55 protein-coding genes and 1 pseudogene (1 of these 56 only partly in view) are annotated in these 57,671 nt (G+C 38.4%); 28 read left to right on the top strand and 28 right to left on the bottom strand.

Features of this window, described 5'->3' with window-relative positions:
* The 7 genes from VB711_RS01295 to VB711_RS01265 all read right to left on the bottom strand — a co-directional run.
* Positions 1 to 411, bottom strand: partial view of an efflux RND transporter periplasmic adaptor subunit gene (locus VB711_RS01295; protein WP_323283867.1) — the beginning only. The gene continues 903 nt to the left of window position 1, outside the view; the window shows 411 of its 1,314 coding nt (coding positions 1-411); the start codon lies at positions 409 to 411; its stop codon lies off the left edge, out of view.
* Between the two features lie 375 nt (positions 412 to 786).
* Positions 787 to 2,007 carry a bifunctional phosphopantothenoylcysteine decarboxylase/phosphopantothenate--cysteine ligase CoaBC gene (gene coaBC, locus VB711_RS01290; RefSeq protein ID WP_323283866.1) on the bottom strand — a complete coding sequence of 407 codons (1,221 nt, stop codon included), beginning with the start codon at positions 2,005 to 2,007 and terminating at the stop codon, positions 787 to 789.
* Positions 2,007 to 2,828, bottom strand: a complete 822-nt coding sequence (locus tag VB711_RS01285) for a hypothetical protein (protein ID WP_323283865.1) — start codon at positions 2,826 to 2,828, stop codon at positions 2,007 to 2,009. The genes coaBC and VB711_RS01285 overlap by 1 nt, the downstream gene beginning before the upstream one ends.
* A gap of 1 nt (position 2,829) precedes the next feature.
* Positions 2,830 to 3,915, bottom strand: a complete 1,086-nt coding sequence (locus VB711_RS01280; RefSeq protein ID WP_323283864.1) for an AAA family ATPase — start codon at positions 3,913 to 3,915, stop codon at positions 2,830 to 2,832.
* A 5-nt stretch (positions 3,916 to 3,920) separates the two neighbouring features.
* Complete coding sequence (locus tag VB711_RS01275) at positions 3,921 to 5,024, bottom strand: DUF262 domain-containing protein (protein WP_323283863.1); 1,104 nt, start codon at positions 5,022 to 5,024, stop codon at positions 3,921 to 3,923.
* A gap of 248 nt (positions 5,025 to 5,272) precedes the next feature.
* Positions 5,273 to 5,485 (bottom strand): DUF2555 domain-containing protein, encoded by a 213-nt coding sequence (locus VB711_RS01270; protein ID WP_323283862.1) that lies wholly within the window; start codon positions 5,483 to 5,485, stop codon positions 5,273 to 5,275.
* 155 nt (positions 5,486 to 5,640) lie between these two features.
* Positions 5,641 to 6,261, bottom strand: a complete 621-nt coding sequence (locus tag VB711_RS01265) for an alpha/beta hydrolase (protein ID WP_323283915.1) — start codon at positions 6,259 to 6,261, stop codon at positions 5,641 to 5,643.
* A gap of 221 nt (positions 6,262 to 6,482) precedes the next feature.
* Between VB711_RS01265 and VB711_RS01260 the strand changes: the two genes are divergently transcribed.
* Together VB711_RS01260 and cydB are read left to right on the top strand one after the other, a co-directional pair.
* Positions 6,483 to 7,928 carry a cytochrome ubiquinol oxidase subunit I gene (locus VB711_RS01260; RefSeq protein ID WP_323283861.1) on the top strand — a complete coding sequence of 482 codons (1,446 nt, stop codon included), beginning with the start codon at positions 6,483 to 6,485 and terminating at the stop codon, positions 7,926 to 7,928.
* A gap of 51 nt (positions 7,929 to 7,979) precedes the next feature.
* Positions 7,980 to 8,987, top strand: coding sequence for a cytochrome d ubiquinol oxidase subunit II (gene cydB / locus VB711_RS01255; protein WP_323283860.1), 1,008 nt, complete (start codon positions 7,980 to 7,982; stop codon positions 8,985 to 8,987).
* Between the two features lie 9 nt (positions 8,988 to 8,996).
* Here cydB and VB711_RS01250 read toward each other — a convergent pair whose 3' ends face one another.
* Positions 8,997 to 9,977 carry an aldo/keto reductase gene (locus tag VB711_RS01250; protein WP_323283859.1) on the bottom strand — a complete coding sequence of 327 codons (981 nt, stop codon included), beginning with the start codon at positions 9,975 to 9,977 and terminating at the stop codon, positions 8,997 to 8,999.
* 150 nt (positions 9,978 to 10,127) lie between these two features.
* The gene (locus VB711_RS01245) at positions 10,128 to 11,357 is read right to left on the bottom strand and encodes a DUF262 domain-containing protein (protein WP_323283858.1); all 1,230 of its coding nucleotides are present in this window, start codon (positions 11,355 to 11,357) and stop codon (positions 10,128 to 10,130) included.
* A gap of 113 nt (positions 11,358 to 11,470) precedes the next feature.
* Between VB711_RS01245 and VB711_RS01240 the strand changes: the two genes are divergently transcribed.
* The 4 genes from VB711_RS01240 to VB711_RS01225 are packed head-to-tail and all read left to right on the top strand — an operon-like array spanning position 11,471 to position 13,669.
* Complete coding sequence (locus tag VB711_RS01240; RefSeq protein WP_323283857.1) at positions 11,471 to 11,617, top strand: hypothetical protein; 147 nt, start codon at positions 11,471 to 11,473, stop codon at positions 11,615 to 11,617.
* A 47-nt stretch (positions 11,618 to 11,664) separates the two neighbouring features.
* Positions 11,665 to 11,922 carry a type II toxin-antitoxin system HicB family antitoxin gene (locus tag VB711_RS01235; protein ID WP_323283856.1) on the top strand — a complete coding sequence of 86 codons (258 nt, stop codon included), beginning with the start codon at positions 11,665 to 11,667 and terminating at the stop codon, positions 11,920 to 11,922.
* Complete coding sequence (locus VB711_RS01230) at positions 11,922 to 12,140, top strand: type II toxin-antitoxin system HicA family toxin (RefSeq protein WP_323283855.1); 219 nt, start codon at positions 11,922 to 11,924, stop codon at positions 12,138 to 12,140. The genes VB711_RS01235 and VB711_RS01230 overlap by 1 nt, the downstream gene beginning before the upstream one ends.
* A gap of 14 nt (positions 12,141 to 12,154) precedes the next feature.
* A complete protein-coding gene (locus VB711_RS01225) occupies positions 12,155 to 13,669 on the top strand; it encodes an aminotransferase class I/II-fold pyridoxal phosphate-dependent enzyme (RefSeq protein WP_323283854.1) in 1,515 nt (504 codons plus the stop codon).
* Between the two features lie 88 nt (positions 13,670 to 13,757).
* Here the strand turns inward: VB711_RS01225 and VB711_RS01220 are convergent, their stop codons facing one another.
* Positions 13,758 to 14,120, bottom strand: coding sequence for a four-helix bundle copper-binding protein (locus VB711_RS01220; protein ID WP_323283853.1), 363 nt, complete (start codon positions 14,118 to 14,120; stop codon positions 13,758 to 13,760).
* 929 nt (positions 14,121 to 15,049) lie between these two features.
* On the opposite strand from VB711_RS01220, the pseudogene VB711_RS01215 reads away from it, so the two are divergent.
* Positions 15,050 to 15,673 (top strand): annotated as a pseudogene (locus VB711_RS01215) (MBL fold metallo-hydrolase).
* 33 nt (positions 15,674 to 15,706) lie between these two features.
* Positions 15,707 to 17,980 carry a DEAD/DEAH box helicase gene (locus tag VB711_RS01210; RefSeq protein ID WP_323283852.1) on the top strand — a complete coding sequence of 758 codons (2,274 nt, stop codon included), beginning with the start codon at positions 15,707 to 15,709 and terminating at the stop codon, positions 17,978 to 17,980.
* Between the two features lie 123 nt (positions 17,981 to 18,103).
* Here the strand turns inward: VB711_RS01210 and VB711_RS01205 are convergent, their stop codons facing one another.
* A complete protein-coding gene (locus VB711_RS01205; protein WP_323283851.1) occupies positions 18,104 to 18,862 on the bottom strand; it encodes a Uma2 family endonuclease in 759 nt (252 codons plus the stop codon).
* Positions 18,863 to 19,057: 195 nt separating this feature from the next.
* Here VB711_RS01205 and VB711_RS01200 point away from each other — a divergent pair, with 195 nt between their 5' ends.
* Entirely contained in the window at positions 19,058 to 20,227 is a 1,170-nt protein-coding gene (locus VB711_RS01200) for a homocysteine biosynthesis protein (RefSeq protein WP_323283850.1), read from the top strand.
* A 4-nt stretch (positions 20,228 to 20,231) separates the two neighbouring features.
* Here the strand turns inward: VB711_RS01200 and VB711_RS01195 are convergent, their stop codons facing one another.
* Complete coding sequence (locus VB711_RS01195) at positions 20,232 to 21,263, bottom strand: hypothetical protein (RefSeq protein WP_323283849.1); 1,032 nt, start codon at positions 21,261 to 21,263, stop codon at positions 20,232 to 20,234.
* 664 nt (positions 21,264 to 21,927) lie between these two features.
* On the opposite strand from VB711_RS01195, the gene VB711_RS01190 reads away from it, so the two are divergent.
* On the top strand, positions 21,928 to 22,809 hold the full coding sequence (locus VB711_RS01190; protein ID WP_323283848.1) for a Tfp pilus assembly protein PilF: 882 nt from the start codon (positions 21,928 to 21,930) through the stop codon (positions 22,807 to 22,809).
* Between the two features lie 74 nt (positions 22,810 to 22,883).
* On the opposite strand, the gene VB711_RS01185 is transcribed toward VB711_RS01190, so the two are convergent.
* The 3 genes from VB711_RS01185 to VB711_RS01175 are packed head-to-tail and all read right to left on the bottom strand — an operon-like array spanning position 22,884 to position 24,369.
* On the bottom strand, positions 22,884 to 23,288 hold the full coding sequence (locus VB711_RS01185; protein WP_323283847.1) for a PIN domain-containing protein: 405 nt from the start codon (positions 23,286 to 23,288) through the stop codon (positions 22,884 to 22,886).
* Positions 23,285 to 23,713 carry a hypothetical protein gene (locus VB711_RS01180; protein ID WP_323283846.1) on the bottom strand — a complete coding sequence of 143 codons (429 nt, stop codon included), beginning with the start codon at positions 23,711 to 23,713 and terminating at the stop codon, positions 23,285 to 23,287. The genes VB711_RS01185 and VB711_RS01180 overlap by 4 nt, the downstream gene beginning before the upstream one ends.
* A 41-nt stretch (positions 23,714 to 23,754) precedes the next feature.
* Positions 23,755 to 24,369, bottom strand: a complete 615-nt coding sequence (locus VB711_RS01175; protein ID WP_323283845.1) for a TMEM165/GDT1 family protein — start codon at positions 24,367 to 24,369, stop codon at positions 23,755 to 23,757.
* A gap of 633 nt (positions 24,370 to 25,002) precedes the next feature.
* Between VB711_RS01175 and VB711_RS01170 the strand changes: the two genes are divergently transcribed.
* The 5 genes from VB711_RS01170 (at position 25,003) to VB711_RS01150 (ending at position 29,938) form a co-directional block, all read left to right on the top strand.
* Positions 25,003 to 25,278, top strand: a complete 276-nt coding sequence (locus VB711_RS01170; protein ID WP_323283844.1) for a hypothetical protein — start codon at positions 25,003 to 25,005, stop codon at positions 25,276 to 25,278.
* 385 nt (positions 25,279 to 25,663) lie between these two features.
* On the top strand, positions 25,664 to 25,924 hold the full coding sequence (locus VB711_RS01165) for a TM2 domain-containing protein (RefSeq protein WP_323283843.1): 261 nt from the start codon (positions 25,664 to 25,666) through the stop codon (positions 25,922 to 25,924).
* 15 nt (positions 25,925 to 25,939) lie between these two features.
* Positions 25,940 to 26,428: a DUF2752 domain-containing protein gene (locus VB711_RS01160; RefSeq protein WP_323283842.1), complete on the top strand. Its 489-nt coding sequence runs from the start codon at positions 25,940 to 25,942 to the stop codon at positions 26,426 to 26,428.
* Positions 26,429 to 26,856: 428 nt separating this feature from the next.
* Positions 26,857 to 29,235, top strand: a complete 2,379-nt coding sequence (locus tag VB711_RS01155; protein WP_323283841.1) for a heavy metal translocating P-type ATPase — start codon at positions 26,857 to 26,859, stop codon at positions 29,233 to 29,235.
* 271 nt (positions 29,236 to 29,506) lie between these two features.
* Positions 29,507 to 29,938: an FHA domain-containing protein gene (locus tag VB711_RS01150; protein ID WP_323283840.1), complete on the top strand. Its 432-nt coding sequence runs from the start codon at positions 29,507 to 29,509 to the stop codon at positions 29,936 to 29,938.
* Positions 29,939 to 30,038: 100 nt separating this feature from the next.
* Here VB711_RS01150 and VB711_RS01145 read toward each other — a convergent pair whose 3' ends face one another.
* Complete coding sequence (locus tag VB711_RS01145; protein WP_323283839.1) at positions 30,039 to 30,386, bottom strand: hypothetical protein; 348 nt, start codon at positions 30,384 to 30,386, stop codon at positions 30,039 to 30,041.
* Positions 30,387 to 30,511: 125 nt separating this feature from the next.
* Here VB711_RS01145 and VB711_RS01140 point away from each other — a divergent pair, with 125 nt between their 5' ends.
* Both VB711_RS01140 and VB711_RS01135 read left to right on the top strand, forming a co-directional pair.
* A complete protein-coding gene (locus VB711_RS01140; RefSeq protein ID WP_323283838.1) occupies positions 30,512 to 31,432 on the top strand; it encodes a TIGR01777 family oxidoreductase in 921 nt (306 codons plus the stop codon).
* Positions 31,433 to 31,512: 80 nt separating this feature from the next.
* Positions 31,513 to 32,202 carry a hypothetical protein gene (locus VB711_RS01135; RefSeq protein ID WP_323283837.1) on the top strand — a complete coding sequence of 230 codons (690 nt, stop codon included), beginning with the start codon at positions 31,513 to 31,515 and terminating at the stop codon, positions 32,200 to 32,202.
* On the opposite strand, the gene VB711_RS01130 is transcribed toward VB711_RS01135, so the two are convergent.
* The 3 genes from VB711_RS01130 to ruvC form a co-directional block, all read right to left on the bottom strand.
* A complete protein-coding gene (locus VB711_RS01130; RefSeq protein ID WP_323283836.1) occupies positions 32,177 to 33,340 on the bottom strand; it encodes an FAD-binding oxidoreductase in 1,164 nt (387 codons plus the stop codon). The two genes, VB711_RS01135 and VB711_RS01130, sit on opposite strands and share 26 nt — an antisense overlap.
* Positions 33,341 to 33,619: 279 nt before the next feature.
* The gene (locus VB711_RS01125; RefSeq protein WP_323283835.1) at positions 33,620 to 34,180 is read right to left on the bottom strand and encodes a hypothetical protein; all 561 of its coding nucleotides are present in this window, start codon (positions 34,178 to 34,180) and stop codon (positions 33,620 to 33,622) included.
* Between the two features lie 259 nt (positions 34,181 to 34,439).
* Positions 34,440 to 34,931: a crossover junction endodeoxyribonuclease RuvC gene (gene ruvC, locus VB711_RS01120; RefSeq protein WP_323283834.1), complete on the bottom strand. Its 492-nt coding sequence runs from the start codon at positions 34,929 to 34,931 to the stop codon at positions 34,440 to 34,442.
* Positions 34,932 to 35,352: 421 nt separating this feature from the next.
* On the opposite strand from ruvC, the gene VB711_RS01115 reads away from it, so the two are divergent.
* Positions 35,353 to 36,744: a gluconeogenesis factor YvcK family protein gene (locus VB711_RS01115; protein WP_323283833.1), complete on the top strand. Its 1,392-nt coding sequence runs from the start codon at positions 35,353 to 35,355 to the stop codon at positions 36,742 to 36,744.
* Positions 36,745 to 36,841: 97 nt separating this feature from the next.
* Positions 36,842 to 37,297: a tRNA (adenosine(37)-N6)-threonylcarbamoyltransferase complex ATPase subunit type 1 TsaE gene (tsaE, locus tag VB711_RS01110; RefSeq protein WP_323283832.1), complete on the top strand. Its 456-nt coding sequence runs from the start codon at positions 36,842 to 36,844 to the stop codon at positions 37,295 to 37,297.
* Here the strand turns inward: tsaE and VB711_RS01105 are convergent.
* Complete coding sequence (locus VB711_RS01105) at positions 37,283 to 38,602, bottom strand: dihydroorotase (RefSeq protein ID WP_323283831.1); 1,320 nt, start codon at positions 38,600 to 38,602, stop codon at positions 37,283 to 37,285. The two genes, tsaE and VB711_RS01105, sit on opposite strands and share 15 nt — an antisense overlap.
* Before the next feature lie 393 nt (positions 38,603 to 38,995).
* On the opposite strand from VB711_RS01105, the gene lepB reads away from it, so the two are divergent.
* The gene (gene lepB, locus VB711_RS01100; RefSeq protein WP_323283830.1) at positions 38,996 to 39,622 is read left to right on the top strand and encodes a signal peptidase I; all 627 of its coding nucleotides are present in this window, start codon (positions 38,996 to 38,998) and stop codon (positions 39,620 to 39,622) included.
* Between the two features lie 356 nt (positions 39,623 to 39,978).
* On the opposite strand, the gene VB711_RS01095 is transcribed toward lepB, so the two are convergent.
* From VB711_RS01095 to VB711_RS01080, 4 genes are all read right to left on the bottom strand, one after another.
* Positions 39,979 to 40,221, bottom strand: coding sequence for a type I restriction-modification system subunit M N-terminal domain-containing protein (locus VB711_RS01095; protein WP_323283829.1), 243 nt, complete (start codon positions 40,219 to 40,221; stop codon positions 39,979 to 39,981).
* 150 nt (positions 40,222 to 40,371) lie between these two features.
* Complete coding sequence (locus VB711_RS01090) at positions 40,372 to 41,109, bottom strand: DUF928 domain-containing protein (protein WP_323283828.1); 738 nt, start codon at positions 41,107 to 41,109, stop codon at positions 40,372 to 40,374.
* Positions 41,110 to 41,277: 168 nt separating this feature from the next.
* On the bottom strand, positions 41,278 to 41,862 hold the full coding sequence (locus VB711_RS01085) for a gamma-glutamylcyclotransferase (RefSeq protein WP_323283827.1): 585 nt from the start codon (positions 41,860 to 41,862) through the stop codon (positions 41,278 to 41,280).
* A 117-nt stretch (positions 41,863 to 41,979) separates the two neighbouring features.
* Complete coding sequence (locus tag VB711_RS01080) at positions 41,980 to 42,468, bottom strand: hypothetical protein (RefSeq protein ID WP_323283826.1); 489 nt, start codon at positions 42,466 to 42,468, stop codon at positions 41,980 to 41,982.
* 197 nt (positions 42,469 to 42,665) lie between these two features.
* Here VB711_RS01080 and VB711_RS01075 point away from each other — a divergent pair, with 197 nt between their 5' ends.
* From VB711_RS01075 to VB711_RS01055, 5 genes are all read left to right on the top strand, one after another.
* On the top strand, positions 42,666 to 43,823 hold the full coding sequence (locus VB711_RS01075; RefSeq protein ID WP_416233544.1) for a glycoside hydrolase family 10 protein: 1,158 nt from the start codon (positions 42,666 to 42,668) through the stop codon (positions 43,821 to 43,823).
* A gap of 55 nt (positions 43,824 to 43,878) precedes the next feature.
* Complete coding sequence (gene msrA, locus VB711_RS01070; RefSeq protein WP_323283824.1) at positions 43,879 to 44,547, top strand: peptide-methionine (S)-S-oxide reductase MsrA; 669 nt, start codon at positions 43,879 to 43,881, stop codon at positions 44,545 to 44,547.
* Positions 44,548 to 45,249: 702 nt separating this feature from the next.
* Positions 45,250 to 45,981 (top strand): peptidylprolyl isomerase, encoded by a 732-nt coding sequence (locus VB711_RS01065; RefSeq protein ID WP_323283823.1) that lies wholly within the window; start codon positions 45,250 to 45,252, stop codon positions 45,979 to 45,981.
* 53 nt (positions 45,982 to 46,034) lie between these two features.
* Entirely contained in the window at positions 46,035 to 49,034 is a 3,000-nt protein-coding gene (locus VB711_RS01060) for a peptidase domain-containing ABC transporter (RefSeq protein WP_323283822.1), read from the top strand.
* Between the two features lie 418 nt (positions 49,035 to 49,452).
* Positions 49,453 to 51,021: an HlyD family efflux transporter periplasmic adaptor subunit gene (locus VB711_RS01055; RefSeq protein ID WP_323283821.1), complete on the top strand. Its 1,569-nt coding sequence runs from the start codon at positions 49,453 to 49,455 to the stop codon at positions 51,019 to 51,021.
* 386 nt (positions 51,022 to 51,407) lie between these two features.
* Here the strand turns inward: VB711_RS01055 and VB711_RS01050 are convergent, their stop codons facing one another.
* The 4 genes from VB711_RS01050 to VB711_RS01035 form a co-directional block, all read right to left on the bottom strand.
* A complete protein-coding gene (locus tag VB711_RS01050; RefSeq protein ID WP_323283820.1) occupies positions 51,408 to 51,527 on the bottom strand; it encodes a DUF5615 family PIN-like protein in 120 nt (39 codons plus the stop codon).
* Positions 51,528 to 51,642: 115 nt separating this feature from the next.
* Positions 51,643 to 52,272: a hypothetical protein gene (locus VB711_RS01045; RefSeq protein WP_323283819.1), complete on the bottom strand. Its 630-nt coding sequence runs from the start codon at positions 52,270 to 52,272 to the stop codon at positions 51,643 to 51,645.
* Between the two features lie 123 nt (positions 52,273 to 52,395).
* Complete coding sequence (gene thiD, locus VB711_RS01040) at positions 52,396 to 53,244, bottom strand: bifunctional hydroxymethylpyrimidine kinase/phosphomethylpyrimidine kinase (protein ID WP_323283818.1); 849 nt, start codon at positions 53,242 to 53,244, stop codon at positions 52,396 to 52,398.
* A 176-nt stretch (positions 53,245 to 53,420) separates the two neighbouring features.
* Complete coding sequence (locus tag VB711_RS01035; RefSeq protein WP_323283817.1) at positions 53,421 to 53,852, bottom strand: hypothetical protein; 432 nt, start codon at positions 53,850 to 53,852, stop codon at positions 53,421 to 53,423.
* 228 nt (positions 53,853 to 54,080) lie between these two features.
* On the opposite strand from VB711_RS01035, the gene VB711_RS01030 reads away from it, so the two are divergent.
* From VB711_RS01030 to VB711_RS01020, 3 genes are all read left to right on the top strand, one after another.
* Positions 54,081 to 54,521 (top strand): BLUF domain-containing protein, encoded by a 441-nt coding sequence (locus tag VB711_RS01030; protein ID WP_323283816.1) that lies wholly within the window; start codon positions 54,081 to 54,083, stop codon positions 54,519 to 54,521.
* Positions 54,522 to 54,677: 156 nt separating this feature from the next.
* On the top strand, positions 54,678 to 56,525 hold the full coding sequence (locus tag VB711_RS01025; protein ID WP_323283815.1) for a S8 family peptidase: 1,848 nt from the start codon (positions 54,678 to 54,680) through the stop codon (positions 56,523 to 56,525).
* Between the two features lie 118 nt (positions 56,526 to 56,643).
* On the top strand, positions 56,644 to 56,871 hold the full coding sequence (locus VB711_RS01020) for a hypothetical protein (protein WP_323283814.1): 228 nt from the start codon (positions 56,644 to 56,646) through the stop codon (positions 56,869 to 56,871).
* Positions 56,872 to 57,671: the final 800 nt, after the last annotated feature.

The following is a 57,671-nucleotide window of genomic DNA, read 5'->3' as shown; positions in this document are numbered from 1 at the left end:
AGATAAACTATTAACAGCAGCTTGTTGTTGTCTAGCATCTATTTGTATAATTGCCGTGCCAGATGTAACAGCATCTCCCGACCTAACAAAGATTTGGGTAACTTGACCCTCAACTCTGGGTTGGAGATTAACTGAGCGCCTAGATTCTAGAGTAGCTATATATTCGGTACTGTCTTCAATAGTTCCAGTTTGTACTGTCGATAGCTTAACTTTCACCTCTGGGGGTTGGGCATTAGCTGTTGGTGGTGAAGATTGAGGAGTCAACAAATGCCAGGTTATAGCTGCTCCACCTCCTATCAATAGCAATACACCGATTAATAATCGCCAACCTGGTTTGGATTTTCGTTGTGACTCATAGGGTGGCTTGGGTATGTTGTCTTCAAAGTCAGTTTGATGCTCAGGTGATGACATAAATGGTAGGGTAATTAAAAGAACAAAAACTTAAATCTCTAACGGTAGATATATTAAAATTACTTATTTGGGATGACGTATTGGATCAAATTATGTGTTATCCAATCCCAATATACAGGATTTACAATCTTTTACAATCTGTCCAAAGGTTAATGATATGAGAGTTGACAGCCCTAAGAGGATATGTTAGTTAACACACAGAGTAAGTTCATCTAGTTTGGTATAATATAAACTTGACATTGGATCAATATCTATCTTCACTCTGAAAAGCCCACAAAAACCTTCAAACTCTTACTCTCCGCGCCTCTGCGCCTCTGCGTGAGAAAAATCATACTCTTAATCAGCAACCCCTGAAATTAAAAAGACTGACACAGGTTAGTTTGATTCTGCAATCAAATCGAACAGATAATGCGCCATTTCCAACTTAGAACAAGCTGGAATTTCTATCTCTCTTCCTGATATATCTAAGAACACCGCTTGATTATTATCACTACCAAAACCACTATCAGGTTTATCAATAGGGTTAGCGACAATTGCATCTAATTTCTTCCGTTGCAATTTTTCTTTTGCTGGAGTAATAATATCACCTGTTTGTGCGGCAAAACCAATTAAATATTGATGGGGTTGTTTGCGTTTTCCCAGTTCAGCAACTATATCCGGTACTGGTGTGAGAGGAAGATTTTCCGGGAGCGATCGCTTGGGTAATTTCTCGTTACTATAATCTCTAGGCTTAACATCGGCCACCGCTGCGGACATAACAATTATATCTGCATTGGCTAAATATTTTAACATTACTTGCTGCATATCTGCTGCACTTATTACCCCAATCCCTTCCACACCCAAAGGTACATCCCAACTTGCTGGACAATGCACCAAAGTCACCTTTGCTCCTCTGTGTAAAGCCGCTTGTGCCAATGCTAAACCCATTTTACCAGTTGAGGGATTGCCAATAAACCGCACGGGGTCTAAATATTCTCGCGTTCCCCCTGCACTAATTAAAACTTGCTTCCCCGCTAAATCTCTTTTCCCTTGAGTATGTAATAAAGATTGAATATAAACAAATATTTCTGGAGGTTCTGCCATTCTACCATGACCAATGCGATCGCACGCCAACAACCCCGAACCCGTTTCCATACCATAAAATCTGCAATCTGTCAATAATTGCCGCCAATTTCTTTGTACCGCTACCTGTTCCCACATATCCGTATTCATTGCCGGCGCTAACAATACGGGACAGGTAGAAGCAAGCACAGTATTTGTTAGTAAGTTATCTCCCATTCCATAGGCTAACTTAGCCAAAGTATTAGCTGTCAAAGGAGCAATAACCAGCAAATCAGCCCATTCACCCAACTCAATATGTAAAGGACGTGAATAAATAGGTTGCCAAAAGTCATCATCAGTATAAGCGCGATGACGAGATAGGGTGGCTAAAGTTAGAGGTGTGATAAACTTTTCGGCAGAACGAGTGAGAATAACCCGCACCTCTACCCCAGACTTAAACAGAGTAGAAACCAACTCACAGACTTTATAAGCAGCAATACCACCACCTATAGCAATGAGAACTTTTTTTGTTTGGGGATTTACAGATGATGGCATTATCTCTTTATTTTATTTAATACTTCTTTAGGGACTTGATTTTCAGAAATGGGAAATCCATGATAAGTTGGATAACCTTGTTCATCAAAAGTGTTATCTGAATGAAATACATAGAATTTAACACTTTCCTTGTGATATCCATAACGTTTTTCACTATTATTATTACTGCTACATATAGAACTATTTAAAATTTTTTGAGCTTCTTCTACATCTGTTAAATCCATAGGAGTACCTCTTTCCCAATGACCCTTAAGATCATGTTTATTAGAAGAAATCTTATAACGAGGACATATTTTCCTAGCGTGTTTAATTTCAGTTAAATTATTGATTATTCGAGTTTCTGTGGAATTTATACCTTCTTCAAATTCAACTTCGATATTTTCTTGAACAAAATCAGGACTATTTTTTAAACTAATTAATATTCCTGGAAGTTTAGCAGCACCAGCTAATGAACTTGATGAAACATCTTTTTGTTGATAAAAACATTGACAATCATCTATTAAATATTTATAATCTGTATCTATATAAGGTCCTTTACTTAAAAGCTGAAGTAAAGATTGCAGTTTTCTTTGTTTCTTTGTTTCTTCGTCTGTTTGTATTTTTGATTTCTGCTCTTTGATTTGGCTAAAAAACCATTCCTGTAGTGTTAAATTTAAACATAGTTTCTGATAAGTAAAACTACTATGGGTTAGGATTGGAACATCATTTTTAATATCCTTTATCTCATAAATAATCTCAAGGAGATTATTCATTAATTCATCTGCTTCGTATTTATTTACAGCTTGTCCAATAAAAGAAAGCTCATTAATTAAAAACTGCATTTTATAGTAACTCCATTAAATCTTGTTCAGCTTGATCAAAAAATCCATCTGGCCATCTATCAATTCCCCCGCTTTGATAGATTCGAGGAGTAATAATTTCTGTGGTTGGTTGTCCTTTTTTTAAATATCTTTCAAAGTAGTTAATTTGTACTTTATCAGCTTCAAGTTTATTATGTCTTACTGCTTTACGAATACCATTGAGAACATGATCGCTATGGGTTTCTAATATTATTTGAATACCACAACTTGCGGCTAATGCAATTAATTCTCCCATCTTAGATTGTCCTCTAGGATGAAGATGAGCTTCAGGGTTTTCTAACAAAATCAATGTATCTGAAGTAGCAGACAATATGGCTACAATAATCGGTAAAATATAGGTAATTCCAAAACCTACATTAGTTGAACGATAAGAATTATTATCTTCATAGGAATACTGTAAATTTACTACATCCATTGCTGAATGTAATTCTATATCAACTCTTGTTCCAGGACTAATTTCTCCTAACCACGCTTCAACTTGACTTTTTAAAATATCGGACTGTGCTGATGGATGTGATAGTTGACTATGTGGAATTTTTGCATATTCATTTATAGATAAGAAATGAGCAGTAAATTCTCCTTGACTTCCAATCTGTTGATGTTGTCTGACTTGAAAATCAGACATTTGGAAATAATTTCTAGGTGCTATTCTCTCTGCTTTTAAGTAATGGAATTTATCTGTAAAAAGACTTGAATTGTAAATTTCTGCATCAGCGATTGATAATGAAGAGATTTGCATTATATCTGATTCACGATCAAAATCAAAAACCCAAGTACCTTTAACATTATTATTCATTCCAATTTCCAAAGTCATTGAATCTTCTTTTGCTCTCTTAAATAGAGCATCTTGGGCTGTACCTATAGAGACTAAATCACCATTTAGTGCTAAACCTACCCTATCTAATAAATCCTGTTGGGAGGATTGACGTAATAGTAAAAGAGATTGCAGTAAAGAAGATTTACCAGTGCTATTTAATCCAGAAAGTAGAGTTAATGGTTTTAAGAAAAAAGACTGATTTTCAAATGGTTTGAAATTTTTTAAAGTCAAAGAACTTAGCATGATAAAACCTCTTGAACTATTTGATCAATTTGTTCAAACCGATATTGAACTTTACTAGCAGCTTGAGATACGGATTTAAGAAAATCAATATCATCTTCCATTTTTTGGCTAAATTTCTCTTTCAAAAGTTCTTTGTTATTAATTAATTTTTCAATTTCTTGAGAATTTAATTGACTTAAAGTAACTGACCATGCTTCAAAAAGAGATTTATTAACGGGTGATTTTTCAGCTTTCCGAAAAGCAGAATCTTCAAAAATATTATAGGCTGCTTTCATTCCTATAATAAAATTATTTTTTATTTTCTTTATCAAATTAGAGTCTATTTTATTTAATTGTTTCATGGCTTCATGTAAGAAATAATTACGCCCTTTTCGTATTGGATAATCTCCATAATTATTTAAGGTAAAAGCCATAAAACCGAGTATAAATTCATGGTCATCCATACGTTGTTTTTTCCTTTTACTTAAATTTGTTACTCTATCAAATTCTGGTAAATTAGCAAATTCTTTAAGAATTTTTATTGCTTGTCCGGGGTTCATTGCTTGACGAAGTTCTTGAGGATTAAGAGGCAATCCTCCGGTGTTAATTCTTTGAAAAATATTATATTTTACTTCTGAGGGAGTTCCAGGTTCAATTAAATAAACTGTTAATTCTGTTTCATCTATTCGTCTTTGATAATGACGAGGTAAATCATCATATTTATTTTTTTCTAAATCTGTTAGAAATTGTAATCCAGTTAATTTAAGAGTTTTATCTAGAATAAAACTTTTGAATGTGCTGATTCTTTGTAAACCATCTATAATTATCCATTTATCATCATCAGTAGCATCTATATAAAATGCCGGAAGTGGAATCCGAATTAAAAGAGATTCAATCAAGCGACTTTTAGCTTTAGGTGTCCAAATATCAGATTGGCGTTGAAAGTCAGGAGCTAAATCAATTTCATCATATTCAATTCTTTTAAGTAAGAGATCCATTGTCATAGGTTTAGTTTTAACCCTAATCTGTGTTGGATCAAAGGGTTCTAAATTTTCATCATCATCTTCTTGTTGAAAGTTAAGATCATCATCTTGATTATTAAGTTTATTTATTTCCATTATGACAAATGCTCCTAAAGATTTACTTAGGCAGAATTAGATATCATTAAATCATAATACTAAACAAATTATCTGGGCGTTGATTGAATAGAATTTCCAACGACTTATGAACAGTAATCTCACTTAGTAGTGAAGATCTTATTAAGTTGGCTATCGAGGCAAAACGCATCTAAATTAAATTATACAAGCCAAATCAGGATTTAGCATGGCTAAACCCTGAGCGAGTCGTGAGTTTTTACCTAAAATATTTAGGCTTCGTCGTAGGGTTCTAAATCCAAAAGATGAATATAGGGTTCAACCAACTCAGGACGCTGAAACGCAATTGCTCGAAGTAGATGCCAATCATTTAAACCCTCAAAAGCATTGCTATAATTGTCCAATTCTAGACGTGTAGCTAACTCTTCTACCTCTGCTGCTTTCATGGCAGCAATTTCTTTTTTGGAAATGCTTAGAGTTGTCATAGTGCTTGCCCCTCCCTTTTGCAGCGTTTGCATTCAGCCTTTGGTGGAGTTACGGTGATCGCACCCACCCAATCTATAATACTCATTAGTGGGCATCTATTTTGTAAATTTTTTGCAGATTTTCAGCCAAATTTGTAAATAATTGGTAACTGTGTTTAACCAATCGTTTTGAGAACAAAAGTTCTTAGCACCTCTAACATGGGTAAACTAATTTCATGCCCCATATCAAACTCATGGTATTCCACGTTCACTCCCAGGGCTTTTGTTGTCGCTCGTGCCTTGATAGCAGCTTGTAAAGGAACAACTTGATCTTGTCTGCCGTGCATAATTAAGGACGGGGGAAAACTTTTTTGGTTCAGGGATTCTACACTAGGATGCAAATACCCACTCATTACCACCAAGCCAGCTAAGGGTAAGTTTAATCCTACATCTAAAGTCATTGCTCCACCTTGAGAGAAACCGCTTAAAATGGTGCGTGATAAAGGCACACCAGTCACATCTTCTAAAGATAGTAACCAATCTATTAGCATTTGCCGACTTTCTAGTAATCCCTCATACATACTTTCTCCCCGCAGGTCATACCAAGCCCTACCTGTAACAGAATAGGGATAAGGATAGGGCGCATTGGGAAGCAAAAATTCATAATTAGGTAGATTGACATAAGGTAACAAAGATGCTACATCCTCAGCATTAGCACCCCAACCATGTAAAGTAACAATTAAACCTGACGGGGGTTGAGAGGTGGAGGGAGGAACGGAAATAAATTGTAAAGACAGAAGTTTACTCCTAAAATATGTAATTTAATCTTTTGTCCTTAATTATACTCCAGAGTGATGCAATTTGAGCTTTATCTGATTACTTGTAGTGAATTTTCATCAACGTGCTAACGATGTTAGTAATTATCTATAGTTCTATAGATAGATGTAAAAAATAGGTGGACTTGCATCCATATCTAACGGTTTATCCTAAAGGTGAGGTTAGATAATGGAGAAAATGAATGGAGTTTTTATCCGATTCCGTTGTGCTATCAAGGATACAATTCGCCTTCACTGCATTATTTCATATGTTATGGCCTGTTTTAACAACAGGAATGGGTATTTATTTAGTCATAATCGAAGGAATGTGGCTGAGAACTCAGAATCCAGACTATTATCTCCATGCCCGTTTTTGGTCTAAATTTTATGTTTTAAATTTTGGAATTGGTGTAGGAACGGGGATACCAATGGAATTTCAGTTTGGCACAAATTGGGCTCCATTTTCCGAAGCAGTAGGTAATTTTTTTGGTAGTGTAATTGGCTTTGAAGCTTCTTGGGCATTTATGCTAGAAGCTGCATTTTTAGGAATTATGTTATTTGGTTGGGAACGTGTAAACCCAACGATTCATTATCTTTCGACAATTTTAGTAGCAGTTGGGGCTAACCTTTCTACATTATGGATTTTAACAGCTAATTCTTGGATGCAAACCCCCGCAGGTGGAGAATTAGTAAATGGTAAATTTGTGGTTAATGATTACTTTCAGGCAATTTTAAATCCTTTTATGGTCAACAGTGTACTGCATATGTTTTTTGCAACACTGGAAACTTCTTTGTTTGTCATTGGAGGAATAAGTGCTTGGTATATTCTCCAAAGACGAAATGCTGCTTTTTTTTCGCGGTCATTAAAAATAGCTTTAGCAGCAACTATTATTGTTGCACCACTGCAAATATATATTGGTCATTTAAGCGGTGAACAAGTTTATCATTATCAACCGACTAAACTGGCCGCAATGGAAGCACAATGGGAATCATCACCTGCGGGTAAACCTGCTGATTGGAGTTTATTAGCAATACCCAACGAAAAAGCCGAAAAAAACGATTGGGAAATCACAGTTCCCAACGCTTTGGGTTACATTTTAGAGTTTAAACAGAATCTTTCTGAACCATTGCGGGGTTTAAAAGAGTGGAAACCGGAAGATAGGCCGAAGATGGTCGGTTTAATATATTATGCCTTTCGGACGATGATAGCGATCGCTCTTTTTTTAGCAGCATTAATGTTAGTCAGTACCCTGCAATGGTTACGGGGTAAACTTTCAGCCGAAAATATCACCCAACAACGTTGGTTAATGATAGCTTGGGTCTTCTCTGCACCTCTAGGATACATTGCCGTGGACTCAGGTTGGATAGTTCGTTGTGTAGGTAGACAACCTTGGACACTCTACAAACAAATCCGCACCGTTGACGCAGCTTCCAATTTACCTGCAACCAATGTCTTAGTTTCACTCACTAGCTTTATTATAGTCTACACACTATTATTCATCGCCGTTTTATATTTTGGTAGTCGCATTATCCGTCAAGGACCCAACTTAGATTTACCAATTCCCGGAATAGAAACCACCCAACCCGCAGTAGATACCACACCAGGAGAATTTATTCCCGACGAAAGACCAGTAGAAGCCCAACAATAAAACTCCCTCCTCTCTGCGCCTCTGCGTCTCTGCGTGAACTAAATTTAAATCATGGAAACACTAAAATATTTTCTCCCCCAAGTTTGGTTTGTAATTTTAGCCTTATTTCTCTTCCTTTACGTCATGCTAGACGGGTTTGATTTAGGAGTAGGAATATTATCACTCACCTCTTCAGACGAAGAACGTCGAGGTATTTTAATGACCAGTCTTAGTAATATTTGGGACGCTAACGAAACATGGTTAGTATTAATGGCTGGGGGTTTATTTGGGGCATTTCCTCTCGCCTACGGCACAATTTTAACCGCTTTATATATTCCAATTTTAACAATGGTGTTCGGCTTTATCTTTCGCGGTGTAGCTTTTGAATTTCGTGAACTATCCAATCGTAAATTCTTTTGGAATTTAGCCTTTGGTGCGGGAAGTTTTGCGGCTGCACTTGGTCAAGGATTTGCGTTAGGTGCAGTATTAAAAGGCATTAACGTGGATGACAATGGACATTTTATTGGTACTACTTGGGACTGGTTAAGTTTACCATCCATATTAGTAGCATTAACCTTAATACAAGGATATGTTTTAATTGGTTCAACTTATTTAGTCTGGAAAACCACAGGAGAATTGCAAGAGACTCACTATAAAACTGCCAAAATCGCCGCTTTCACAACTTTAATTGGCGCAATTTTAATTACAATTACCACACCAATCATTTATGAAGGTGCGAGAGAACGTTTATTTCAGCAACCTTTAATTTTTGTTTTTGCAGTAATTCCCATTTTAGGAGTGTGGCTAATTTGGCAAATTGTAAATAGTTTAAATCGCAAAGAAGAACGCACACCTTTTGTTTGGACTATTCTATTGTTTGTAGTGACATTTTTAGGGTTAGGGTTAATAGTTTTTCCTTACATCATTCCCAGAGAAATAACCATTTATCAAGCATCTGCTGACCCTAGTTCACTGGTAATCATGATCATTTTTATCGGGTTTCTGATTCCTGTCATGTTGTTTTACAATTTATATCAATATATTGTCTTCCGGGGTAAAGTTTCTGGTGGAGAATATTGAATATTCAGATTATCTAGTCTGGAAAATATTTTGCACCATTTTTTTATCACTCTTGGCAGCAGCTTGATCTAATTCTGTCAATTCAGCATCACTTAATTGCCAACCCAAAGCCCCAATATTTTCCGTTGCTTGTGCTGAATTTTTTGCCCCAGGAATGGGAATTGTCCCTTTACAGATACACCAGTTAATTGCAACTTGAGACATTGTTTTATTTCTAGTATTTGCTACTTCCCGCAAACATCCCAAAATCCCTGTTATTCCTGGCAGAATTTGTCTAAATAATAAACCCCGTACACCTTTAGGAAAAGTACCGTTTTCTGAAAATTTACCTGTTAATAAACCCAAAGCCAAAGGACTATAGGCAATTAGTTTTATTCCTAAATCATCGCATACATCTTTTAACCCCAATTCCGTCACCGGATAGGTTGATAAAAGGGAGTATTGCACCTGTAAAGTTGTAATTGGTATACCTTGTGATTGAAATCTTTTATGTACCCATTGCAGCCGTTTCGTCCCGTAATTAGATAATCCTACTCCTTTGACTAACCCTTGTTGATAAAGTTCTGCTAAACCATCTAATAAACCTACTTCTTGCCAAGGTGCATAATTAGCTGTAGACCAGTGCATTTGCACCAAATCTATATTTCTCCCCAAGCGTTTAGCAGAAGCAAGACCAGCAGAAAACATTGATTTTTTTGTCCACCTCCAAGGATACGCGGCCAGTTTGGTAGCAATGCAAATATTTTCTTGATTTACTCCCTGATATTCACTAGAAAATTTTCCTAACAGGGTTTCACTGCGTCCGTTTAATTTCCCCGTTCCGTAAGAGTCTCCAGTATCGAATAGGGTAACGCCATTACTGACACAAAGGTTAAATACGCCTTGCAACTGCTCGTCCATACTTTGATTGTATCCCCAAAGCAGTTGATTTCCCCATGCCCAAGTTCCGCACCCCATAGTTGGAAGGGAAAGTTTTTGGTTAGTTTCCATAGTTACTGAATATAGATTTATGAGTATATTTTATATATTACGATGTTTGTGGTGATTTGGGAGTCGATACAGCAGGAGTCAGGAGTCAGGAGTCAGGAGAAAAGTTTAAAGTACGAAATCTAGCAGATTTTGGCATATTTAGATAATAACCTACCACAAACCGTTGAAAGTAATACGATTATCAACTAGTTCAGGTAAATTAATGTCTAATTTTAAAACTGTTCGTAGACTTTCACCCCATAATCTCAGACGATTGCAAACTTCAGGAATATTCTGTGTTCTGCGTTCAACCGCTTCTCTAAAATTGTTTGATGAACATAATTTTTTAAAAGCATCTTCAACTTCTTGTTTATGCTCTACAGCAGATGATCTTATAGTTTCATCTGAAAAGTAAAAAACCATCACATCTAAAACTGCTCGATTGAATTGGCTTTGATATTTATTAGAATCATTAGACCAAATCCGAGAAAATTTTTTTTCTCCGAATATACTCATAGTTGTTTGCACTGCTTCCTCAAATTGGTTAACTAAATTTTTAATATCATCGTGTCTTTTTTTCCAGTTTTCATTGAAATATTGGCAAGTTGTGTCAAGGAATAATTTTAAATTTCCTCGATAATCAGATAAAAAATAATGAAATCCTATATAACGTAATAGTAATTCAACATCACGCATCCGAGAATCAGGAGTTGATGATTTGAATATCTTTTTCAGAGCCGCACTTTCTACTGATTTATCATCTAAGAAATTGATAAAATCACCTGGATATAATGCTTGTCTTAGCTCTTGAGGAGATAATGGAGTGCTTTGTACATTCAGCCGCAGAAAAATTTTATAGAGTAAATTCTCGCTAGGCCAATTCCGAATTAATATTGTACGAATAGTTTGGTTATCTAGACTATTAAGCTCTGAACTCAAAAAGACATCATTTTGAAAATCTTCATATTTTTTACCAATTAAATCGCGTCTAAATTCTAGATTCTTTAAAGCAAAAGCATTGTTTGGAGTTTTAGTCTCATCACTTCTACCATAAAATTGGAGAATAGTTAACAATCGCTGCTTCCCATCAAGTACAATAAATTTATTTTTTTCTTGTTGATTACCAGCTAATACTATTTGTGGTACTGGGAATCCAAGTATTAGTGATTCTATAAACCTACTTTTCCGAGTAATATCCCAAGCGTCTCGTCTTTGAAATCTTGGAGTTAGTTGTATATTTTCACGAACAAGTTGATTCAAGATTGTCTCTGTTGTCCAGTCACTACCAGAAACAACAATTTCTGATATTTGCTTTAATTCAGGAATTAACTTACTCTGAAACTCATACTCAATTTCTTGATCTTCTTCTTCCTCGAAAAATTCTATTTCTTTGTCAGGCATAATTTTAGTCTGCATAAAAATTTGAATTTGGATAAAATATAGCTTATTAGTTAATTATATTCCATGCTTGCTCAATTTTTACCTGAAACTCTAAATTCTTGATTTCTCCCAAAATGCCCAATCAAAACCAAACACCCCTTATAGATGCCTTAAAAGCCTGTGTATCACGTCCACAGGCACCGTTTTACACCCCTGGACACAAGCGTGGTTTGGGAATTTCACGGATTTTAACGAATTTAGTGAGTAATTTAGATAATTAAGGTTACAATTAGTAATCGAAAAGTATTGAAGATTGTTGGTTATATTTATGAAATTGAAGCTACTAACAAACTATATTCATACAGCAATGCACAAAGCAAATTATGAATTGTTAGAAGATGGAATCTTTTATGCTGAAATTCCTGAATGTAAAGGTGTATGGGCAAATGGTGATACATTAGAAATCTGTCGTGAGGAATTGCAAGATGCTCTGGAAGGATGGATTATTTTAGGTTTGCGTTTGGGTCATACTCTACCAATACTTGATGGAATTAACCTTAATTTTTTTAATCAAGAGGTTCCATAATGCCGTCGTTTGGTGCAATTAATCGACGCGATTTGATTCGTTACTTCAAATATTTAGGTTTTGAAGGTCCCTATTCAGGTGGTAAGCATCAATATATGGTAAAAGGTGAATTTAAATTAACAATTCCTAATCCTCATCAAGGGGATATCAGTTCTAGTTTATTGAGTAAGATATTGCGTCAAGCTAGTATTAGTAAGGAAGATTGGGAAACTTTATAAATTCAAATTTGGAAATGCTCAATCAAAACCAAACACCCCTGATAGATGCCTTAGAAGCCTGTATAGCACGTCCTCACGCACCGTTTTACACCCCAGGACACAAGCGTGGTTTGGGAATTTCGCCGATTTTAACGGATTTATTGGGTCAAGAAGTCTTCCGTGCTGATTTAACAGAATTAGCAGAATTAGATAATCTCTTCACACCAGAAAGCGCAATTTTAGCTGCACAAGAACTCGCAGCAGCAGCTTTTGGTGCTAAACAAACATGGTTTTTAGTAAATGGTTCTACCTGTGGAATTGAAGCTGCAATTCTCGCAACTTGCGGAATGGGGGATAAAATTATTCTCCCACGAAATGTCCATTCTTCGGTTATCGCTGGGTTAATTCTTTCTGGTGCAATACCGATTTTTATTTATCCTGAATATGACGAAGATTTAGATATTGCTCACAGTATTACACCCCAAGCATTGAAAGCAACATTAGAAAAACATCCTGACGCAAAAGCAGTGCTGATAGTCTATCCTACATATTACGGTGTTTGTGGAGATTTGAGAGCGATCGCTCTGCTTACCCATCAATATAATATCCCCTTACTCGTAGATGAAGCACATGGCGCACACTTTGCTTTTCATCCCCAATTACCCACTTCAGCTTTGGCCGCAGGTGCAGATTTAACGGTGCAGTCTATTCACAAAACCCTCAGCGCCATGACCCAAGCCTCTATGCTGCACGTCCAAGGCGAAAGAATCGACATTGATAGAGTCAATAAATCTCTCCAACTTACACAATCAACCAGTCCCAGTTTCATCCTTTTAGCTTCTTTAGATGCCGCACGTCAACAAATGGCAATGCAGGGAAAAACTCTCATGTCTCAAACTTTGGCTTTTGCAGAAGAAGCAAGCACCAAAATTAGCCAAATTCATCAATTATCTATTCCCCTCGCGGCTAAATTAGGTTCACCTGGCTTTGTTGCTTTAGATAAAACTCGGTTAACTGTCAACGTTGCCAATTTAGGTATTACTGGATTTGCTGCTGAAGAAATTCTCAACCAAAAATTTGGCGTAACGGCTGAATTTTCTTCACTGCAAAATCTCACATTTATCATTAGTTTGGGCAATATTCAAAGAGATATTAACGCATTAGTCGCAGCCTTAAAAAATCTCGTTCAAATATCCCTATTGACAAATCAGTACAAAATATGTAAATATAGAAACGATGATATAATTGCTCATGTTATGTCTATCTCTCCCCGTGAAGCTTTTTTTGCGGCTAGTGAAATAGTACCTTTAGCAGAAACAACTAACCGTATCTGTGCAGAAATAGTTTGTCCCTATCCTCCAGGAATCCCCGTTTTAATGCCGGGAGAAGTAATTACAAAATCCGCTTTAGAATATCTGCGACAAATTCAAGCAATGGGTGGATTTATTTCCGGTTGTGCTGATACTAACTTGCTGACTTTAAAAGTTGTAAACAAGTCACTGAAAAACAAACCACAGAGGCACAGAGTTCACAGAGAAATGAGGTTTTGAGAGATATTTTGCGTATTTTACAAAATTACGAAAAACCCCGACTTGTAGGGGTTTAGCACTGCTAAACCCTTACTTTTAAGTGAAAAAATTAAGCAGGTGTCATTTGCATAGAACGACAAGCTTCAGCACATTTGCGACAAGCAGCAGCGCATTCCATGATTTTGCTATCATCTTTCATTTTCCCACAAGCAGCAGCACAGCGATCGCACATTTCCGCACAAAGCATACAAGTGCGTTCAGTAAATTCTGAACCACCCATCATCATGTTCATACACATCATACACATTTCTGCACAATCGCGCAACATGGACATCATGGTTGTATCCATGTACTTACCACCTTTACTCATGCAGTAAGTCATGGTTTCCATGCACTTTTTCTGACATTCCATGCAAAGATTCATGGAAGTTTGCATATCGGTAGTTATAGATTCAGTCATCATCATCATCATAATCAAATACTCCTGATTTTTTGATGTGTATATAGGGTTTGTGGCTGGACTAGATTCAACATTAAGTGCAACTTTTCAAAGCGTCAACAGGGTGTTAAGTCCAAATTTTATAAGTTGATTATTCCGATACAAATATCGTAATTGATTTAAAATTCCATATCATTTAAATTTATTTTCTTGAGAAAGTCTTGTCATGCAAGAGTTATATTATTTTGCTCTTAAAGATGATTTAAATATTTAGTAGTAATTTAGACTTTTTTTGATAGGAAAAATAATTACGTGCTTAATTTTAATATTACTATCCCTTAAAATAAAAATGCCAATCTTGCTGTTTGTCATCTCTATTCAGCCATGAATAATCAATGTTTATTTTTGTCGATAATCTTTACTGCATCTATCCTTAGGTTGATTTTAACCCAAACCATGCTCTAAATTTACCTGTAATATAAATAATATTCAATTCCTACTGAAAGCCTAACCAAATTATCCTGACCACCTCTTTTTAGTCTTTCCTTTTCTGGAAAAAAGCCATCAGTTATTTTGGCAAGATAGCAAATTAATCTATTCCTCCTAAACCTTCAACCAATAGAAATAAATGAAAATAAATCAATCTTTTCACACCAAGCGAACAACCTGTCAACTTCAAAACAATCATCCCTCCAAGGACAGATATTTGTAATTTAGCTAATTCATGTTGTTAATAATTAGAAAAGATTAATAATTTGGATATTTTGTAATCTTCTAAAAATTCATTCCCCAGCCGTGTTTAGTATAGCAATCGCCAAGGTAAGTAGATGAACAGAAAAAATTAAAGGTATGTGAAGAAAAGTAAAATCGCCCAAAACTCTCTTCCTGTTCCCATTTAATATTTTGAGCAAATATGCAATGATGAATACAGAGTGTTTGTCAGTAATCATTCAAAAAAGCTCATGAAATCCTTGCATCGTTCCGATCTATATAGCTGGTCTTGCTTCAATCCCGCAAGAAATATTGACTTTAACGGGTTTGCGTGGATTCGTCCAGAAGGAAATATCTTGATTGACCCTGTAGCCTTATCCAACCATGATTGGAATCATCTGGAATCCCTGGGTGGTGTGTTTTGGATTGTTTTAACCAACTCAGATCATCTTAGGTCTGCAAAGGAAATTGCTGATCAAACCTATGCAAAAATTGCCGGACCAATAGGAGAAAAAGAATCCTTTCCGATATCGTGCGATCGCTACTTAGGTGACGGTGATGAATTAGTACCAGGGTTAAAAGCGATCGCCCTCAATGGTTCTAAAACTCCCGGTGAATTGGCGCTATTGTTAGAAGAAACCACCTTGATCACTGGGGATTTAGTGCGATAGCTACGCTCACCGCAGGCATCGCACAAAGCCGGCACCTTAACCATCTTACCAAACGATAAACTACTAAATCCCAGCCAAGCGATCGCTTCCGTCCGCACCTTGGCAGAATTAAAACAGGTAGAAGCAGTATTAGTTGGGGATGGTTGGCCTGTATTTCGGGATGGACAAAAAAGATTACAGGAACTACTGCTCACCTTGAAATAATCTTACTCATACTATACAATAGCCACAAATCAAATGACTACAAAAGGAAGACAGGGTTTACCTCGCTTTATTACCACAGAAGCCATTTCACCTCACCATCAAGCTAGTTATCAAAGAGTTTGGGATGCAATCAGACCAGCATTTTCTAGTCGTGAGTCTAGTATCGGGTATTGGCGTTATCCTCTTTTTCTGCAAGTTGGCGATCGCCGCAAAGAACCAGATATACTTATCGTTGATCAACAGTGGGGCATAATAGTCATAGAAGTTTGTCCGGCAAAAATTGAACAGATTACATCAGTTAATCATAATCAGATTCAGTTTTCAGATAATGTTTTCCAAACTAATTATTCTCTAGACAATATTTCCAAATATATTCAAGTATTGCGTCAATATTGTGATCAAGAACCTATTAAAAATCCAGAATCAGATATTCAACAAAAAATAATTGGACGTACTTTAATTGCCTTCCCAAATATTAGTACAGAAGAATGGCAACAAAAAGGATTGTCAGGAACAGAAGAAGGTTTACCATTTATCTTTAATAATCAACTTGGTGAAGTTGGCTTGAGAAACCGTATAGAAAAAGCTCAAATTACTGTTACAGGTCAATCATTAAATGATAGTCAATACAAATCTCTTTTAAGTGTTATAAGTGGAACGTCTATTCTGCGTAAGTCTTTGGAAAAAATCGAATCTGCTGATAATCAAAGTCGTTACAATATATTAGCAGAAGCACAAAAGCTGATGTATGAATGGGATATTAAACAGGAATATATTGGTAAAACTATTCCACCGGGTCCACAACGAGTAAGAGGAATTGCTGGTTCAGGAAAAACTGTTCTTTTTAGTCAGAAAGCAGTGATTATGCACCTGAAACATCCTGAATGGAAGATAGCTTTTGTCTTCTTTACTCGTAGTTTATACGACCAAATTGAAAAATTATTTGAGGCATGGATAGAGCATTTTACAAATGGAGAAATTAAATATCAGAATTTACCTAATTCCAATTTAAGAGTTCTTCATGCTTGGGGTGCAAAAGATAGAGATGGTTTATATGGTGAAATTTGTAAACTTACAGGGACAAGAAAATTAAATCCAGGTAATACAGGAGAAAAAATTCCTAATCGGGGATTAGCTTATGGTTGTCGAGATTTATTAAAAAGAAAGCCAAATTTTAAACCTATTTTTGATGCTTTAGTTATTGATGAAGGACAGGATTTAATGACTGAAGATGATTTGAAATTTACAGCAGAGAATGGTGAGGATAAGCAGCCAATTTATTGGTTAGCATATCAATCATTAAAATCTGTTAGTGAGGATCAACCTCAGCAAAAACGCCTGATTTGGGCTTACGATGAAGCACAAACTATACATTCTACAGGAGCAGTTGCTCCAAAAGCAAAACAAGTATTCGGTAAAGAACTTAGTAGTATTTTAGGTGGTATTGGTGGTACTATTTATCCAGGGGGTATTCGTAAAGCTCATGATATGGAACGTTGTTACCGTACTCCTGGAGCTATTTTAACTGCTGCTTTTGCTCTTGGTACTGGTTTATTAAGAAAACAAGGAATCTTAAAACCTGAACGTATGAGGAAAGAAGATTTACAATCTATTGGTTTTGAAGTATTAGAAGGTAAGTTCAGCAGTAATGCTCCAATAACTATTACTAGACTTCCAGAAAATTCACCTAATCCTGTTCCTAGTATTTCTGATCATCCAGTTCTTAACTTTGAAACGTACAATTCTCGACAAGATGAATTTTTAGCATTATTAGAAAAAATTAAACATAATTTACAAAATGACCAGTTACAACCTAGCAAAAACATTTTAATTATTGCATTAGGTTATACGACTCCACCGTATTATGATGGTAATAACTTAGAAGAGTCTGTTTCTAAGTTTTTAATAAATTATGGAATTGATATTTACATTCCTAGTGCATTAAGATTAAATGATATTAATCCTCAATGGCCTCAGAATAACCGTGATTTATTCTGGTTTGATGGTGGTATAACCATTTCTAGAATTGATCGGACTAAGGGAAATGAAGCAGATATGGTTTATCTAGTTGGGTTAGATAACATTGCTAAAAATGAAAGCGATACAAAATTACGAAATCAATTATTTGTCGCTTTAACTCGCTCTCGTGGTTGGGTTGAGATTAGCGGTATTGGTGATTATCCTTTCTATGAAGAAGTAAAGGAAGTAATTGCACAAGGGAATACCTTTACTTTTACTCTTAAAGGAGTGACACCATCTGAAGATGCTAATGATGATTTCACAGAAGAAAATGAGCAAAATCTTTAATCGTTAGCAAGTAGGTTGGGTTGACGCAAGGAAACCCAACATTTATTCCATAATCTCTTCTATAATTCCTTGAATAGTAACTCCAAATTTTCCTACAAATCAATTGTGCTAAGACTTTATGAACTAATTAATTATAGTATCAGGATCTACACCAAGCGATCGCAAATATTCCGCTAATTTATCTGCCCGTTGACGCTCCTTTTCTGCCTGTTGACGCTCATTTTCTGCTTTTTCTGTCAAAGTTGGCAACCAGCCATCAGCATTATACCAACGTAACCATAAACCCTCTGTATTTTGATAACTTCCCTGCCATAAACCTAAACCCATTTCTATTTCTTGTAACCAAAAACGGTTATCTGGCAAAGCTACTGCTTGATAACGAGTACCATTAATTTTAAAGGCACGGAAGTTATTTTCATAACGGTCATATATCACATAATAGGGAACACGCAAAATGTTTTGATATACCTCCCATTTAGTTGGGGGTTTATTGACTTCCCTTAGAGTTTGTCCTAAGTCTTCTTGTTCTGTTCCTGGTGAAAGTAACTCTACTACTAAAAATGGAGCAATTCCTTCTTGCCAAACTACATAACTTAACCGTAAATCTTGCTGCTGGTTAGTATTAGCAACTCCCAATACCATATACCAATCAGGACGTTTATACCAGCCAGGATGTAGAGGATCATAATAAAGGTTTAGATCACTGGCAAGTAGTATTTCTTTGGATTTATAATTGGCTGGTTGACAAGTTTCTGTCAATAAATCAGCTTGTATACAATGAAATTCGTCTGGCAAACCTGATTCCCCTATTAACTCACTAGGTAAATCATACATTGTCGGCATCGTATCTTTCGGTGATAAAGGTGGATTTTTTTGATACATATTCCTTTTTAACCCTAACTTTATGAACTTGATACTCCTCTCCTAATTCTACCAGGCGATAGCTGCTCTCGCCGTAGGCATCCCCAATAACTTATACATTTATTTGTCAAATTTAGTAGAAAACGAATAATCGCTATAGTCCTGAATTAAAGTTACAATACGCAAAAAATTAATTATCAAAAATATTTTAAAAAAATGCGAACAATAGCCGAAATTAATGAAAAAATCAGCCGACAAAGTGCAGTAGTATGGACAGTCGAAGAACTAAAAGCAAAAGTCGCCCAAATCGGGATTACAAAAGCAGCTAAACAAGTTGACGTAATTACCACCGGCACCTTTGAACCAATGGAATCAAGTGGTGCAATACTTAATCTGGGACATACCGACCCACCAATTAAAATTCGTCGTTGCTGGTTAGATGGCGTACCAGCTTACTCAGGCTTTGGTGCAGTGGATTTATACTTAGGTGCTAGTTGTCCCGCTGAAGTCATAGACGGAGAAGAACTAAGAGAACGTGGAGGTGGCCATGTAATTGAAGACTTGATAGCCGATAAACCAGTACAAGTTAGAGCATTAGGACAAGTTACCGATTGTTACCCCAGAGCCACCTTTGAAACCACAGTTACCCGTGACACCATCAATCAGTTTTATTTATTTAATCCACGAAATCTTTATCAAAATTTTATAGTCGGAGTTAACGGGGGCGATCGCTCTCTTCATACCTATCTTGGACCCTTACAACCACGGGTAGGAAACGCCGTTTATTCCAATCCAGGAGCGATTTCTCCCCTACTCAACGACCCTAATTTACAACTTATCGGCATTGGTACCCGCATTTTTCTAGGAGGTGGCATTGGTTATGTAGCTTGGGAAGGCACACAACACTTCCCCCTACAAAAACGATTACCTAATGGTACACCCATTGGTCCAGCAGCAACATTAGCTTTAATTGGTGATGCCAAACAAATGGATGCTCGTTGGGTGCGGGGTTGTTACTTCAAAAGTTACGGGCCTTCCCTCATGCTCGGCGTAGGTGTTCCACTTCCTGTATTGAATGAGACAGTAATTAAACACTGCGCCGTACAAGATCAAGACCTAGTAGCCCCAATAGTAGACTTTTCCATTCCCCGGAGAGTCCGTCCCACCTTTGGTTTAGTCAGTTACGCCCAACTCAAATCAGGACGGATCACCATTGAGGGTAAAGCGGTACGAGTAGCTCCACTAGCCAGTATGTTGCGTTCCAGACAAGTAGCCCAAGAACTAAAACAATGGATTGAAGCAGGTACATTTACCCTCACAGAACCAGTTGCCTCGATCCCAATGGAACGTTCTTTTTTACCCCAAGACCGATGGACTGATTTTTAAAGGGCTACCCTTCCGGTGGTTTTGCCCGCTTAACAGGTTTAGGAAGGGGTGCTTTTGGTACAGGTTTAGATACCACCAAAGGTTCACCAGCTACCTTTTTAACTGGAGGACGTGGGGCTTCTCCAGGCTTTCTGGGGGGGAATGGTCTTCTACCACCACCACCACCAGCACGGGGTCCACCACCACCATTGAATGGCGGTCTGCGTTTTTTGGGCAAATCAGCGATCGCTTCGGCATTTTCCACAACCAACGCATCAGCATCTCGCTTAACTTTAAAATCCCAGAACTTGCCCACAGCCTTAGTTGTCAGCACACCCCGCAATTTCAACTTAAAATATTTTGGCTTATCAGTTGGTTTTCGTGGAGCTTGCTTAATTTTCACCACCAAACTTTTAGTCTCAAAAGACTGGTAAACTACTTCCCCACGTACAGAAAAATTTCCATCAGGAAGTTCTGAGGAAGGAATCGGGGTGTCGGTAATTTTTTCTTTGACAGGGACTTTATCCCCTAAAGCATAATCGGATGTCTCAAACTCTAGATAATCCGAATCTCCGTTATCCTCCTCAGTTAGATGTTTAGCCAGATTTTCCGGTTCCCAAACCCCAACAATTTGGATATGCAAAGAGTCATTTTCTTGGCGTGTACGCGGATAAACTACCCACAAATGTTCTTTTTCTAAATCTAAATGATTCTTGACCAAACTCATAATCCGACCCAAGAGGACGGCATTGAGTTCTACTCCATCAGGAGTAATTAGGGAACCTTGGGTAAACTGTTCGCTACTAGCATGATAGCAACCCCGAACTAAACCAATTGCTCGATACTGCATTGGTTCACTTGGGGGCGGAATCGGTTGCTGACGATTGACTACATGGCCATTAGAGTCACTCTCACTAGGGTTAACTGGTAAATTGTCACTTTTAAGAGACTCGGCTGCTACTGTATTAACATTAGTGGCTGTGTCAATTTTAGTCGGACTTTCGTTAGAAGCAGTAGAAATGGTCGATTCAGAAGACGGCATCAGGTCGGAATTCATAAAAACTCCTTGCGGCGGAGACACATCCCATTGTGGGACTTAACAAAGGTAAATGGAAAGAGCGTTTGTCTGACTGATCAAAGTATATTTCCTTTAATCTAGCCATTTAAAGAGCCCCGTGCCAACATAAAGGCGCGAAATTTAGCATTTAATACAGTAAATGTGCCATTTAACGCCTTTACTCTAGTTTCGGAAGCATAGCATAACTAAAATTTTGACGGATCTTCCTAAAGTCATCACTTATAGCAGGGAACATAAAACATAAAATAGGTTTAAAACTCTCTCTGTAGCTGAGTTTTAGCATTGATCTATGTTTTTGTTTACCTGCGAACTGCTATACTTTAACAGTGTAGATAGTTATTTGTTTTGACTGCTATATAAATCCTAAATTGCTACCAACCTCACCTAAGAGAACAGTAAGTAAGCTATATATACCCACGGCTAAAACTGGGAATAATTTAGCTGCTCTAACTGTCCATCAATAATTTACGGCATTTACATTATAAAATTCTGAAGAAAAAGACAGTATTCCGCAAAGTTTTAGAAATTTTTAGCTTGGAGGCATTTATGTAAAAATTAACTCCATGGGTAAATCATGAATAAAAATTAAATGTATAGTCTTACTCTAGAATTTATTAGTAGTTTAGCAGAAGGATAAGTTATTGTGTCAAAAACGCGCGATCGCTGGATAGTTCAGGTTATTTTAGTTCTGGCTGTTGTGGCTTTTGTTGGGGTTTCTCTAATCCCCATCCTTGGAGCTTTGAATAATTCCCCATCTCCAGCCCAAACCAATGCTGACAAAAATCAACCCCCTTCTAACCAAAGCTTAAAACTAGAAGATGAAGTTCGCGGTTATGAATTAGTTTTACAAAGAGAACCAGATAATCAAACAGCACTTAAAGGTTTATTACAAGCACGATTACAAATACTCAGCCAAAAGCCCAGAGGTGAAGTTAAGCCAGCAGATATTCAAGCGGTGATTGAACCTCTAGAAAAATTAGTTCAAATAAATCCAGAACAATCAGATTACGGAGTTTTATTGGCTCAAGCCAAGCAACAACTTGGTGATAAAGAAGGAGCAGCCCAGGCCTATCGTTCAATTTTAGCAATAAAACCAGGCGATCTAAAAGCGTTACAGGGAATGGTAAATTTGCAACTCAGTGAAAAACGTCCAGAAGCGGCAATTGGTCTACTCCAAGAAACTTTATCTACAGCTACCCAAGCAAATACTCTTCAACCAGGAAGTGTGGATATAGTTGCTGTACAGGTGCTTTTAGGCAGTGTTTATGGGTTTCAGAAAAACTATTCTAAAGCTGCCTCTGTATATGATCGAGCAATTCAAAAAGATGCCAAAGATTTTCGTCCTGTTTTAGCAAAAGCAATGTTACTCAAAGAACAAGGACAAGTTGATGAAGCAAAACCTTTATTTGATAATGCTTCAGCCTTAGCACCTGCTCAGTATAGAGACGAAATCAACAAAGCCGCAGCTTTACCAACTCCCACTGCTTCTCCCACTGCTTCACCGGAAAGTACACCCAATCAGTAAATTTCTAAACTTGTTTAAGATTCATTACCAAAGTAAGATACAGGGGAATTAAGATAGTCATAAAATTTAACTTTCTATTTTTCAATTTCCCAATCTTCTATTTTTAACCCTTCAACTCTGACAAATTCTTTAGTATTATGAGTTACCAAAATCAAATCATGAGAGAGTGCAATAGAAGCAATTAATAAATCATTATAACCAATAGGTGTACCAAGATTAGCTAACTGCGCCCGAATCTTACCTGCATTTAAAGCTGAAATATCATCTAAAGGTAAAGAAATAAATACTTCTAAAAATCGCTTGACCTTTGCCCACACTTGATTAGAGTTATCGCTTCTCATTGCTCCATAAAATAACTCTAACTTAACAATTGAACAAACAGCTATATTTTCTAAATCAGTATTTTCTAATTTACGGTGAATAATCCAATTTTCATTGAGATATTTGATACATACATTTGTATCTAGCAAATATTTCATAACAATTCAAACTCCTCTAAATCATTATAAACACCTTCTGAATCTACAGTTAAAGGAGTATCTTTTAAACAACCTGATGTTTCTTCAAAGAAATTAGCCGGCCACCCCTTTCCTTTAGGTAAGGCTTGATGCTGAGAATTATTAACAGGCTTTAAAATAACAGTAATAGTTAAGTCGGTGTTGGTCACATCTACAGGAATATCTAAATGTAATATTCCATCTTGTCCAATATGAGAGTTTAAAGTAATTGTTTGCATTGTATTTACATAGATAAACAGATTTTTCTGGAAAATTACACTTTTAATCAATAGGTGGAGAGAAAAAACCAAGTATTTAACAGATTGATGAGGTACAGAATCTAAATTAAAACCTATAGACAAAGCCAGTTTTTTTCCTGACTCCTGTACGGGTGAATGGCCGTTCACCCCTACCTCCTGACTCCTGACTTATCTAATTTCTATCACACTCAAAACCCATCTATTGCTGCGAGGATACCAAAGATCAGAAATAGAAACCCGCCTACGAAGGTAATTTGACGCTCAGAAATACGTCCTGCAATTAATTTACCACCGATAACAGCGATCGCTGTACATAAACTGTGTCCTAATATTGCACCCACTGTTACACCAATGGGGTTCTGACTGGCTGCTAAGGCAATGGTGGCTATTTGTGTGCGATCGCCCCACTCGGCCATAAATGTTAACACAAAAGCTTCTCCTAAAATTGCCCAGGCTGTTTTTTGCTTTAAATGTGCATCTGCTTCTTCTACTGCTGCTTTTGCTTCTTCTATCACTTCCTGACCCGCAAAAACAGGCATTTTATAAGCATCATAAAGCAGCTTTAAACCAAAGGCAATAAATAAAGTCACTTCGGCATAATGAATATAAACTTTTGGCAACAATGACACCACTTGTCCAAATATTACCGAAAGAATCGTCATTGCTGCTAAGGCTGCTGTCACCCCCATAAATACCAACTTTCGGGAGTGACGCATAGCTAGAATCACAGCGATAAAAAACGTCTTATCACCTAGCTCAGAAATTGTAATTAGTAATAAACCTGCTGTAAATGCTGTTAACACTCTCTCAAACTCCTAAAGGGTCATTTGCCTCTGTGGAGCTTCATGAGAGCTAAAAGACCTCACTGAAGCTCACACATTTTTCCATGTGAACTCAGTGAAGGTCTCGCTTTCAAATACTTAAATTATTTGCCATCTGAACCAGGTTCATCACCAGTATGTTGATTCAGATGTACTGGCTGTTAATATTTTGCCAGGAGCTACTCCCCTTCATTATTAGCCCCAATTATACATTTATCTCAACCAATAGTCAAGAAAATATATCAGGACTGGGAACACTATTTTTTCGCGCTCAGTCTGTAATGACGAATATCTATTTGTAGATATTTAAGGGCTTTTTTTAGAGGATGTTTGAAAAGTATCAGAATTAATCGAGATCCCCCCACTAAATTCCTCAAATTCACCCTTTTTAAGGGGGATTTAGGGGGATCTGCGGGTGTCATATCCCACAGGAAAAAGTTTCAAAACAACCTCTTAATGGCGATCGCTAAATAATCCGGATATCATCTTCATATATTTGTAGAAAGTAATTAGCATCTGCTTTTACTGCTAGAAAGATCGATATATATCTAGTGTTTGATTACAACAATAAAACCCTTAATTTTATACTTCACCGATTCAGAAGTAGGACTAAATATGGCAAATGTTAACCCCTCTCACGCAACAAAGCAACTTCTATGTGGATATTGCGGAATCATTTTTGGTGGCTTTGGATTACATAAATTTATTTTAGGTTACGCACCAGAAGGTTTTATCATGCTAGTTATTTCGGTGATTGGAGGTTCTTTAACCTACGGTTTTACTTTACTAATTATGCAATTAGTAGGTTTAATTGAAGGCATGATCTATTTAAATAAAAATCATGATGAATTTGTTAGTACATACTTTATAAATAAACAAGGTTGGTTCTAAACATTTATTCCCGGATTTCCCACAAGAAATATAGTTAGGAATCAAGAGTTCCGCGAAGACATTCCCCATAATCCTTACCCAAATTAGGTTTCAGACATTTTTGAAATATTATTTTTTGATGCAGTGTAAAAAACCGGAATCTAGATTTTATAAGACTTACGCAGGAGTTACTGAATATCGTATCGCTAAAGCGTTCACGTAGTGTGCCGTAGGCATAAGCTCCGCTAACGCGCAGTGCATACCGCAGAGGACAGGGAGACATAAGAATTTAAGAGTTTTTTTGCGTAAGTCCTATTTTGGAATAAAAAAGCAAATCCTAAGTTAAAATGATCACCTAAAGATTTAAGATGGGAATGCCATCTATTCTTGAGGAGTTGTTTTAGTCATGTCTAATACCAGTGATGCTAATAGCAAAAAAATTGCAGCCGGGATTTGCGCTATTCTTTTGGGAAGTCTCGGTATTCACAAATTTATTCTTGGTTATACAACCCAAGGTGTAATATTACTCCTAGCCACCCTCTTAACCTGCGGGATTGGTGGAGTTGTAACTTGGGTTATCGGGTTAGCGGAAGGTATTATTTACCTGACTAAATCCGATGAAGAATTTTTTAATACTTATGTAGCCAACAAAAAAAATTGGTTTTAATCAGCTAGTGTACAAGTGCTTAAATTATCTTCTCAAATTTTATCGTTTCACGGTAAAGTGGTTCGTTGGGGTATATTAGGATTCTGTAGTACACCCTTGATAGGCAGCTATTTTTATATTCATGGGTATAGAATCAGTTTTTTAGTCTGTCCCATTCGACACTTTACTGGTATTCCCTGTCCTACTTGTGGTATGACTCGCTCTTTTATGGCCGTGGCTCAAGGAGATTGGAATCAAGCATTTATAGAACATTTATTCGGCCCAGTTTTATTTATTAGTTTTGCGATTATAGTAATTCACATATCCTTGGAACTCTTGATAAATCGGCGAATTACAACCTTTTATTCTCGTCTACTCCCATACAGGAAATTACAAATATTCGCACTAGGCAGCCTTTTGGTATATCACGGTTTCCGGTTATACAACCTTTCTCAAAGTTCTGCACTTTATTATGGATTCATTAACTCGCCTTTAGCCCGCATTATCTCTCTATATGGTCTGTAAAATAAATTAGAAATGAACCGCAAAGGACGCAAAGAGCGCGAAGAAGGAAGAAGGAAGAAGGAAGATTTATTTACCCGTCAATCGGTTTTTGACAGACTACTAGATTAAGGATCATCCTCACCATGAAAAAAAAACAACTAATCTGGATAATATTTTTATTGTTGGGTTTTGGATATTACACCACAATGTCGAGTTGGGAACTGAATTATATCGCGAAAATCATAATTGCGATGTTGCCTTTACAAGCTGGCGCTCTGATCTATGTGACCTATGTTAACAAAAAAGCTAAAATTAATACTAAATAATTACTGATATCTAATAAATTTAATATTTTAAATCTTTAGTGATGGGTCTAAATTTCGTTATCTTCAAAGTAGAAACGCTTTTTCTCAGGCGTTTAAATTTCGTCGTGAATCCAAAAACCCATCATGCAACTTCTCCCGAAAACTCAGCTTTCCTTAGAAATTACCCCAACCCAGAAAATTATCTTAGATGTTGGCGGTATGAAGTGCGCTGGGTGTGTGAAAGCAGTAGAAAGACAGCTAACGCAACATCCAGGAGTGAAAAGCGTCTGTGTTAACCTAGCAACAGAGGTGGCAGTCGTAGATGTGGCGGTGGGAGACGTAGATGCAGATACCCTTGCACAAGGATTAACCGCAACGGGCTTTCCTAGCCAAATCCGCACAGCGAAAGGTAAAGTTGCAGAAGAAAAATCTGATCATGCTGCAAAAGTGCGCCAAGAGATGGTGACGGCAATTAGACAGTTAGTAATTGCTGGTGTATTGCTGTTATTGTCAGGAATTGGTCATTTTGGTGGCTCAAATTTGCCAATTTTAAATAATATCTGGTTTCACTGTGGACTAGCAACGATCGCTCTGTTGATTCCTGGTCGTCCAATTTTAGTAGATGGGTGGTTAGGTTGCCGCAGAGGTGCGCCTAATATGAACACTTTGGTTAGTCTGGGAACTCTTACAGCCTATACTACCAGTTTAGTCGCCTTGTTTTTCCCTGGTACTGGTTGGGAATGCTTTTTTGATGAACCAGTAATGATGCTGGGTTTTATTTTGTTGGGGCGGACTTTAGAAAAGCAAGCTAGAGGTCGTGCTGCTGCCGCTTTTAGGCAGTTGTTAGCTCTTCAACCCCAAACCGCCAAATTGATCGCTAACCCAGACTCAGAGCAGTTAGGGACGGATATTATTGAGATTCCTGCCGAACAGGTGCGGGTCGGTGAGTGGTTACAGGTGCTACCAGGAGACAAAATTCCCGTTGATGGTGAGGTGCGTTTTGGACAAACAACGGTGGATGAGTCGATGTTGACTGGGGAATCAGTACCAGTAATTAAGCAAAGAGGAGATGTTGTCACGGCTGGAACGATTAACCAAACGGGAGCGATCGCTATTCAAGCCATCCGTACAGGAGATGATACAACTTTAGCCCACATTGTCGCCTTGGTGGAAACTGCCCAAACTCGCAAAGCCCCAGTCCAGAAGTTAGCGGATACGGTATCAGGTTATTTTACCTACGGCGTATTAACAGCAGCTTTATTAACCTTTGTTTTTTGGTACTTTTTTGGTACACAAGTTTGGACAGAAGTTAGTACAGCCAGTGTTGCCAGTGGGATGGAAATGATGGGACACTCGGCAGTCACGACAAATCACTCACCCCTGTTAATTAGTTTAAAATTAGCGATCGCTGTGATGGTAGTCGCCTGTCCCTGTGCTTTAGGACTAGCAACTCCTACAGCCATTCTTGTTGGTACAGCCTTGGGTGCAGAACGGGGACTGTTAATTAAAGGTGGTGACGTTTTAGAAAAGGTACATCAGCTAAACACGATAGTTTTTGATAAAACAGGCACTCTTACCACAGGTAACGCCACTGTCACAGATTGTTTTTTACTTCCAAATCAAGAGCATATTTCCCCCGATTCCCTGCTCCAACTAGCCGCAGCCGTTGAAAGTGGAACACATCACCCCCTATCTACAGCAATTCGCCAAGCAGCCCAGGGGCAAAATTTAGCTATTGCCAACGCCGTAGATTTTCACACCGAGCCGGGAATGGGTGTATCTGCGGTGGTAGAAGGTGCAATAGTGCTATTGGGGAATTGGGAATGGTTGAATTGCCATGGAATTACTATCAGTGAAACCGCCCAAGAGCAAGCCCACAGATTAGCCAGCGAGGGGAAAACTGTTGTCGGTGTCGCTGTTGATGGCAATTTAGCCGGATTAATTGCTGTCAGTGATACTCTGAGAATAGATGCTAAAACTACCGTAGACAAATTGCGGCAAATGGGGTTAAGGGTAATGATATTGAGTGGCGATCGCCCGGAAGCTGCTAGTGCGATCGCTCAACAACTAGGACTAGATAGCACAGATGTCATGGCCGGTATCCCACCGTCCAAAAAAGCACAAGCCATAGAATCTCTTCAAAACAACAGCAATCAGCCCTCAATCGTCGCCATGGTAGGCGATGGAATTAATGATGCTCCGGCTCTATCCCAGGCAGATGTAGGAATTGCTTTACGCTCCGGCACAGACGTGGCCATGGAAACAGCCGAAATTGTCTTAATGCGAGATTACCTCAGTGATGTCGTTGAATCCATTCAGCTAAGTCGTGCCACTTTCAACAAGATTCGACAAAATTTATTCTGGGCTTTTGCGTATAATACCATTGGTATCCCCTTAGCTGCGGGCGTATTATTACCCAAATTTGGTTTTGTCCTCAGTCCATCCAGTGCCGCCGCTTTGATGGCTTTTAGTTCAGTTAGTGTCGTAACTAACTCCATTTTATTAAGGCAATTTACCCGATAAATCAAGATATTTGCCTTGAATTGCATTGTTTTTAGGTTAATGCCTAGATTAGGTTTCAGGGTGAATTTACTGTTTATTCAAGTATCGTAGATATTATACATTTGGGAACAAAAGTAGCATAATTATATTGTCATAATGTACCAGTTTCATCTATAATTTTGACACCGTTTAATTCTGAATTAAACACGAGGGGGCATCAGTGTGGTAAAAAAATAATAATCCCAGAATATTGATTCATTAAATTTCAAACAAATTGAGTAAGTATTTATCAATGTCAGCAGAACCCCAAGAAAACCATCTATTGATTATTGAAGATGATCAGGGGCGCAAAGAATTTCCTCTGAGTAATCCAGTATATTCAATTGGTAGAGACCGTAATTGCAACATTCGCCTAATGTCGCAGTTTGTCTCCCGCCACCATGCCACCTTAGTAAGATTACCTCGACCAAACAATAATAATAACTATTATTACCGAATTGTAGATGGTGATGCCAAAGGCAAAGCCAGTTCCAACGGCTTAATGATTAACGGACGGAAAATACCCGCTCATGACCTCAAAAATGAAGATGAGATAGTTTTCGGTCCCCAAGTACGTGCTATTTATTATTTCCTAGAAAATACTGAGCATTTAGGTCAAACTGATGCTAGTGAGTATGATATTACATTAATCAACCCTGGCATGACAGACGATTTCGATGAATAAAAATGATCATTGGCATAAGGCAGGAGGCAGGGGGGCGTATTGCAATACGCCTCTACTTTGGTTTTATTGTTCTTGAGTGCAATTAATTTCACTCGACTACTTATCCTACAAAACTTTCAATTAGATGCCAATTTCGGTTCTGTTCAATTGCTTGTTTAACAAATTCAAACACTTGTTGGCAATGATTATGTAGTTGAAGTGGTAATTCTTCATTTTTGATCACAATACTGATGCGAGTTTCCGTCTCCGTAGCCGTTGATTTATCAATCAATACCTCCACCGCAACTAATTTAGAAAAAGTAACATGACCAGGAATTTCACGAGCCATAATGTAGTCAGATGTGTAGTATTGAACATCCAACTGACAGTCTTCTAAGAGTTCTATAATTAAACCCTGAAGATGTTCAATGGAAACCGAAACGATAAATGAACAGGTATAGCGAGCCATAATAGCCCCACGTCTTGCAACAATCAATCCATCCTATAATACCTAAGCATTTAAAAATTAAATTGTTAAAAATTCATGGAAAGTTGATGAAAAAGGCTAAAATAGTGGTTTGATTGAGGTAAACAATGAAAATAGCAATTACTGGAGCAACGGGTTTTATCGGGAGTCATTTAGTAAATAAACTTAATAAACAAGGGCATGAACTGGTTATATTAACGCGGAATACTAACTTTGCCCAAAAGGTTTTTCCCAGACAAGCTTTCCCAAATTTAGAAATTATAGCCTATACTCCTGGTGTTTCTGGTTCTTGGCAAGATGCCCTTACAGGTTGTGATGCTGTGGTGAATTTAGCGGGAGAACCTATTGCTGAAGCACGTTGGACACCAGAACATAAACAGGACATTCTCAACAGTCGCAAACTCGGTACAGAGAAAATAGTGGAAGCTATAACCAAGGCTAATCCCCGTCCCCAAGTTTTAGTTAACGCTTCGGCTATTGGCTACTATGGCACAAGTGAAACTGCTATTTTTGATGAAACTAGCCCTTCTGGTGAAGATTTTTTGGCACAAGTCTGTCAAGAATGGGAGGCGGAAGCTAGTAAGGTGAGAGACGCTGGTGTGCGTTTAGTAATTTTGCGTTTTGGTATTGTTTTAGGAAATGGTGGTGCTTTAGGCAAAATGATTACTCCCTTTAAACTTTTTGCAGGTGGACCAATTGGTAGTGGTCGGCAATGGTTTTCATGGATTCACTTGGAAGATATAGTAAATTTAATTATCCAAGCTTTAACTAATTCTGAAATGGCAGGTGTGTTTAATGCTACCGCGCCTAATCCTGTGCGAATGACAGATTTGAGTACAATTATGGGACAGGTCATGAATCGTCCTTCTTGGTTGCCTGTGCCGTCTTTTGCCATAGAAGCTATATTAGGAGAGGGGGCAATAGTTGTTTTACAAGGGCAACAAGTCTTACCTAAACGCACTTTAGCCGCAGGTTTTGAGTATCAGTATCCAAATTTGCCCTCTGCACTTGAGCAAATCCTGACATAAACTTATAGTTTTTGAGAGCGATCGCTGTTAAAAGCTGTTAAAAATGGTAAAATAAAAAAACTATTTTGCAATTGCCAGCAGTGAAATACAGTCTGCATGAAAGTTTTAACTCTTTCACAAAGTCAGTACAGCAATTTGGTCATTCTTTAAAAGAAACAGTAACTCAAACAACTGATAAAGTTTCAACGGCTATAGTTCAAGCTAAAGATTCCTTAGAACATAGTTTAAAAACTGCTGAAAATATCCAAAAGACGACATCAACAGCAATTGAAACAGTAATTACTAATTCTGTAGAAGATTTTTTGGCACAACATCCCATATCTTTACATTTATTGCAAATAATGGGTTGGTCAATTAATCACCCAATTATTAGTTTAGTAATTTTGCTGTTTATTATTGCTCTACTTTGGAGTATAATTAAAGGAATTGTCCGATTGATTGAAACAGTTAGTTGGTCAATATTAAAAATTCCATTTCAACTAATTAAATCTGGATTTTTGTTTTTGATAAAACTTGGTAATTTCGCTATTCATAAAATAATTAATAACAAAAATTCCCCTTTTATTTCCACAATCACTCCCATTAGTGCAATTACAAATTATCCAACTAAACAGCAACGTTTGGCAGAAATTAGTATTCGCTTAGAAGCCATTCAAAAAGAACAACAACAACTTTTACAAGAAGCAGCTAATTTAATTACCACTGAAACAACAGATATTCAATTAAACAAGATCATTATTAATTCTAACGTTCAGGAGACATCTGTTTAATAATTTCATCATCCTTGCCAGTTACATATTGAGCAAAGCGTTTTGCTAAAGTTGGCACAAATACAAAAGCACTGCTAAAACCTGAAAATATATGAAGTCCTTCAAACCCTGGAATAGTACCAATTAGAGGTAACTTATCTCTACTAAATCCAACCAAACAATGATGATAACTACCCGGTAAGCTTCCCAAATCTGGCAATATTTGACTGATACTTTTTCGTAACCATATTTCACTTTCGGTTGAATTAATTTTAGCTTGAGGATTTGTAGAAATACGACTAATTTGACCTAAACGCAAACTACCATCTAAGAATTGTACCGCACCTGCATCGAGAATTGGCGTTAATATTTCTTGATCTGATTGATTCCACAATTCATCAATTTCTGTAGATTTTGTTTCTAATTGAAATCGTTGTAAATTAGCTGGTGTAACTAAAGTGTTTAATCGCAAATTAACCGATGGAATTTCAATAACCTCTGCATGAGAAAAATACATTTTGATGGAAACACCCGCAGATTTTAGAAGTTTACGGCTAAATCCACCGGCACAAATTACAATATTTTTACTGTGAAAAGTGGCTATATTTGTTTTCACACCTGTAAATTTTCTAGGAGAGGAAGAAGTCAATTCTAAAACTTGCGCGATTTCCATTTCTCCCCCCAATCGCAGCATAGCTTGAATGTATGCTTGTGTGGTTTTTTCTGGGTGAATATGGCCATGTTTGACCGTTAAAGCACCAGATATCACTTCTGGATTTAGTAGAGGTTCTAATTCACAAGCTTCTTTAACTGTGAGTAGACGGGGAGGAATAGCGACTTGTGCGTAGGATGCAGCAGCCGTTTCTGGGTTACAATTAGCGGGTATGGTTAGGAGTAAATCTAATTCCCGGTACTGAGTATCAGCTTCTAATTCTTGAGATAGATTTGGGTAAAGAGCGATCGCTTCCTGGCATAATTGTTTTGTAATTGGTGTTATCCCTGACCAATAGGAAATTCCGCCATAACTATAGCGAGTGGCGTTTTCGGGTATGGTGTATTGTTCCAGCAACAATACAGAAAAGCCTGTTTTAGCTAGTTCATAGCCCAGTGTAGCCCCGGTAATTCCACCACCAACCACAATCCAGTCGTAGGTTTTCATATATTTAACGTAAGTTGCTAGTTAGATGAAATAAGGTGCGTCAGAAACTTAAAATTAGTCATTTTAGCCTAAATTATTCCGTCTGACGCACCCTACAGACTATAAAATATCCGAAAAATTAATAACTAGCAACTTGAGTTATTTAGCTGTAGGATTTATTCATGAATATTCGTGGTGAAAGTATACTGCGTGGCGTGTCACCTGCGATAAAGTAAAATTAATTTTGCAGGCTTTACACAATGACTGGTTTTAAATCATTTATTTTTTAGAAGGTTCTAATTACTTTTCATCCCAATAAAAACGATAAAATAAATATTCATTTTTAAAGGAATGATCATCGGTAACATGATGAATCCATTTTTCATCAATTAATCTTTGTCCAAGACGAATGGCATTTTCTTGAGATAATTGTAAAGATTCCATCAACCAAATTACTGCTTCATTTCCTATAAAACAACGTGGATAAATTTTAAGTTTATACCGACGATCCTCAATTTTAATGCCTCCGACGTTACGCATTTTAGCTACTAATTGTTCTAAATCAATTTCAGAAATAGGAATTTCCTGGGGTTGTTCAACTTTAATTTGAGCTTGGTTAGTTTGTTGCCAAATTACATAATTTTCATTTTCTTCAACTAAAATTACTAAAAAACGTCCTTTATTTTCTAAAGAAACAAACTTTGCTTTTTCAACTGCATCTAGTCTTTGCTCTTTAGGAAAAGAGTACACCTTTATAAATAACATATCTCGATAAGACATTCCATCTATAGTTTGTAACTCATCATCTATAGTATAAGTAAGTTGACAATATTGAACTTGATCAGCAGTAATTAAGAGCATATAAATTTAACCTCCACTTAACATTTGAGATGGTATTTTCAAAAGATTATGTTAGTATAATGCGTACTATAGCAAGGAACAGGGAACAGGGAACAGAGTAGAAAGTCTTGTATGGATTCCGCCGATCATGTTCTATCTGATTCAAACGCATACCGCTGTTAGACATCTCCGAAAACGGTCAAACTCCTACAATGAATACTTTTTGGCAAGCGATCGCTAACCGCAAATATCCTCACATTCTACGCTAAAATATTACAATTTATAGCTGAAAGGAAGCCGTCAAAGCTACTGCTAAAGCATCTGCCGCATCATCTGGTCGGGGAATTTCGTCTAAATCCAATTCCCGTGCCACTGCCTCTTGCACTTCTGCCTTATCTGCATTACCATAATTTGTCAATGCTTGCTTAATTTGTGCTGGGGTAAATTCCACATAAGGAAGGCGGCACTGACCTAAAACCAAAACAAGTACACCCCGTGCTTGCGCTACGACAATAGTATTAGACATACGATAGAAGAATAATTTTTCAATTGCTACCAAGTCCGGTTTAAACTCCTCCATCAGGGTGTGTAAGTCGTCAAATAAAATACATAGACGCTGTTCCATTTCCATATCTGCCGAAGTTTTAATAACACCAAAATCTAGCATTTTGATGGTTGTATTTTGTCCTTTAGCTGAACTTTGTTGCCAAGTAATTACTCCAAATCCTAGTGTTGCTAGTCCTGGATCTATTCCTAAAATTCGTTTTTCCATCAAATTTACTTTGACCAATAATTCCTGGATGGTAGAACCTTCTAGATTGATTCTACAGATCAATCTAAAATCTTTAGCAAGGGTGAAGGGCAGCGGGCAGCGGGCAGGGGGCAGGGGGCAGGAAGAGAGAAAGAATACTTTTTCCCTATTCCCTATTCCCTATTCCCTATTCCCTATTCCCTGTTCCCTGTTCCCTGCTATAAAAAACAAACCTAATTAGTTTGGTGCTAAATGACAATTAACCGTATATTTTTTCACTCAAAAGCTAAGATTCTCTATTGGTATAACTGGGAATACTGGTAATTTTCAGGATTGGTTCCAAATATGAAGGAATTGAAAAATATCATAGTTTCACCCTTGGGATTGAACCAGGTGGTGTAAAGTTTCTGTTAAACATTGTTTCTCCTCTTCCAATTTAGGTATGTCAATCGGTTTTTTTAGACAAGCCCTCGATGCCCTGCAAATAGAGTCACACAGTCGCACTTCCCATCGGGTTAACCAGTGGTTTAAGTGGTTATCCCCTGGATTATCTGTAAAACGGTGGCTGCTAATTAGTGTGGGTGGTGTAATTTTGGCAAGTTTGGGGTTGGCTATATGGATAAAGCTGACCCCGATTTTTTGGGCATTGGAGTTTTTGAGGGGTTTATTGGGAGTTTTGACTAACATTTTACCTAACTATATCAGCGGCCCTTTGGTTTTATTGTTAGGGGTTTTATTAGTATTGTGGGGACAATCCCGCACAGTCGGTTCGATTACTGAGGTACTAAGACCACAAGGTAATGAGGAGGAACTGATAGATGTTTTGTTAGCCCATCGCCGTTTGTACCGAGGACCGAAAATGGTGGTAATTGGTGGTGGAACAGGACTTTCGACCTTACTGCGGGGACTCAAAGCCTATAGTGCTAATATTACAGCAATTGTGACGGTAGCTGATGATGGTGGTTCTTCGGGGCGGTTGCGTCAAGAATTTGGGGTATTGCCTCCAGGAGATATTCGTAATTGTTTAGCGGCACTGGCAGATGAAGAAAAGTTACTGACAGAATTGTTTCAATATCGTTTTCGGGCTGGGGATGGTTTGACTGGTCATAGTTTTGGTAATTTGTTTTTAACTGCTATGTCGGATATTACTGGAGACTTAGAAAGGGCAGTTTCTGCTAGTTCTAAAGTTTTAGCAGTTAGAGGACAGGTGCTACCTGCAACTTTGAGTGATGTACGGCTTTGGGCAGAATTGGCTGATGGACGAAGGATTGAGGGTGAGTCTAATATTTCTCTGGCTGGTGGGAAAATTGAGAAAATTGGTTGTATTCCAGATCGTCCTCCAGCTTTACCGGCGGTGATTAAGGCGATTCAAGAAGCTGATTATATTATTATTGGTCCTGGGAGTCTTTATACGAGTGTTATTCCTAATTTGTTAGTACCAGAAATTGCGGATGCGATCGCTGCTACGACAATACCTCGGATCTACATCTGTAATATTATGACCCAACCGGGAGAAACTGAGGGTTACACCGTTGCCCAACACATCCAAGCAATTGATCAGGTTTGCGGTGGACGCAGGTTATTTGATGCGGTATTGGTACATAAAAAAACACCCTCTGCCCAAGCCCTAATTCGCTATGCTCAACAAAATTCCCATCCGGTATTCTTAGATCGGGAAGCTGTTAGTCAGCTAGGAAGAAGGATTGTCCCGGCTAATATAATCTATGAAGATGAAGTTGGTGCTGTTCGTCATGACCCGCAAAAATTAGCTAAGGTCTTGTTACGCTGGTACAGTGGCGCTCATCATGGTAAGGGAAATAAAAATTCAAAATGAATTTGTTTCGCGCCAAGTTGCAATCGCCCTTTTCTGCGAAACGCATTGTCTCTGTTCCCTGTTCCCTCTTCCCTCTTACAAGCCGACTTTTTTAATAATGAAATTTTTTCTGGCTGATCAACAAAAAACTTTTAATTTAGGCTTGATTTTGGGTGAATCTTTACCTGCTGGTAGTGTAATTTTATTGGCAGGTGAGTTAGGGGCTGGTAAAACTACTTTGGTTCAAGGTATTGGTCAGGGGTTAGGTATTACTGATCCTATTGTGAGTCCTACTTTTACTTTAATTAATGAATACCTGGAAGGACGACTTCCTCTTTATCATCTGGATTTATACCGTCTAGAAGTTGAGGAAGTCAAAGGGTTGAATTTAGAAACCTATTGGGAACCCATGGAAGTCACACTAGGAATTGTGGCAATTGAGTGGGCCGAGAGAATGCTCTATAAACCAGATAGTTATCTCAATGTGACTTTAACCTATGGGGCAGCAGGCGATCGCCAAGCGGAAATTACCTGCTATAATTGCAATCTACCAAAGGCTCTAATTGAAAGTTAAAGCTTGACCCCTAACTTCTGTATTGACCCTTCCTTTGTCAAAAACCACTTCCCCTCCAACAATGGTTGTCACAGGCCAGCCAGTTAGATTCCAACCTTCAAAGGGACTCCAACCACATTTGGTTAAGAGTTCTTCACGCAAAACTGGGCGATAGGTGTTTAAATCTACCAACACTAAATCAGCATCATAACCAGGGGTAATTTCTCCTTTATTGGGAATACCATAGGCTACAGCCACGGCTTTAGACATCCAGTGAACGACTTGGGCAACGGTACACTTTCCTTCCATAGCCGCAGTTAACATTAAAGGTAGGGAAGTTTCTACCCCAGGCATTCCCGAAGGGGTGTTAGGATAGGGTTGGGCTTTTTCTGCTAAAGTATGGGGTGCATGGTCGGTGGCGATAAAGTCAATTACTCCATCTCGTAAAGCTTGCCAGAGAACTTCGTTATCATGGAGCGATCGCAGCGGTGGATTCATCTGCGCCAAACTACCAACCTGTTGATATGCACTCGTATTTAACAATAAATGCTGGGGTGTCACCTCCGCCGTTACCCAACTTGGTTTCTCTTTTCTCAATAAATCGGCTTCTAACGCCGTTGATAAATGGAGAATATGCAGACGACGTTGATATTTTTTAGATAATTTTAATGCCAGTTGGGTAGCTAACAACGCCGCTTGAGGATCCTGAATTTCCGAATGAATCGCCGGATCTTCAATCCCCGCAAACTCTAGACGACGTTGATTGATTCTTTGTTGATCTTCGGCATGAACAGCAATCAACCGACTACCTTGGGCAAAAATTTGTTCCAATAAAGTCTCTTCCCCAACAAGTAACTGACCGTGCATCGACCCCATAAAAATCTTAATTCCCGGTGTTGGTTCAGCTAAAAGTAAATCAGGGAGATTTTCTGGCGTAGCCCCAATAAAAAAGCCATAATTAACTAAGGACTTATGGGAGGCACGTTCTAACTTATCATTCAACGCTGACTGATTAATTGTCAAAGGTCGTGTATTGGGCATTTCTAAAAAAGAGGTGACACCTCCCTTAGCGCAAGCACAACTAGCAGTAAACAAGTCTTCCTTATGTTCCAATCCTGGTTCCCGGAAATGCACCTGCGGATCAATTACTCCCGGCAACAAAGTTAAACCTTGTGCGTCAATTTCTTGAATGGCCGTGTCATGAGCAATATTTGATGCTACTTCAACTATCTTTCCTGCATCGGTTAGCACATCCCCAATCATCAACTCACCGTTGGGTTGAATAATCTGAGCTTGACGAATCAGTAATTTTTTTGGCAATGACATGGTTTTAAGTATAAAATAGGGTGTGATTGAGATTAAATCTAGTAGCTCACCCAATGGACAATTCTTACTGCGTGTAAAAAAAAGGTGATATTCAATTTATGACTCATTCTATCCAGAAATTACTTTTGTTCAGATTAAGAAATTAAAATCTCTTTGTGTGAGTAATTATTGGCACAACAGGACAAAAATCAAACAAGCAATAATTCAGAACTAACTAAAAGTTATAATATCAACCTTTGAACTTTTAATTTTACGGGGGTATTGATATAGGTTGGCCTAAATAACCCAATATTACAAATCTATGAAAAGCTTACGCTGTATTAGTTTTGACCTTTAACTTTTGACTTTTGCCCTGCGGCACTAGACCATCTTAATTAAATTCTAAGTAATTTCATGCGAAATCAAGTGTCTGATAACAACTCTAGCCAACAACCTGATAATTCCTGGATTATAGAATTAAGTAAAACTATTTTCCTCAGTATTTTCCTAGCGCTGGGAATCCGTACTTTTGTAGCTGAGGCACGTTGGATTCCTTCTGGTTCAATGGAACCTACGCTCCATGGTACACCAAACCAATGGGAAGCAGATAAGATTATTGTTGATAAAGTAAAGTATAAATTTGCTACGCCACAACGGGGAGATATAGTAGTATTTTCACCGACTGAGGAACTCAAGAAAGAACAATACCATGATGCTTTTATTAAGCGTATAGTTGGTTTACCGGGAGAAAAGGTAGAACTCAGAAATGGCAAAGTTTATATTAACAGCAAACCCTTGGCAGAAAACAAATATCTATCCCCCTCTCAGGTTACAGTTATAGATGTGTGTACATCAGGGCAGCAACCGCCTTACTTAGCTAAACCCGAAACTATTCCAGATAATTCTTACTTGGTGTTAGGTGACAATCGCAACAGTAGTTATGATGGTCGTTGTTGGGGTGTAGTTCCCCGTAATAATATTATTGGTCGTGCCATAGTTCGTTTCTGGCCATTGAATAATATTGGCACAATAGATAGGTGATTGGTGATTGGTGATTGGGAACAAGATTTATTTTTACAAAATGCAGATGATATGTATGAAGAAAATTCCTTAGTTTCAGGCTTTTGGGATTGTATATTAATGCGGTGCGTCAGATATACAAAATCTGTTAGATGGTAACCGTTCAGGGGGTGTAAAGAAAACGAAAAACAACCCCCAAAATCAAGCAATAAAATTAAACAGCTTTCAACAAGTCAGAATCTAGTATGTTAATTCTGTGTATTTTTGGAGACCACATTCAGCAGGTAAAATCAGAAAAAAAGTATTTTAATCTAAGTGGAGTGAAGGTAGCTAAAATGAAAACAAAACTACAAGTAGATGTTAAAGATATTGACCATTTAGGGATAATAGCGGGAATTATAGATGAAATAGGCAGGGTCGGCGTATTCATCCTTTGCTAATTTATCGTAGAGTTCATTAAAAGCGTCAGATATGTACTTGAGGAAAATTAACCCTAAGACAACGTGCTTATACTCAGCAGCATCTAAGTGACCCCGTAGCTTATCCGCAGCTTGCCATAATTTCTCTTCAAAACCCAATTTGGTGCTACTACTATTTGATTTAGTCTGTTTGGTTGCCACTTAGTTGTTTACCCTTTACTTCCCGAAATACTTCTCTAACAACCTTTTCGCCTGTTCCCGAATTTACTCTTCATTCTTGTTAATTAAAACATACCATCAAACAAAACAGTAATCTACCCTTCGCTATTAATCTTGATCTGTAAACCTGGATTACTTGAGTAAAGGTTGTTGGGAAATATCCTCTAAATCTACAGACTTGAGTAAGGAACGCCAATAAGCAATGAGTTTCAAGTTTTGGGGGGATTCCCAGCGTAATTGAGCTAAGGTGGAAATTGCTTCTACCCAAATTCCGTTTTTGGCATAAATTACAGATGCTTGTAGAGGATTAGCGGATTTGAGTTCGGATATCAGTTTTGTAGAAGATTCAACCCGTTTCACAATTCCACTAATATAAATTCCTATAGAGGGGTCATCAGCATTACAATATATGTCAAATCTCCACAGATAATCTTTACCTACTTCTAAAACAATATTTTCTGGCAGATTGATTTCCATGATTCCCTCTATGGCTTCACCATGCAAGCTATCAGATATGGCAATTTTTGTTTGATAAATTATCTCATCAGTTTCAAAGGCAATCAAACTAAATTCAGCCTCAAGTTTTCCATCTGGTGAATCAATATATTGTTTTTCTATCTTTGGCAGATGAACAAAAAACCCCGGACTAGAAGACACAGTTAATGATGGAGTATTATTCGGTACGATCGCCAACAATTTTTTTGCTTGACGACATCCACAGCGACACCCCGCATAATTTCTTTCTTGTCGTCGCAATCGGTAAATTTCATGTACAACTGTTTGATCCAGTCTCTGAAACTTTATCTGTGCCTGAACAGGTGTAGACATTAAAGAAATTGCCAACAATGTCAAACCAATATATTTTTGCATTATGGATCTCCTAGATTAGTTATATAAAAATGGATTTACGCCCACCATAGGCGATCGCCTACTGCCGTTTTTCCCCTAAGAATTTTTCTGACAGAGTTTTAAACGTCTTGAGTTTGGACAATTTGAAAATATTGGTATTTTATTATTTGTACGCTAAAATCCTACACTTTAAACTTTTCTCTGGTTTTGCTGCTGTAATTTGTGCATATGGTTAAATAAAGACCAGCAATATTCCTCTGGTAATCCGCAGGTAATCGCACCCCGTAACACAACGTTAAAATACCAATCGTTGGGCGCTGCTTCTTCTGTTAACTTGTTCACTACTACATAGGTACGAACATTGTTGTATATTTTGTCTTGACAGTGAATGTCTACTAATTCCTGTCGATAGAGTCCATAGGAGACACCCTCACGTTTATCCAGGTATTCACTTAGTCGCCAAGGTAGTTGATAAAGTACACCTTTGACAGTAGCTTGAGAATCAGCTACAACGTCCAAAACTCCACATTTGCGGTTGGGAGAATAGAGATAAAACCCCAGTCGATATGCTTTTAATACTCCAGGTGCGATAACGTAAGGATGGGTATTTTCACCGAGCGATCGCTTTAAATCAACTGGACACATACAAGAACCATAAGCAAAATAATAAAACATCGGCTCTTTTTGTAGCGAATGTTGCAGTTTACACTCTAGGGTTACAGGATTATGAGATTGTACCCAACTGTGGTGTGAGTGTCCACTTTGATTAGTCATCTATCCCTGGAAGTATTTATGACGAAATTAATTATATCATTGAATTTAAAATAAAAACTGTATCCCGATAGACTTACCGGAGATTGTATTAACAGCTAAATATAACCCTTGATTTAACTAGGCACTAAGTGGCCTTTGTTCTATCAGAGGGACTTCAAATCTAATTGTACTAGCTGCCCAGTTCTTTAAATCAGGTGCAAGCCAGACTAACTTACTTAAAATTTCATCGTTGATCCATAATACTATGGGGAAGTGAAAATTCTTGCGAAACTCGTCTCGCATCACATTGGTGCTGATGATCAATTGATTGATCTCTTCTACAGATTCTAAACCGCGAATCATCAAAGTCTCTGGTTGAGAATCACCAAGTACATTCTCAATGGTGGTATAAAGGGTTTGAGTCTCTGGTGAAAGGGTAATTTCTTGAATGTCTGTGGATAGGGATTCTTTTAATAAATTCAGTATTTGCTGTTGTCTTTGAAGGGAATTGCAACAAGCTAATACTAATGAAAATTCGCCAGCAGAAACCCGAATACCCCTTTCTAGCCTTTGAGCGGGTATTGTATTATTTAGATTGCTTTCTTGAAAATTAATTAAGGATGTCATTCAAAATCCTGTACCTTTTTGAAGAATAATGAAGGAAAATTAGGGTAGTCTTGTCTAGTATTATAGTGCCTAAAGTAAAAAGTTCCTGCACGTGAGTAGATATAAAAAAAATAAATCTTACAATATCCATAGTCAATATTAACAAAATCGTGGAATAGAATATGCGTCAAAGCAAAAAGTCGGGGGTACTGGTGGTGATGGGTATCCTGATGGCCTTAATTGTGGTGATGATCTCTTTACCCTTAAATGCTCAAACAAACATGACTTCTGAGTTAAGGGGAGCATGGTTGACAAATATTGATAGTGATGTTTTATTTGAGAGCGATCGCCTGAAACGATCCCTACAAACTTTACAAAAACTCAACTTTAACACCGTCTATCCCACAGTCTGGAATTGGGGTTACACACTGTATCCCAGCAAAGTTGCGTCCAAGGTAATTGGGAGAGCGATCGATCCCACCCCCGGCTTGAAAGGACGAGATATGTTGAAAGAAACGGTGATTGAGGGACATAAACAGGGGTTAAAAGTCATTCCTTGGTTTGAATTTGGCTTTATGGCTCCTGCTGATTCTCTTTTAGCCAAAAATCGCCCCTATTGGCTCACCAATCGCAGCGACGGAACGCGAATAGTTAAAGAAGGGACACATAACCGAGTTTGGTTAAGTCCTTTTCGTCCTGATGTGCAAAGATTTATCCAAGACTTAATTGTAGAAATCGTCAAGAACTATGATATTGATGGGATTCAATTTGATGACCATTTTGGTTTACCCTCAGAGTTAGGGTATGATCCTTACACTGTGTCCCTCTACAAAAAAGAACATAGAGGCAAAGCACCATCCAAAAACCCCAAAGATCCAGAATGGGTACGTTGGAGAGCGAACAAAATCACGGGTTTCATGAAGCGAGTATTTACAGCTATCAAAGCCACTAAAAAGAACTGTATAGTTTCCGTCGCACCCAATCCCCAGCGATTCTCTTATGAATACTTTTTAGCAGATTGGCAAAGATGGGAACGAATGGGATTAATTGAAGATTTGGTTGTGCAGATATATCGTGATGATTTGAATGTGTTTGTTAAAGAATTAGAGTATCCAGAAGTGAAAGCCGCTAAAAGTCATATTCCTGTGAGTATTGGTATTTTAACGGGGTTAAAAAATCGCTCTGTACCGATGCAGCAAATTCAGACACAAGTACAAAAAGTGCGCGATCGCAATTTTGCGGGAGTTTCCTTCTTCTTCTACGAAACCCTCTGGAACATGAGTAAAGAAACACCTTTAGATCGTCAAGCAGGTTTTGAGCAAATTTTCCCAACACCGGCGGGTTATCCCAACATACTTACCGGATGGAAACCTTGAGAAAATATGGCAAAATATATGAAGAAAGGTAAAAATTCATTACAAAATAAAATCAATGGGAATATTTGGATTTGGTAAAAAGCTGGCTATACCCACCCCTGATCAAGCTTTACCAGGAAGAACGGAAATCATGCCAGTACCCGGTCAACATTATGTTAATAGCAACCCCCTCAAACCACCTTTTCCCCCAGGTTTAGAAACTGCTATGTTTGGTTTAGGTTGTTTTTGGGGCGCTGAACGTAAATTTTGGCAAATAGAAGGAGTTTACACCACCGCAGTTGGTTATGCTGCTGGTTACACACCCAACCCCACCTATCAAGAGGTATGCACCGGGTTAACTGGTCATAATGAAGTAGTGTTAGTTGTCTTTGATCCCCTGGTAGTTAGTTATTCCCAACTGTTAAAAGTGTTTTGGGAAAGCCATAACCCCACCCAAGGAATGCGTCAAGGGAATGATTCTGGTACTCAATACCGTTCGGGAATCTACGTTTATTCAGATAATCAAAGACAGTTAGCAGAATCCACAAAAGAGACTTATCAGCAAGCCTTAGATAAAGCAGGATATAGCAAGATTACCACAGAGATCTTAGATGCACCTGAATTTTACTATGCTGAAGGTTATCACCAACAATATTTAGCCAAAAACCCTGGGGGGTATTGTGGTTTAGGTGGTACTAATGTTGCTTGTCCTGTGGGTGTTCTAGAATCGCAAGTTAGCGGTTAATAAAAACAGGGTTTCTCCATTAGATATCTCCAGCAAAAAAATGTAGAGACGTTCCATGGAACGTCTCTACATAATTAAGAATATTAATTTATTTCCCGTAGAACTGATTTCCTTTTTCCTTTTGCATTAGGGCTTTAATTCTCCTTCCTATCTCAAAATCAGTGAACTAACAGATAACACTTCATCCCTAACCTGCGAGTGAGGAGGGGAATTAGATTTTTGTTGAAATCCTGTTTTTAGAAATAACAATTATCTCTGGTTTCAGTGGATATTCATAAAACCCTGATAGCAAAATATATTACATCCTATTGCCTCTAGTCCACCATATATGGTAATTTTGTGGAGTGCTTTTAAGAGGGTGTTTGAAAAGTCTAATTTATACAGCCCTAGCGACTAGAAGTCGCGGCTACACAGTCGAAACCCACCTGCGTGGGTTTTTAAACCTTAATTTTGTGTTAGTCCACGGAGGTGGACTTTGCTTGTGTAGTAGCGATTTATAATCGCCCGAAACTTTTCAAACATCCTCTAGGGGCAACATAAAGCATTGGTGTAAACTTAGTTAGCAACTATAGATTCACCCAACCTCAAAAACAAACCCTAGATAAAATCTAACCTTAACCCGGATATAACCTGAATACAATCTATTTCTACTATCTTTTGTAACGAGAATTAACAACGGTGTCAACTCTGATCACAAATAATATGAATCCAGTTCTGCAATTGGGCGATCGCACACTTTCGTCCGGCGAAGTCCTGCAACTACTAGCAGAACATCGGTTAATGCCACTCTTAATCAAAGAAATTGTCATTGATCAAGCGATCGCCCCCATCGAAACCACACCAGAAGAAGAACAACAGGCCTGTGAACAACTAGCCCAACAATATCAGTCAGCTAAAGAGCAAGGACTAAGTTCCGAAGAACTAAACATCATGGCAATACGCCTACTCAAGTTAGAAAAGTTCAAAGAGACTACCTGGGGGGGAGATTTAGATGCTTACTTTTACCAACGCAAATCCCAGTTAGATCGGGTTGTCTACTCCCTAATTAGCGTTTCAGATATTGGCATTGCCCAAGAACTCTACTTTCGTATCCAAGAGGGCGAAGAATCCTTTGCTCAACTAGCACGCCAATATGCACAGGGTCCAGAAAGTCAGACAGATGGTTTAGTCGGACCCGTAGAACTGCAATCCCTACATCCAGCCTTAGCCAAACTATTATCTGTCAGCCAACCCCAACAACTTTCACCACCAACCCAAATTGGTAATTGGTTAGTAATTGTCCGTCTGGAAAAAATCATTCCCGCACAAATGGATCGCCCCCTGCGTCAGCGATTGGTGAATGAACGGTTTAATACTTGGATGCAAACAGAAATAGCAGCACAAAACTGGCAAATACGCCAGTCAAATCCCGCCATTAGTGGGGCAACAGAGTGAAGTTAAAATTCCCACCTTTTAAAATTCTAGGACACTAACAAATCTGAATAAATATGACTTATATTAAGAGTGCATTTGCAGAATTTCTGACGACCATAGAAGGTTTCGACCAATTAAATTCAGCAGAAATTGATAAACTAGCATCCCAGCAACAACCCCTGCGCTATCGCATCGGTCAGAAGATTATTAGTAAAGAAAGACTACCTGATCGAGTGGCAATTATTTATGAAGGACAGGTGCGGCTGTTGGGATACGATCCCCAAACCCAATTACCAATCACCTTAAAACTACTGAAACCAGGGGCAGTGATTGGGGAAATTAGTTTATTAAGACAGTTTTCTTGCGAAACAGCGATCGCCTCCACAGAAGTCATTTGTTTAACATTAAGTACAGAAGAATATTTACAACTGTTCTCTCGCAATCCAGCCTTTGCAAGTGTTAGACAAAGTTCCAGTAATTTAATGGAAGTGTTTGATATTCTCAGCCTCCAGATAGCCAAACAAGCTAATGCTAGTTTAAACCTCAAAGAACTCACCCACCAAGCCCTACTAGGGGCAAAAATTCGTTATTTAGCACCAGGCAGAACCCCCCAAAACCAACTAGAAACTGATAGTATTTGGTTTGTCAGTGGAGGGGGAACAATAGCTCAGTTTCCCCCCGGTTCTCCTCTAGACTCTAGCCAAAATATCATCGAAGTCACAGGAAATACCCCCGCAAGATTGATCGGCATCAATCCCACAGATTTATCACTTTTAGATATTCGTCCCACAGTAGAAGAAGTTCTAGAAAATTCCTCACAAATCACAGTAGATTTAGATATTCCCTACGCCCAACCAGAAGAAGCTAACGCCAACGATCCTCAGACCTCGAAAAAGCAACAAAAATATCAAAAATATCCCTTCTTTCGCGCCCAAGGAGAACTATATTCCACCCTGGCCTGCTTTCAAATGATCTCCAAACATCTGGAAATGCCCTTCCGTAAAGAGGTCGTCAGAAGGGTGTTAAACGACCAAATTAAAAGGCAGGGAAATATATCTTTTCAACTGTGTGCTTATGTTGGTGAACTAATTGGACTCAAATCCCAATTATTAGATATTCCTGAAACTGCAATCACACGCATTCCTACACCAGCACTAATTAATTATGGTGATAGCTATGCAGTAGTTTATGAAGTAAACGTCAGTAGAATAGTTTTAGGTGTTCCAACCAAAGGCATCATCCACCGCACACCCAGTCAATTATTAGCGGAATTAGATACAGATCAAAGCAATATGCCCCCTCAAGTTAGGGTATTGTTGCTCAGTTCCACCAGAGAAACACCTCAAGAACGCTTTGGTTTACGTTGGTTTATCCCTTACTTATCAAAGTATCGCCGAGTTTTAATAGAAGTATTTATAGCTTCCTTTTTTGTCCAACTAGCGGCTCTAGCCAATCCCCTAGTTATTCAGTTAATCATTGATAAAGTTATTGTTCAAAACAGTATTAGTACCCTAAATATTTTAGGCGTGTTACTGTTAGCCGTGGGGATATTTGAAGCAATATTAACCACCTTGCGGACTTACCTATTTGTGGATACCACCAACCGGATAGATATGAGTTTAGGGTCACAAATTATTGACCACTTACTGCGATTACCACTACGCTATTTTGAAAAGCGACCGGTCGGTGAACTTTCCACTCGCGTCAACGAATTAGAAAATATACGTCAGTTCCTCACAGGTACAGCTTTAACCGTGGGATTAGATGCGATATTTTCCGTAGTGTATATCGTTGTGATGATCTTTTATAGTTGGAAACTGACCATAGTGGGATTAGGAACAGTTCCCATCTTCGTGATCATTACATTGATTGCCGCCCCCACCGTCAGCCGCCAATTACGCAGCAAAGCAGAACGTAACGCCGCCACCCAATCTTATTTAGTTGAGGTGATGTCGGGTATTCAAACAGTTAAAGCCCAAAATATCGAATTGCGATCGCGCTTTGCTTGGCAAGAACGATATGCTCGATTTGTGGCCGCCGGCTTTAAAACCGTTGTCACCTCCACCCTCGCTGGTTCAACCAGTAACTTCTTCAACAAACTCAGCAGCTTATTAGTATTGTGGGTAGGAGCGGCTTTAGTATTGCAAGGAGAATTAACATTAGGGGAATTAATCGCCTTTAGAATTATCTCCAGTTACGTCACCAGTCCAATTCTCCGCTTGGCGCAAATCTGGCAAAACTTCCAAGAAACCGGATTATCTTTAGAACGATTAGCCGATATTGTCGATACACCACAGGAAGCAGAAATAGACCGGAACAACATCCCCTTACCAGCCATCGTGGGGGCAGTTAAATATGAAAATGTTTCCTTCCGATTTGCCCCCAGTGGACCCCTACAACTAAATAACGTCAGCCTCGATTTTCCATCAGGTAGATTCGTCGGCATTGTCGGCCAAAGCGGTTCAGGTAAAAGCACAATGATGAAATTACTCCTCAGACTATACGAAACAGAGTCAGGGAGAATCTTAATTGATGGTTACGACATCGCCAAAGTAGAACTGTATTCCCTGCGCCGTCAACTGGGGATAGTTCCCCAAGATACCCTGTTATTTGATGGTACAGTTCAAGAAAATATCGCCCTGACCAATCCCGATGCCACCACAGAAGAAATCATCGAAGCGGCTCAAATTGCCGCTGCCCATGAATTTATCATGAGCTTGCCCAATGGTTACAATACGCGGGTTGGGGAGAGAGGTTCAGCCCTGTCTGGTGGACAAAGACAGAGAATAGCGATCGCTCGTTCCGTATTACAAAGACCAAAATTATTAGTCTTAGACGAAGCCACCAGCGCCCTAGATTATCCCACCGAACGGCAAATCTGTCTAAATTTAGCCAGCGCCTTTAAAGGCAGTACCGTTTTCTTTATTACTCACCGTCTCAACACCGTCAGCAATGCCGACACAATCGTTGTGATGGATGGTGGTAGAGTCATAGAACAAGGTAGCCATCAGGAATTAATGGCTGCCAAAGGTCATTATTCCTATCTATATCAACAACAAGAAGTGAACTTGTAATTAGCTGACATATTCGTAGGGTGCGTCAGACTCGATCATTCCACAATAGTAAACGGATTTTTCACATCTGACGCACCATAACTCAAACTCTCATTTCTCTGTGAACTCTGTGCCTCTGCGGTTCGTTTATTCCAAGTCCTATTTAGGGTTTGCTGATAGCGTAGCGTGCCGTTAGGCATATAAAGATAAAACTGAGATATATCAAGGGTTTGAAGGTGAAAAAGGTGAATCAAGTGCAAGGAATAAGCGTTGAAACTGTTCATTTACCTATCACTTGACCAGATTGAATACTGTTCTTCTCTTCTTCTAATTCTGACTCCTGACTTCTGACTCCTAGCCCTAACGAAAAGACTTTTTCCTCAAACCCTATTTAACATCTGACCCACCATCAAAGCTCAATACAAAATCTAAAATCACTATGACTCAACTTAACGGTAAACAACTTAACGGCAGTAACGGTAACGGCAAGCAACCAAACACAGGGGGACTTGCAACCACAACCAAAGCCACAAAAGAAACAGCAATTAGCTTTAATAACGATAGCTTTGAACAAAGTGTAGTCCTCCGTCAATCCCCAGTTTGGTCACGTACCATCATGATCACCTTGATGGCATTAGCCTGTTTTGGAATTGGTTGGGCTTGTTTGGCCAAAATTGAACAAGTCGTGCCAGCAACAGGTCAATTAAAACCAGAAGGAACAGTCAAAGAAGTACAAGCTCCCATAAGTGGAGTTGTTAAAGAAGTTTTTGTCAAAGATGGGCAAACAGTTAAAGCAGGTGATTTACTTTTAACCTTCGAGTCCATTGCTACCATTGCCGAATTAAACAGTTTAAAAAAGATTCGTACAGCCTTAACTAAAGAAAACGATATTTATCGCCGCTTAATGAGTGCCAGCACAGGAGTAGGAACAGAATTAGAATTTTTACGGGGTGGATTACCCGCAGATACAGCCTTTTTGCTCAAAAATCGGTCATCCTTAGTATCAGAAAACGAACTACTGCGATCGCAATTAAACAACTCAGCCTCAGCCACAGAATTAGGCAATGATGAACAACAACTTTTAGCAGTTGCCAAAGAAGAATTAGATTCCCGTTCTAGCGCGGCAAAATTAGAAGTTGAAAAAATCAGAAAACAACTATCTCAAACTAAAGTCAGGCTTCAAGACACAAGAGATAGTTTAGTAATTCAAACAAGTGTTTTAGACAAACTCAAAGTTCTAGCCGAAGAAGGTGGAATTTCTCAACTGCAATATCTCAATCAAAAACAACAAGTACAAACCCTAAAAGCCGAAATTGCTCAATTAATTGAAGAAGAAAAACGCCTCCAATTTGATATCCAAAGAGGACAGCAAGAAGTCACCAATACGGTAGCTGTTTCTGGTAAAAACGTATTAGATAGAATCGCTGAAAATAAAAAACGCATTGCCGAAATTGATAGCCAATTCATGCGAGTTATTCTATCAAACGAACAAAACTTAGCAGATATTAACAGCAAAATTTCCCAAACCCAACTAAATGTTAAATATCAAGAACTCCGCGCTCCCGTAGCCGGAACAATTTTTGATATGCAAGCCAAAAACCCCGGTTTTGTTGCCAATGCGACCCAAAAGCTACTACAAATCGTCCCCAACGATAATTATATAGCTGAAGTTTTCATCACCAATAGAGATATTGGTTTCGTGCGTAAAGACATGAATGTAGATGTGCGAATTGATTCATTTCCTTTCAGCCAATTTGGTGATATTAAAGGAAAAGTCCTTGATATTGGTTCAGATGCCTTACCCCCAGACCAAACTTATCAATTTTATCGCTTTCCAGCCTCAATTAGCTTAGATAAACAATACTTAGAAGGTCCAGGTAAGAATATCTCCTTACAGTCTGGGATGTCTATTAGCGCCAATATTAAAGTCCGCGAAGAACGAACAGTCATCAGTTTGTTTACAGATTTATTTACCAAGCAAGTAGAAAGTTTAAAAGAGGTGCGTTAATTTTAGGGGCGTATTGCGATACGCCCTACCCTTTTTCATTACTTTGTGCCAAGATAAAATTTTCAACATTATACTTAGACTGCCGAGGCGTATAGTCAAGAAAACATTGACTTAGCTGAAGCGATCGCTCTAGCTCTCGAACTCAAACCTGATTTACTTTTGATGGATGAACTTCGAGGACGTATCGTGGCCACCAGTTATGGTTTGCAGGTTATTGGTTCCCGTTAGACATCAGACACTAATGGTAAACGACGAATACGAATACGGCTTGGCTCAACCGTAATGGCTGATCCTTGTTCCAAATCCTCCTCACATTCAGCAACTACCGTCAACAAAATATCTGTGAGTGCCTGAGAACGTAACCTTTCAATCCGAATACGAATGACTCAAGGAGTGGCTGCTACATCGAGCGCCAGCAATGTATGAAAATCTGCATCAAGGGTAGCAATAATCCGTCCTTCGTCTCTAGCTCTCTGGATAATGTCTGCATCTTCAGCTTCAGACATCCCTAGTTCACTAGGATAGTATCGATCCCAGCATCACGTAATAAAGTTGCCGCAGAAATTGGAATCCTTGAACTGCTGACGCTGGTTCTGCATATTTCTCCTGATTCTTGCTATACTATTGGTTCTGACTCTGTTGCTGGAATATTGGACGTACAATTAAATATCCTGCACTAAAACCAGTCACCATAATTAACAAAATAGTGATTACTAACCACCAACCATTCATTCCCTTTAAATCAGACTCAGTGGGTGCATAATAACGCACTTGTTGTTCTTTGAATACTGGTTTTGAATTGGGTGATTTCACGTCTATTACAGGTGCAGAAACCTCTTTGCGGCGGTTTTTGCTAGGAGAAATCCCCCCAATTGTCGGTGGTTGAGGACGATAACTTGGCTGAGGTGGACGTAATTTTTTTATTGGTATCTCACCACTTTGATGATTTGTGGGTTGAGGGTTTGGGGTATTTTTTACCTCACTCTGATGATTTGTGGGTTGAGGTCTGGGTATTACAGAGGAATCTACCAACTTTTGTAAATGAGCAAAAGACTGAGTAACTTTGGTAATTTCTTGGTAAAGAACTTGATTTTCTTGGACTAATTTCTGATTATGAGCAGTAACTACATCTAATTTTGCTTGTATTGCTTGTAATTCTGTTACCAATTCTCGGTAAACATGAAGAGGAACAGAAGCAGAATAATTAGGTGTAGAGGATTTAGTGTTAGTAGACTCTATAGTTGTTCGCATCAGTTACTTGGTATGACAATAAAGTATCTCAATTAACAAGCGTTATGAACAAAAATCAACAAATTTCTAGAAAATATGTTGAATTGATAAATTATCAATTATTAGGAGCTAAAAGAATAGTGGCTATTTTAATACAGATTGGGTTTTGTGGTCATTATTTTGCAATAACGGGAAAAAGTGTCCAACGGGCCCTTGTCCTTTGCCAATATTTAAAGAGTATGTGAGTGCAGTTGTAACATACTCTTTGGCTTCTTGCACTGCTGTCCACAAGTTTTTGCCTAAAGACAAGTTAGCAGCGATCGCTGCTGATAAAGTACAACCAGTACCATGAGTATTTTTAGTATCTATCAGTTTTGTTGTCAAGGTTTCCAGTTTTTCCCCATCAAACCAAACATCCACCCCCCGCAAACTCCCAGACATTCCCCCACCTTTCACTAAAACGGCTTTTACTCCTAATTTTACTTGCATAATTTCTGCTGCTGCTTGCATATCTTCAAGAGAATTAATCTCTAATCCGCTTAAAATTTGAGCTTCGTAGCGATTGGGTGTAATAATCGCAGCCTGGGGAATCAAAGCATAACGGAGAGTTTGCACAGCATCATCATCGATCAATTGCACCCCTGTTCGTGATACCATTACCGGGTCAACTACTAAATTATTAATTCCTAAAATTGTTATTTGCTGTGCCACGGCAGAAATAATTTCTTGGTTGAGTAACATCCCCGTTTTAGCAGCTTGGACACCAATATCCTCTACAACCGCCTGAATTTGCGCTACAACAGCCTCCGCAGTCATGGCATCAACCCGCTTCACTCCCATAGTATTTTGGGCTGTAATGCAGGTGATAGCGCTCGTACCGTGGACACAGTGAAACGCAAAAGTGCGTAAATCAGTTTGAATCCCTGCACCCCCACCGCTATCTGAACCAGCGATCGTTAAAGCTACGGATATTAATTGTGACTTCGTTTTCATAAGTTAACCTATTGGCTAGACCAATTATTCATAACATACTCTCTTCGCACTAAAAGAATATGGATTAAATGAACCGCAAAGCAAGAAGGAAGAAGATATCTAATCTTACGCTGGGAAGGGAGTAAACAGTAAATATCTGAATTTATTCAAATGAAACACCAAGACTCTAAAAATATTTAATCACTATTTCCTAATTGCAAATTTTTTAATGTTTTCTGCAAAAATTCACCCCATTGTGCTGCTAGAGGAATTTCTGTAAATGGAACATGAATTGATTTAGAATTATTTAATAAAAACTCTAATTCTATTTTCTGACCTTTTAAAGGTGGGTTTTCTATATCTACTAAGTTACCATTTATTAAAAAGCGTATTTCTTCAACATCCAATAAAGAAAATGTTTCTAATTCGGTTATTCCTGTTGTTGTGGGTTTTCCCCAAGTAATATCATTACCCTTTTGAGCTAATACAGCATAAATATCATACTTGGCTCGTTCAAACTGTTCTGCCCAAATGCGATAAGCTTCAACTTTTTGATACTCCTTTGACCCTTGCCAAGCTAACCAAAAAAATGCGACTAACAGGGGCAGCCACAAAAGACCACGTTCCATAATATACCTCGTTTATGTGGGAATTTGGAGTTTTTAATGATTCTGTTGCGTCATTGCGACATAAGGAAGCAATCTCATAATGTGGGGAAAAACAAGGTATTATATATTAGCAAATGTAGTAATTACTAGCAACTCAAAACTCAAAACTTTATCAGTAGTATTAGGTTTGAGAGTTGTGTAATTCAAACCCAACAGCAACATGATTATACCATACAAGCAGGATATCTTATGAGTTTATACCGCCTAATTTACAGCAGTTATGGAATACCTGATCTGGGGTATCACGATCTCAAAGATATCATGGAGAAATCTGAAAAAAACAACCAAAGTGATGGAATTACAGGACTACTATGTTATGGTGATTCTATATTTTTACAGATATTGGAAGGCGATCGCACAATAATTAGTCAAACTTACCATCGCATTGCCCTTGACCAACGCCACCATACCCCAGAATTGATTGAATGTGTCCCCATCGAAAGTCGTCTTTTTGGGATTTGGTCTATGAAAGCAGTAACCCTTAGTGATTTAAACTCTGAGGAAGTGAGAAATTTGATTTTAAAATATTCTGCATCTATTACTTTACAACCACACACCATGACTTCACAGCAGTGTCTTAACTTTATGCAAGCACTGGTTAAATTATATGAAAAAGCCTCATCATTTTAATATACAGCTTAATATACACCAATCAAGACCAAGAAGAGAGAATATTCTTCTTCCCTGCCCCCTGCCCCCTGCCCCCTGCCCCCTGCCTCTTGTTCCCTGTTCCCTGTTCCCTCTTATTATGAGTTATGGTAGTGACAAAATTGATCAGAAACGGTGATGAAAAGACTTATACTATCATGCTTGTTTATCATCGGGCTAATAGCTGCGGTGTTTGGCTTTCTGAATTTCCAAGGATTAGCAACGAAAGGTGAATTTGAGACAATTTTGCTGGATTTTCGGGAAGATATACCGACAACGATCATACAGCAAGACTTACAAGCGATCGCTAAACAATATAACGTCACACCCCAACTGGATAATCAATATTCAGCCATAGATAACGTTTATATTATCAAAGGCGATCGCGATCGGCTCAAACAACTGCAAAAATCTCCCTTTGCTAAAGCCACAGAATTTATCGAGCCAAATTATATCTACAAAATCATCCCCCAAGGTGAACCAACTCGGCTAGGAGAATTTCTCAAACCCCAAGACAATGAAGACATTCCCCCTTCATTAACAGGACCCAACGACCAATATTACAGCAAACAGTGGAACTTCCACAAAATTGGCATCGAAGGCGCGTGGAATCGCACCAAAGGTAGTGGCATCACAGTAGCCGTAATTGACACAGGTATTACCAAAGTCCGAGACTTATACGAAACAAAATTCGTCAAAGGCTACGACTTTGTTAACGACCAACAAGAAGCCAAAGACGACAACGGACACGGTACACACGTTGCTGGTACAGTCGCCCAAGCCACAAATAACAAATATGGTGTCGCCGGCATTGCCTACGAAGCCAATCTCATGCCCTTAAAAGTATTAAATGAATTTGGTTCTGGAACAGTCGCCGACATAGCCGAAGCCATCAAATTTGCAGCCAATCAAGGCGCGGATATAATTAACATGAGCTTAGGTGGTGGTGGTGAAAGTCAACTGATGAAAGAAGCCATAGAATACGCCCACAACAAAGGCGTAACCATCATTGCCGCCGCCGGGAATGAAAACACCGATGGTTCTAGCTACCCCGCCCGTTATCCCCGCGTTATCGGCGTTTCCGCCTTCGGACCCGACGGAGAAAAAGCACCCTATTCTAACTTTGGTGCAGGAGTAGATATTTCCGCCCCCGGTGGAACCCAAGCCGGTTCAATTCTCCAAGAAACCATTGACGAAAATGGCGAAGGAGTATTTTTAGGACTCCAAGGAACAAGCATGGCCTCCCCCCACGTGGCAGGTGTAGCCGCCTTAATTAAAGCTACCGGAGTCACAGAACCAGATGAAATTTTAAAAGTTCTCAAACAGTCAGCCAGAGCGATCGAAAATGATGGTTTAAACTATTATGGTGCTGGACAACTCAACGCCGAAGCAGCAGTTAAACTCGCCAGCGAAGGACAAATCAGTTTTCCTGACTTCTTCCGGTGGTTGCGAGATAATGGCTATCTTAACCCCCGCTTTTGGATAGATGGTGGTGCAGTAGCCCTAATACCTAAACTTTTAATGGTAGTAGGTTCTTATCTTTTAGCTTGGTTTTTACGAGTTTATTTCCCCTTCACCTGGAGTTGGTCATTATCCAACGGCTTACTTTTTGGTAGTTCAGGGTTATTTTTCCTCAAAGGAATTTACATCTTTGATCTTCCTCAATGGCCTTTCCGGGTTTTAGGTAGTTCTATTCCCGAACTAGGAAACGCCCTACAGGGAACAGACGCTTTAAATCCTCTTTTTGCCAGTGTCTTAATTCCGATTATTTTGATAGCATTACTGCTAGGTCATCCCAACTGGAAATGGTTCGCTGTTGGTTCAAGTCTAGGCGTAGCAGCCTGTTTAACCGTCAGCGCTATTTATGATCCTAACCTTTGGGGTTTAGGAGATGGTAACATAGCTCGTCTTTTCCTCATTGTCAATGCCATACTTTGTTATGGACTGGCACGTTTAGCATTGAAAAACGAAAATCAAACTATTTAGGTGATTGGTGATTGGTGATTGGTGATTGGTGATTGGATAAAAATCTTACCCATTACCCATTACCCATTACCCATTACCCATTACCCATTACCCATTACCCATTACCCATTACCCATTTATGAGTATTACACTTACAGGAACTATTGAACGCCGCAATATTGGACTCGGCGCTTGGGCTTTTGTCACAGACGAGGGCGTTACCTACGAAATTCTCAAAAATGCTGATAAAAACCTGTTGAAATCAGGACAAAAAGCCAAAGTTACAGGACAAGTTAAAGAAGATGTAGCAACAGTAGCGATGATTGGTCCTGTTTTAGATGTACAATCCTTTGAATTGATGCCCTAACTATTTTGGCGGTTGCTATAATTATAAAAAAATACTTAAAAGTGTTATTATATATCGCTGCAATCATTCTAAAGTCAGGCTGAAAGGGCAAAATAAAATGAAAGCGATTCAGTAATTGTATTTTGCTGAAAACAAGGGTAAACTAGGAGAGCGATCGCGCAACAAGGTAAACACAGTTTCCCTGCTTTGGAGAGAAAACCCCCAGTGAATGTTAGTCAGCTAGGGGAGTTTAGTTATCAGGGTGCATCTACCACTTAATTATTCTTAGGTGCATACCCATCCCCGGACAAATTCACATCAGGAATTTTGCTATTCTTGTTTATAGGAGTTACCCATTGACAGAATCTATTACATAAGGATTATCAATTATATCTGTTGTAGGGTGCGTCAGACCCGATAATTGAGCATCTAACAGACTTTCTCTATCTGACGCACCGCACTACTATGGGATTCCAAAAGCTTAAAACTAGGGAATTTCAGTTATACATATCATCTGCATTTTGTATAGTATGTAAGTCCTAGTTTAAGAAAAAACCCCCAGTCAATGTTAGTCAACTAGGGGAGTTTAGTTATCAGGGTGTATCTACCACTTAACGTTTCTTCCCCTAACCGCTACTCTCAGGATAAATTGAAAAATGTCGATTTTGTAGCTGTTCTTGTTCCCAAGAAAAAACCCCCAGCCAGTGTTAGCCAGCTAGAGGAGTTTAGTTATCAGGGTGTATCTACTATTTAACTGTTCAGGTCTTAAACTCTACTTTCAGGAAGATTTTGGGTGTATCGCTGTAATTACTTTTTCGCGC

The sequence above is a fragment of the Cronbergia sp. UHCC 0137 genome, from assembly GCF_034932285.1.
Lineage (GTDB): Bacteria > Cyanobacteriota > Cyanobacteriia > Cyanobacteriales > Nostocaceae > Cronbergia.
Note: the sequence above shows the minus strand (reverse complement) of the source record. Positions and strands in the feature narration are given on the sequence as shown.

What these genes read in the sequence shown, in the direction of transcription:
- VB711_RS01205 (WP_323283851.1), bottom strand. Translation starts at nt 18,862, where the DNA reads ATGTATCAAAAAAATCCACCTTTATCACCGAAAGATACGATGCCGACA.
- VB711_RS01200 (WP_323283850.1), top strand. Translation starts at nt 19,058, where the DNA reads ATGCGAACAATAGCCGAAATTAATGAAAAAATCAGCCGACAAAGTGCA.
- ruvC (WP_323283834.1), bottom strand. Translation starts at nt 34,931, where the DNA reads ATGGAAAAACGAATTTTAGGAATAGATCCAGGACTAGCAACACTAGGA.
- VB711_RS01115 (WP_323283833.1), top strand. Translation starts at nt 35,353, where the DNA reads ATGTCAATCGGTTTTTTTAGACAAGCCCTCGATGCCCTGCAAATAGAG.
- VB711_RS01225 (WP_323283854.1), top strand. Translation starts at nt 12,155, where the DNA reads ATGCTCAATCAAAACCAAACACCCCTGATAGATGCCTTAGAAGCCTGT.
- VB711_RS01055 (WP_323283821.1), top strand. Translation starts at nt 49,453, where the DNA reads ATGACTCAACTTAACGGTAAACAACTTAACGGCAGTAACGGTAACGGC.
- VB711_RS01210 (WP_323283852.1), top strand. Translation starts at nt 15,707, where the DNA reads ATGACTACAAAAGGAAGACAGGGTTTACCTCGCTTTATTACCACAGAA.
- VB711_RS01125 (WP_323283835.1), bottom strand. Translation starts at nt 34,180, where the DNA reads ATGCTCTTAATTACTGCTGATCAAGTTCAATATTGTCAACTTACTTAT.
- VB711_RS01250 (WP_323283859.1), bottom strand. Translation starts at nt 9,977, where the DNA reads ATGGAAACTAACCAAAAACTTTCCCTTCCAACTATGGGGTGCGGAACT.
- VB711_RS01025 (WP_323283815.1), top strand. Translation starts at nt 54,678, where the DNA reads ATGAAAAGACTTATACTATCATGCTTGTTTATCATCGGGCTAATAGCT.
- thiD (WP_323283818.1), bottom strand. Translation starts at nt 53,244, where the DNA reads ATGAAAACGAAGTCACAATTAATATCCGTAGCTTTAACGATCGCTGGT.
- VB711_RS01060 (WP_323283822.1), top strand. Translation starts at nt 46,035, where the DNA reads ATGACTTATATTAAGAGTGCATTTGCAGAATTTCTGACGACCATAGAA.
- VB711_RS01065 (WP_323283823.1), top strand. Translation starts at nt 45,250, where the DNA reads ATGAATCCAGTTCTGCAATTGGGCGATCGCACACTTTCGTCCGGCGAA.
- VB711_RS01140 (WP_323283838.1), top strand. Translation starts at nt 30,512, where the DNA reads ATGAAAATAGCAATTACTGGAGCAACGGGTTTTATCGGGAGTCATTTA.
- VB711_RS01105 (WP_323283831.1), bottom strand. Translation starts at nt 38,602, where the DNA reads ATGTCATTGCCAAAAAAATTACTGATTCGTCAAGCTCAGATTATTCAA.
- VB711_RS01030 (WP_323283816.1), top strand. Translation starts at nt 54,081, where the DNA reads ATGAGTTTATACCGCCTAATTTACAGCAGTTATGGAATACCTGATCTG.
- tsaE (WP_323283832.1), top strand. Translation starts at nt 36,842, where the DNA reads ATGAAATTTTTTCTGGCTGATCAACAAAAAACTTTTAATTTAGGCTTG.
- VB711_RS01145 (WP_323283839.1), bottom strand. Translation starts at nt 30,386, where the DNA reads ATGGCTCGCTATACCTGTTCATTTATCGTTTCGGTTTCCATTGAACAT.
- VB711_RS01260 (WP_323283861.1), top strand. Translation starts at nt 6,483, where the DNA reads ATGGAGTTTTTATCCGATTCCGTTGTGCTATCAAGGATACAATTCGCC.
- msrA (WP_323283824.1), top strand. Translation starts at nt 43,879, where the DNA reads ATGGGAATATTTGGATTTGGTAAAAAGCTGGCTATACCCACCCCTGAT.
- VB711_RS01275 (WP_323283863.1), bottom strand. Translation starts at nt 5,024, where the DNA reads ATGGAAATAAATAAACTTAATAATCAAGATGATGATCTTAACTTTCAA.
- VB711_RS01170 (WP_323283844.1), top strand. Translation starts at nt 25,003, where the DNA reads ATGGCAAATGTTAACCCCTCTCACGCAACAAAGCAACTTCTATGTGGA.
- VB711_RS01080 (WP_323283826.1), bottom strand. Translation starts at nt 42,468, where the DNA reads ATGACATCCTTAATTAATTTTCAAGAAAGCAATCTAAATAATACAATA.
- lepB (WP_323283830.1), top strand. Translation starts at nt 38,996, where the DNA reads ATGCGAAATCAAGTGTCTGATAACAACTCTAGCCAACAACCTGATAAT.
- VB711_RS01240 (WP_323283857.1), top strand. Translation starts at nt 11,471, where the DNA reads ATGCCCAATCAAAACCAAACACCCCTTATAGATGCCTTAAAAGCCTGT.
- VB711_RS01185 (WP_323283847.1), bottom strand. Translation starts at nt 23,288, where the DNA reads ATGAAATATTTGCTAGATACAAATGTATGTATCAAATATCTCAATGAA.
- VB711_RS01045 (WP_323283819.1), bottom strand. Translation starts at nt 52,272, where the DNA reads ATGCGAACAACTATAGAGTCTACTAACACTAAATCCTCTACACCTAAT.
- VB711_RS01130 (WP_323283836.1), bottom strand. Translation starts at nt 33,340, where the DNA reads ATGAAAACCTACGACTGGATTGTGGTTGGTGGTGGAATTACCGGGGCT.
- VB711_RS01230 (WP_323283855.1), top strand. Translation starts at nt 11,922, where the DNA reads ATGCCGTCGTTTGGTGCAATTAATCGACGCGATTTGATTCGTTACTTC.
- VB711_RS01220 (WP_323283853.1), bottom strand. Translation starts at nt 14,120, where the DNA reads ATGATGATGATGATGACTGAATCTATAACTACCGATATGCAAACTTCC.
- VB711_RS01270 (WP_323283862.1), bottom strand. Translation starts at nt 5,485, where the DNA reads ATGACAACTCTAAGCATTTCCAAAAAAGAAATTGCTGCCATGAAAGCA.
- VB711_RS01165 (WP_323283843.1), top strand. Translation starts at nt 25,664, where the DNA reads ATGTCTAATACCAGTGATGCTAATAGCAAAAAAATTGCAGCCGGGATT.
- VB711_RS01195 (WP_323283849.1), bottom strand. Translation starts at nt 21,263, where the DNA reads ATGAATTCCGACCTGATGCCGTCTTCTGAATCGACCATTTCTACTGCT.
- VB711_RS01150 (WP_323283840.1), top strand. Translation starts at nt 29,507, where the DNA reads ATGTCAGCAGAACCCCAAGAAAACCATCTATTGATTATTGAAGATGAT.
- VB711_RS01085 (WP_323283827.1), bottom strand. Translation starts at nt 41,862, where the DNA reads ATGACTAATCAAAGTGGACACTCACACCACAGTTGGGTACAATCTCAT.
- VB711_RS01020 (WP_323283814.1), top strand. Translation starts at nt 56,644, where the DNA reads ATGAGTATTACACTTACAGGAACTATTGAACGCCGCAATATTGGACTC.
- VB711_RS01035 (WP_323283817.1), bottom strand. Translation starts at nt 53,852, where the DNA reads ATGGAACGTGGTCTTTTGTGGCTGCCCCTGTTAGTCGCATTTTTTTGG.
- VB711_RS01090 (WP_323283828.1), bottom strand. Translation starts at nt 41,109, where the DNA reads ATGCAAAAATATATTGGTTTGACATTGTTGGCAATTTCTTTAATGTCT.
- VB711_RS01285 (WP_323283865.1), bottom strand. Translation starts at nt 2,828, where the DNA reads ATGCAGTTTTTAATTAATGAGCTTTCTTTTATTGGACAAGCTGTAAAT.
- VB711_RS01155 (WP_323283841.1), top strand. Translation starts at nt 26,857, where the DNA reads ATGCAACTTCTCCCGAAAACTCAGCTTTCCTTAGAAATTACCCCAACC.
- coaBC (WP_323283866.1), bottom strand. Translation starts at nt 2,007, where the DNA reads ATGCCATCATCTGTAAATCCCCAAACAAAAAAAGTTCTCATTGCTATA.
- VB711_RS01075 (WP_416233544.1), top strand. Translation starts at nt 42,666, where the DNA reads ATGGGTATCCTGATGGCCTTAATTGTGGTGATGATCTCTTTACCCTTA.
- cydB (WP_323283860.1), top strand. Translation starts at nt 7,980, where the DNA reads ATGGAAACACTAAAATATTTTCTCCCCCAAGTTTGGTTTGTAATTTTA.
- VB711_RS01235 (WP_323283856.1), top strand. Translation starts at nt 11,665, where the DNA reads ATGAAATTGAAGCTACTAACAAACTATATTCATACAGCAATGCACAAA.
- VB711_RS01050 (WP_323283820.1), bottom strand. Translation starts at nt 51,527, where the DNA reads ATGTCTGAAGCTGAAGATGCAGACATTATCCAGAGAGCTAGAGACGAA.
- VB711_RS01245 (WP_323283858.1), bottom strand. Translation starts at nt 11,357, where the DNA reads ATGCCTGACAAAGAAATAGAATTTTTCGAGGAAGAAGAAGATCAAGAA.